Source organism: Hylemonella gracilis ATCC 19624, from assembly GCF_000211835.1.
In the GTDB taxonomy this organism is placed as follows: domain Bacteria; phylum Pseudomonadota; class Gammaproteobacteria; order Burkholderiales; family Burkholderiaceae_C; genus Hylemonella; species Hylemonella gracilis.
Genome location: NZ_AEGR01000055.1, coordinates 1 through 55,162 on the forward strand (window position 1 = coordinate 1; position 55,162 = coordinate 55,162).

The following is a 55,162-nucleotide window of genomic DNA, read 5'->3' on the forward strand; positions in this document are numbered from 1 at the left end:
GTGACCAATCGTGCCCACGTTCACGTGCGGCTTGGTCCGCTCAAATTTTTCCTTTGCCATTTCAATTCTCCAAAAGAGCAATGCCCGTGTGTTGCTTTAACGTCTGCACGGTGTTGCTGACTCCCTCGCCACGGGCAAACGAGGGGCACACCGTCGCAGACAAAACCACAAAACTCAGCGATCCCGGCCCTGAACCGGGGCAGCCGTGGAACTGGCTTTGCCAGGCCACTGGCTGCGTCCCCCTTGCCACCGAAGGTTGGCGTTCAAGGGGGAAGGCGCGCAGCGCCTCAGGGGGTTCTTCTTACTTCGCGCGCGCTGCGATGATGGCTTCGGCCACGTTCTTCGGAGCTTCGCTGTAGTGCTTGAACTCCATGGTGTACGTGGCACGACCTTGCGACATCGAACGCAGCGTGGTCGAGTAGCCGAACATCTCGGACAGCGGCACTTCGGCCTTGATGGCCTTGCCACCGCCAGGCATGTCATCCATGCCCTGAACCATGCCTCGGCGGGACGACAAGTCGCCCATCACGTTACCGGCATAGTCCTCGGGCGTCTCGACTTCCACGGCCATCATGGGCTCGAGGATGACGGGACTGGCCTTCTTGCAGCCTTCCTTGAAACCGAAGATGGCGGCCATCTTGAACGCGTTTTCGTTCGAGTCCACGTCGTGGTAGGAGCCGAAGGTCAAGGTGACCTTGACGTCCACCACCGGGAAGCCCGCCAACACGCCCGAATTGATCGCTTCCAGCGTACCTTTCTCAACCGCGGGGATGAATTCACGCGGCACCACACCACCCTTGATGGCGTCGACGAATTCAAAGCCCTTGCCGGCTTCGTTCGGCTCCACGGTGAACACGACGTGACCGTACTGGCCCTTACCGCCGGACTGACGCACGAACTTGCCTTCGACGTCGGTGACCTTCTTGCGGATGGTTTCGCGGTAGGCCACTTGCGGCTTGCCCACGTTGGCCTCGACGCCGAACTCGCGCTTCATGCGGTCCACGATGATTTCGAGGTGCAACTCGCCCATGCCCGAGATGATGGTCTGACCGGATTCTTCGTCCGTGCGCACGCGGAAGGACGGATCTTCAGCGGCCAGACGACCCAGGGCGAGGCCCATCTTCTCTTGATCGGCCTTGGTCTTGGGCTCAACGGCCTGCGAGATCACGGGCTCGGGGAACACCATGCGTTCCAGCGTCACGACAGCATCCGGATCGCACAGGGTTTCACCCGTGGTCACTTCCTTCAGGCCCACGCAAGCAGCGATGTCGCCGGCGCGGATTTCTTCGATTTCCTGGCGGTTGTTGGCGTGCATCTGCACGATACGACCAATACGCTCCTTCTTGCCCTTGACGGGGTTGAAGACCGTGTCGCCCTTGGTCAGCACGCCGGAATAGACGCGCACGAAGGTCAGCTGGCCCACGAAGGGGTCGGTCATCAACTTGAACGCCAGCGCGGAGAACTTCTCGCCGTCGTCGGCTTGACGGGTCGTTTCCTTCTCGTCTTCGTCCGTGCCAGCCACCGGGGGAATGTCCACGGGCGAAGGCAGGAAGTCGATCACGGCGTCCAGCATGCGTTGCACGCCCTTGTTCTTGAACGCGGTGCCGCACATCATGGGCTGGATTTCAGTCGAGATGGTGCGCGTGCGCAGACCCAGCTTGATGTCTTCCTCGGAGAGGTCACCCTCTTCCAGGTACTTGTTCATCAGCTCTTCGCTGGCTTCGGCGGCGGCCTCCACCATGCCTTCACGCCACTTCTTGGCATCTTCCACCAGGTTGGCGGGGATGTCCTTGTATTCGAACTTCATGCCCTGGGAGGCTTCATCCCAAATGATGGCCTTCATCTTGATGAGGTCCACCACGCCAGTGAAGTTGTCCTCGGCACCGATCGGGATCACGATCGGCACGGGGTTGGCCTTCAGGCGCACCTTCATCTGGTCCACAACCTTGAAGAAGTTGGCGCCGGTGCGGTCCATCTTATTCACAAAGGCCAGACGCGGCACCTTGTACTTGTTGGCCTGACGCCAAACGGTTTCAGACTGGGGCTGCACGCCGCCCACGGCGCAATACACCATGCAGGCGCCATCCAGCACGCGCATGGAACGCTCCACCTCGATGGTGAAGTCCACGTGGCCAGGGGTGTCAATGATGTTGAAGCGGTGCTCGGGATAGGACATGTCCATGCCCTTCCAGAAACAGGTCGTGGCGGCGGACGTGATCGTGATGCCGCGCTCCTGCTCCTGCTCCATCCAGTCCATGGTGGCGGCGCCGTCGTGCACTTCGCCAATCTTGTGGTTCACACCGGTGTAGAAAAGAATACGCTCGGTCGTCGTGGTCTTGCCGGCGTCGATGTGCGCCGAGATACCGATGTTGCGATAGCGTTCGATGGGCGTTTTGCGTGCCATGATGATCTTTCGTTGAACGAGTCAGGCCCGCTCGTGGCGGGCCCGATCCGTCAGATTGGGAACGATGCTTAGAAACGGAAGTGGCTGAACGCCTTGTTGGCTTCGGCCATGCGGTGCACTTCGTCACGGCGCTTCATGGCGCCGCCACGACCTTCGGTGGCCTCGATCAGCTCATTGGCCAGGCGCAGGGCCATGGACTTCTCGCCGCGCTTGCGTGCGGCTTCCTTGATCCAGCGCATGGACAAAGCCAGGCGACGCACAGGGCGCACTTCCACGGGCACTTGGTAGTTCGCACCACCGACACGGCGGGACTTCACTTCCACCATGGGCTTCACGTTGTTGATGGCGATCGTGAACAGCTCCAGCGGGTCCTTGCCCGTCTTCTGCTCGATGGTGTCGAGGGCACCATAAATGATGCGCTCAGCGACCGCCTTTTTGCCGCCTTCCATGATCACGTTCATGAATTTGGACAGCTCGACATTGCCGAACTTCGGATCCGGCAGGATTTCACGTTTAGGGACTTCGCGACGACGCGGCATATTTCACCTCATGTTTGCTTCAGTTGGCACCCTTTCGGGCACCGCGAGAGCCATCTGACTCCCACTTACTCGACCCACCCGGATTCAGTTCGATCACAAGCTTGGGGTCACTACGCTTGGTTCGCCCGCGTGGAACGACTCAAGCACCGGAAAAAATCAGAAAACCGATCAGGCCTTCTTCGGGCGCTTCGCGCCGTACTTGGAACGGGCCTGCTTGCGATCCTTCACGCCCTGCAGATCCAGGGAACCGCGAACGATGTGGTAGCGCACGCCCGGCAAATCCTTGACACGACCGCCGCGCACGAGCACGACCGAGTGCTCCTGCAGGTTGTGGCCTTCGCCGCCGATGTAGGAAATGACCTCGAAGCCGTTCGTCAGGCGCACCTTGGCGACCTTACGCAGAGCGGAGTTCGGCTTCTTGGGCGTCGTGGTGTACACGCGGGTGCACACGCCGCGACGCTGCGGAGAGTTTTGCATCGCGGGGCTCTTGGACTTGGTCGTTTCGACCTCACGCCCCTGACGCACGAGCTGGTTGATGGTTGGCATTGAAAAAACGTCCCTAAACGTTTGACGCACCCGAAAGTGCGACCTGAAAAACGAAAACGTGAATCCCTTCGGAAATTCCGAAAAGCCCGCGAGTGTAGCAGGGAAGCCGCCGCGCCCGCAAGCCGCGCCCGCGCCAACCCGCCCCTGCGAGGGCTACTGGAGCCAGAGCCGTAAGGCGTCCCAGGCTTGGCCGATCAGGCCAGCCTCGCCCACATCATCCAAAGCAAGCAATGGAATTTCAAAGAGCGTGCGCTCACCTTCACGAATTCGCAGCAAGCCAGCAGCCTGCCCCTGCCGCAAAGGCGCGATCAGCGGATCGGCACGCACGACATCCATGCGCAACTGCGCCCCCCAGCCAGCGGGCACCGTCACCACGATGGCCTGCGGGCGCCCAAGCCGAACCTCGGCCGCGCGCCCTTTCCAAATCGAGGCGGTCAGCACCGCCTGGTTGGCCTCGAACAGTTTGACCGCCTCGAAGGCGGTGTAGCCCCAGTTCAGCAGCCGCTGGGCCTCGGCCGCGCGGGTCTGCTCACTGTCCGCGCCCAGGACCACGGCCAGCAACCTGCGCGGCCCCGGCCCGCCCGCAGCGCCCAGATGTGGGAACTCGCGCTGGGCCGTGGCCACCATCGAATACCCCACGGCCTCGACGTGACCGGTCTTCATGCCATCCACGGAGGGATCGCGAAACAGCAGCAGATTGCGGTTGCTGTCGTTCGCCGGCGGAGTGCCAGCGTAGCGGTACTTGCGGATGCCGTAGTAATGCGCATGCTCGGGAAAATCACTCAGCAGCCGCTGCGCCAACACACCGAGATCACGCGCGGTGCTCTGCTGCCCGTCGACGGGCAGCCCCGTGGGATTGGCGAAATGCGTGGCGCCCAAACCGAGGGCACGCGCCTTCTCGTTCATGGCTTGCACAAAGTTCTCCATGCTGCCAGCCACGCCCTCGGCAAGCGCCACGGCACCGTCATTGCCCGACTGCACCAGCAGGCCCTTGATCAGGTCTTCCACGGGCACGCGCATGCCGGCCTCCAGGAACATCCGGGAACCAGGCTGTCGGCGGGCCCGCTCGCTGATGGTCAGCGGCTTCTCGAGGCTCAGACGGCCATCGCGCAAAGCCTCGAACACCAGATACGCGGTCATGAGCTTGGTGAGGGATGCCGGCGGCAGGGTCTGGTCCGCGTTGCTGGCGGCCAGAGCTTGCCCGCTGCTGAGGTCCAGCAGCAACCAGGCACGCGCCGCCAACTCTGGCGGCTTCGGGGCCAGACTCTGCCAAGCCGGCTGAACGCCCACGGCAGAACTCCCTGCCAAGGCAGCCGTCAACTGGGGCGACAAGGGCTCAACGACGGGAGCTTGGCTTTCCGTCGCATGGACTCGAGGTGCGGAAGCCGGGCTGGCGATGGTGGAGGACTCGACCGCCGCAGTCCGCAAGGTTGCGGTCGGGAGGGTCTGAGCGGCGCCTACCGAGGGCGCGACGGCGCACACCGCCAGCAGCGCGGCCGCAGCACCTGGCACGCCCCCCGGCAAACGCCAACCCCTCATGCCAGACCGCCCGAATGGGTGGCACTCAGGTGCCGTACCACCAGACTCTTGAGGAGCGGCAACTGTCCATGAAAAAAATGACCGCCACCGGGCACCACGGTCACGGGCAGCACTTGGGGACGCGCCCAATCCATCACGGCGGCCAAGGGCACGGTGTCATCGTGCTCACCGTGCAGGACCAGGGCGCGCTCGTGCAACTCAGGGGGCACGGCGGCCACATCAAAGCGGCTGGCCGCCGTGCCGACGAACACCAATTTCTCCAGGGACCGGGTTGGGGCCAGGTTCGTCATGGCATGGCTCATCACGTAAGCCCCGAAAGAAAAACCGGCCAGCGCCAGCGGCCGCTGCTCGGAGGCCGGCGCGAACTGCTCGACGACGGCCAGAAAGTCTTCGGCTTCGCCCCGCCCTTCGTCATGCACGCCTTCGCTGGCACCCACGCCCCGGAAGTTGAAGCGCACCGTCTGCCAGCCGCACTGCAGAAACGCCCGAGCCAGGGTCTGCACCACCTTGTTGTCCATGGTGCCGCCAAACAAGGGGTGGGGATGCGCGATGACGGCCATGCCACGCAGCGCAAGCTCTGGTGCTGGCGCATCGCGCAACACCTCGATGCGGCCCGCGGCGCCCTGCATGTGCAGGCGTTCGGTCTGAGCGTTCATGGCACGATCCTCGCCGTGCGCGCGCTCATCGCCCGACCTCGGGGGAGAGCAGCAGACGCTCGACCACCTTGCCCTGCTTCAGGTGGGACTCGACGATTTCATCGATGTCCTTGAGGTCCACGTAGGTGTACCAAGTCTCCTCGGGATAGACCACCGCCACCGGCCCGCCCGCGCAGCGGTCCAGACAGCCCGCCTTGTTGACGCGCACTTGGCCCTTGCCGGAAAGGCCCGCCTCGTGCACCTGCTTCTTGCAATGCGCGAAGGCGGCCTCGGCTTGGTGATCGCCACAACTGGCCTCGCCATTGGCGCGCTGGTTGAGGCAGAAAAAGATGTGTTGTCGAAAGTAGGACGGTGGCTTGCTGCTCATGGCGGAATTCTAAGAGTGACCTGTAAACCACGACGCTGCGCCTGCGTGAGGCCGTTCTGGCAACTCAGGCCGCGCCTGACTGCGGCTCCTGCCGTTCCCGCCGTTCTCGCCACACTCGGGCGAGCACATAGGCCAGCACGGCGTAGGGCCAAAGCCGCCCCAGCCACAGCGTGACGCCATGAAAACGGATGAAACGCCCTTGCTCCCAAACCTGCAAGTTGTGGGCGTAGTAGGGCCCGGTGGGCGCCTGATTGATCAGGCTGAGAAACACGCCCAAGAGCACCAGCAGCAAAGCGGCAGCCAGGCGCACCGGCACGCGCAACAAGAGCAAGGCAAGGACCAAGGCAACCACAAGGCCCGCCTGCACGGGCGTGTTCAGCCAGGTCCAGGCATGCGCGGGGCTGTAGCTCATGGCGGCGGACAGCAGGTTGGCCCCCACGGCAGCGGACAGCAAGACCAGGACGAACACCGCTCGCCGCGCATAGGCGCGGATCACGCAGTAGCCCAACAGACAGGGAATCAATACCCCCAGCACCACGCAGGCCCAGACCATCAGCGGGGCCAGCGGCGCCACACCCAGGCCCGGGGACAACACGGACGGTCCCACCATGGGCAAGGGCGGCAGCCAGCCCAGCCAGGGGGTGCCCTCCAGCAGGCTGCGCAGTCCGGATTCGGTTTGCTCGTAGACCTGTCCCAGCCCCAGGGGCACGGCGGTGGGCGCCAGCAACGCACAGGGCCACAAGGCCAGCAGCACCAGCGCGCCCCGCGCCTCGGAGACGAACCACCTCGAGCGAAAGCGCCCCCAACGGTCGAGCGCGCCCAGGCGCTCCAGCAGGGCGGCGGCGAGCGCGCCCAGCCAGGCACCGCCCGTGTTCAGGACCCAGTCCACGTTGGACGCCACGCGCAGCGGCAGGTAGGCTTGCATCGCTTCCAAGGTCAGGGACAGGAGACAGCCCGCGAGCGTGGCGCCACCCACCGCCCAACCCGACCAGCCGACCACGCCTTCGCCGGGTCGTGTCCGCAGCGCACCCAGGGCCAGGAGGAAACCCAGAGGGGCATAGCCCAGCACGTTGGCCCACAAGTCAAACGCGGTCCAATACTGAGGCCAGGGCGCAAGCAAGAAGCCCAAGGGCAGCGGCCCCTGATCGCGCCAGCCGTCAAAGGGATACAGGCTGGCGTAAACCACCAGCACGACATACATCCCGCCCAGGGGCCAGGCGGAGGTCTTGTGCGAGGCGCGGGACATGCTGCTCACGAGGATTGCCGAAGACCTTAGAAGGGCTTGACCACCACCAGCACCACGGCCGTCAGCAACAGCAGCACGGGGAGTTCGTTGAACCAGCGGTACCAGACATGGCTGCGCTGGTTTTCACCCCGGTGGAACTTGCGCAGAAGCACGCCGCAGGCGTGGTGATACCCGAGCACCAGCAGCACGACCGTGAGCTTGGCATGCATCCAGGCATTGCCCGGCCCCTTGCCGATGCCGTAGCCCAGCCACAGCCACAGGCCGAAGACCAGGGCCGGCACGGCCAGCATCGTGGTGAAACGCAGCAGCTTGTCCGCCATCATCAGCAGACGATCCCGCTCGGCCTGCGAATTCGCGGGCACTTGCGCGAGATTGACGAAGATGCGGGGCAGGTAGAACAGCCCGGCGAACCAGGCGGCGATGAAGACGATGTGGAGCGCTTTGATCCAGAGCATGATTCCAGTCCATTTGGGGCACCAGCCGCATCGCGGCTCGCAGCACGAGGCTAACTGTGCCATCGGCAACGTGATGCCGGAGCTAAAAAAAAACCCCGGCACAAGCCGGGGTTGCAAGCCTTTTTTGCTGTCACACATCAAGGCCCCGCTCAGGGAGGAAAAGCGGGGAGGACGCAAGGTCCTCGGGCGCTAATCTAGCAAAAACGACTACTCAATGCAACAACTGGCTACAGCTTTGTTGCAATTCCATGGCCCCGCTGGCTGACAAGCCGACAGGCCGCTGATGGGCCTTCTTTGAAAGCACGCATACCCCCCGGTGGGGAATAGGGCACAATTTTTCCCTCTCTCCCGCATGCCCCATGACACCCTACGCACCTTACCCCTCAGGCCGCCCGCGTCGCCTTCGGCGTGACAGCTTTACACGCAACCTGGTGCGCGAGCACGCACTCAGCCCCCACGACTTGATCTACCCGGTGTTCGTGCTCGATGGCCAGAACCGCCGTGAGGCCGTGGGCTCGATGCCCGGCGTGGAACGGTTGAGCCTGGACTTGCTGCTGCCCGTGGCCGAGGACTGCGTGCGGCTGGGCATTCCGGTGATGGCGCTGTTCCCCGTCATCGACACCACGCTCAAGGCGCCCGACGGTCGCGAAGCCTACAACCCAGACGGCTTGGTGCCCCGCGTCGTGCGCGGCCTCAAGCAACGCTTCCCCGAACTCGGCGTGATGACGGATGTCGCGCTCGACCCCTACACCAGCCACGGCCAGGACGGCCTGCTGGATGAGACGGGCTACATCTTGAATGACGAGACCATCGAAGTGCTCGTCAAGCAGGCCCAGACCCAAGCCGCCGCGGGCGTGGACATCGTCGCCCCCAGCGACATGATGGATGGTCGCATCGGCGCCATCCGCACAGCGCTCGAGGCCAGCGGCGCGATCCACACGCGCATCATGGCCTACAGCGCCAAGTACGCCAGCGCCTTCTATGGCCCATTCCGCGACGCCGTCGGTTCGGCGGGCAACCTCGGCAAGGCCGACAAGAAGGTCTACCAGATGGACCCGGGCAACAGCGACGAGGCGCTGCGGGAAGTCGCCATGGACATCGCCGAAGGCGCTGACATGGTGATGGTCAAGCCCGGCATGCCTTACCTGGACGTGGTGCGCCGCGTGAAGGACGAATTCCGCGTGCCAACCTTCGCCTACCAAGTCAGCGGCGAGTACGCCATGCTCAAGGCCGCCGCCCAGAACGGCTGGCTGGCGCACGACGCGGTGATGATGGAAAGTCTGCTGGCCTTCAAGCGCGCGGGCGCGGACGGCGTGCTGACCTACTTCGCGCGGGACGCCGCGCGTCTGTTGCGCGCCTGAACCAGGAACCCCACGATGCGCGTCTTTCACATCGGCCCCGGCGGCGTCACTGAAAACGATCAACTCCCCACGTCGCTGCCGGACGCCACCCAGGGAGGCTTCGTCTGGGTGGCCTGCGCGCGGCGTGAGTTCGAGGTCATGCAGACGCAGGTTCAGGCCATGCTGCAGTCCTTGTGCGGCGCGCAATTGGTGGACCTGCACCTGAGTGACCTGCTGAACAAGCAGCTGCCCTCGCACTACGACTACACCTCGCAATACGACCTGCTGGTGTTCCGCCGCCTGGCCGCCGGCACGCGCGAAACGGACATGGAGCACCCGGGCGAGCCCTTGCACGCGCCGGTGCGGCACAGCGGCCCGCCCGTGCTGCGGCGCATCGATACCAGTCCGGTGGGCTTTGCCGTGTTTGATCGATTGCTGCTGACCGTGCATCCGGCGGATTGCGCCGTGCGTGACAGTTACGCGGCGCGGCTCTACATGGCCGCCTCCGACACACGTGGCGGCAGCGCGCGCCTGCCGACCAGCCCGCCCGACCTGATGCTGCGCATCGTCAACCTGATGGTGGACGGCTACCTGGACCTGCGGCGCGAACTCACGCGCCAGCTCGACCACTGGCAGGCCGAACTGCTCAATCCCCGCACCCGCTTCAACAACTGGAGCGCGCTGCTCGACGCACGGCTATCGCTGCACCACCTGGATGAAATCTGCGAAGACCAGCGCGCGGCCATGCAGGACTGGATCGACGCCATCACCACCTGGGCCATGCCAACGGACGCGCTAGGGCGGCAGGAGCGCGAGCTGCTGCTGGTGCGCAGCCGCGACGTGCTGGAACACATCGAGCGTGTGGTGCATCACGTGCGCCGGCTGGAGCAAAGCGCGGAGACCGCGGTGCAGATGCATTTCAACGTGCAAGGCAACCGCACCAACGACATCATGCGCACCTTGACGGCGCTCACCGCGATCTTCCTGCCGCTGAACCTGATCACCGGCTTCTTCGGCATGAACTTTGATTTCCTGCCGCTGATCCACAACACCCGCGGCATCTGGTGGGCTGCCGCCATCATGGGCGTGGCCGGCGTTGGACTGGCCCTGTTCTTTTGGCGCAATCGCTACCTGGATCGACAGGCACGCTGAGCTGCCCGGTTACTTGGCGACCGCTCAGCCCTCATTGAGGCCCGGCACCCGTCTTGAGCCGTTTGAGCAGGTCGTCCACCAACTCCAGACGCAGCAGCGGGTTCTCCACGGCGAGGAACTTCTGCTTGAGCTGGGGGCTCACCGGCAGCACATCGCACCAGCGGTAGGCCAACCAGCCACTGTCGTCCCACTGCAGCGGCGGCTGGATGGGCAACAAGGCGTCGTCCTGACCGGACACGTCGGCTTGCAAACTGCGGTAGAGGCGCTGCAGGTCATCGCGCAGGGGCAAGAGTTCGTCGGGCACCGGCATCGGCGCCGCTTCGTCGAGCAGCAGACCTTCACCCACCCACAGACCGTGCTTGAGCTGCTCACTGCGCTGCAACTGAAACCGCCGCCCGCCCCGGCAGCGGATCAGCATCAGGCCGGGTTGGGGTCGTTCAAAGACTTCGATGTGGGCCAGGGTGCCGATGTCGTGCAGCACCTCCACGGGAGGCTCCGTCTCGCCGAGCGCGGGCGCGCGCCTCACCTCGCTGCCTTGGCGCAGACAGACCACGCCGAAGGGCACTTTTTCCTTGTGGCAGCGTTGGACCAGATCCAAGTAACGCACCTCGAACACGCGCAGCGACAGCACGCCGCCCGGGTACAGCACGGACTGCAGTGGAAAGAGGGGGATCTGGACGGAAGCCATGGTGGTGGGCCGTGGGAGCGCGTTCAGGGCAAGCCCAGCTGGAACAACGCCGCACCGTTGCCCCAGGCAATGCGGCGCGCGACGTCCGGGGGAAGGTCGGCCAGCCAGCTGCGGTAGTCCCGCATCAGCTCACCATAACTGGCCCAGCGCTCATTGACCCAGGTGTCGGAGCCGATCAAAAAGCGATCCGGAAACTTCAGCATGAGCTCCCGCCATTCGGGGCAAAGCTGACTGGCACCCGAAAGCGCAGGCGCAGACGCCTCCGTGAGCGACCCCGCACCCCCTCCCTGACGCGGGGCCTCGTTGCAAACCAAACCAGGCCGGTAGGACAGCTCGCCCATCAAGCCCGGGTACTTCTCCAGCAAAGCGCGGACCCGTGCTGGCGAGGGTCCGCCGATGCCGGTGTGCGCCCAGATCAGTCGGGCGCGCGGCGCATGGGCCATCAGCAAATCCACCGCCGTGTCGTCCATATGGGCCAACACCGCCAGGCCATGCAGCTGCGCGTACTGCATGAGCTTCTTGGCAACTGGGCCATTGGCGTTGGCGCTGTTGTACAGATGGAACTCACCAATGCCCCGGTAAGGCCCCGCAGCGGTGCCGCGGGCATGCTCCTCCTGCACCATGGCGTAGATGCTTTCATCTTCGTGCCAGGTGCCGTAGTCCATGCGATTGCGATAGAGGCGGATGAAGGGCACGACGGCGACGCGCTCGCGCGCATCCGACTCCGCATGGGCACGCGCCAACATCTGGGTGCCTTCGTTCGGGCGGCTGTTGGCGATGACCGCGCGCACGCCGCTACCGCGCATGCGTGCCAACACGTCATTCAAGGGGTACGGTCCCTCATAGGCTTCGACGTTGTAATGCAGGTGGGCGTCGAACAGGGGCCCGTCATAGCCCGCGGCCGGGGAAGCCCCGGAAGCGCGCGCGGTCGAGGCAAAACCCAGCATGGCGCACAAGGCCAGCGGCGACAGACACTTCATCAGCACGTGCGGCATGGCCTGTCTCCCGATCGGTGTCAGCCGAGGTGCTGACCGAGAAAATCGAGCGTGCGCTCGCGCGCCTGGCGAGCGGCCTCGGCATGGTAAGCCGCGCGGTGATCGCAGTTGAAGCCGTGACGCGCCGGATAGATGTGCACGATCACCTCGGGATTCGCCTTCTGCAAGGCCGCCACGCCCTCCAGGGGCACATGGGCATCGTTGTCGCTCAGGTGCGCCATCACGGGCACCTGGGGTTTGGAAGCCAGTTCCTGCGGCTGAGTCATGCCGCCGCCGTAATACGGCACGGCGGCGCTCAGGCCCTTGAGTTTGCTCGCGGCGCGCCACGCCAGCAGGCCGCCCCAGCAGTAACCAACGATGCCCACCTTGGCGCCGCTGTCGCGGGCGACGTAGTCCACCGCGGCCTGCAAGTCCTGCAACACACCGGGCGCGGGCAAAGCTTCCACCGCGGCTTTGAGGCCCATGCCCTGCTTCATGTCCGCCTCCGTGTAACCCAGTTCAACGCCGGGCTGCACGCGGTGGAAGGTCGCGGGCGCGATGGCGAGGTAGCCCGCTGCCGCATAGCCATCGGTCACCTCGCGGATGTGGCGGTTGACGCCAAAGATTTCCTGCACGACCACGACCGCGCCACGGACCTTGGCCGACGGACGGGCCAGGTAGGCGGGAATGGATTGGCCATCGGCGGCCTGAAGATCGATGATCTGTCCCACGGGACGACTCCTTGTATTTCCGGTAGAAGGTCTGACCACGGCAATGGTATCTTGTCGCCCTCGCAGATGCAGGGGGCTCCACGTGACACAAATATTGCTGGTGACGGGCGGCGGGCGCGGCATTGGCGCCGCGACGGCCTTGCTGGCCGGACAGCGCGGCTATGCCGTGGCCGTGAACTACACGTCCGACGCGACGTCGGCGACCGCCGTCGTTGAGCGCATCCGCGCCGGTGGCGGACAAGCTTTGGCCGTGCAGGCCGATGTGTCCGACGAAGCCCAGGTGTTGGCCATGTACGCCCGCGTCGACCGCGAACTGGGCCCGCTCACGGCCCTGGTGAACAACGCGGGCGTGGTGGACAGCACTCAGCGGCTTGCCGAACAAAGCCTGGCGCGTTGGCAACGCATGTTCGCCATCAATGTGTTTGGTACCTTGCTTTGCTCGCGCGAGGCTGTCAAACGCATGAGCACGAAACATGGCGGCCAATACGGCGGAGGCCAAGGCGGCGCCATCGTCAACCTCAGCAGCGTGGCGGCGCAACTCGGCGGAGCCGGCCAGTACGTGGACTACGCGGCGGCCAAGGGCGCGGTGGACTCGTTCACCCGTGGCCTGGCGCGCGAGGTGGCGACCGAGGGCATCCGCGTCAACGCGGTGCGCCCCGGCGTCATCGAGACCGACATCCACGCCAGCGGCGGCCAGCCGGACCGTGCCCAGCGCATGGCGGGCATGATTCCCATGCAACGGCCCGGCACGGCCCAGGAGATCGCCCAGGCCATCCTCTGGCTGCTTTCAAACGGAGCCAGCTACGCCACCAGCGCCGTGCTCGACGTTTCGGGAGGTCGCTGACACCAGCGCGCAACACCATGGATTTCAAAGCCCTCATCACCCTGCTGGCCGTGGTCAACCCGCTGTCGGCCCTGCCCTTTTTCATCCACTACACCGAGGGCTACACCAAGGAGCAGCGCCGCCGCACCATCATGATCGCGGCGCGCACGGTCTTCATCGTGATCGCGGCCAGCGCCCTGCTGGGCTTGCACTTGCTGGCCTTCTTCGGAATTTCACTGGCCAGCTTCCAGGTCGGCGGCGGCATGCTGCTGCTGACCTCGGCGCTGTCCATGCTCAACGCCCAGCCGGCGGAGGCGCGCTCGAACGCCAGTGAGATCGAGGACTCGGCCGCGCGCGCCAGCATCGCCGTGGTGCCGCTGACGATCCCGCTGCTCACGGGCCCGGCCACCATGTCGACCGTGGTGATCTACGCCGACAAGGCCCACACGGTGCTGCAGCACGCCACGCTGATCTTCTACGGCGCCGTGGTCGCCCTGGCCGTGCTGCTGTGTTTCACGCTGGCCGAGCGCATCGCCCGCCGCCTGGGCAAAACCGGCATCAACGTGATGACCCGCTTGATGGGTCTGGTGCTGGCCGCCATCGCCGTGGAGATCATGTCCGACGGCCTGGTGCAGTTGTTTCCGGCGCTGGCCGGACGCTCATGAGAACGTCCGGTCGCGTACGGTAGGCGCTCACCAACCGATCGCCTTGGGCAACCAGAGCGCGATCTGCGGATAGAAGAAGACCAAGGCCAGCGTGATCGCCTGCATCGCGATGAAGGGCACCACGCCCTTGTAGATGTCCTTGATCGTCACCTCGGGCGGCGCCACGCCCTTGAGGTAGAAGAGCGCCCAGCCGAAAGGCGGCGTCAGGAAGGACGACTGCAGGTTGACCGTGATCAACATGGCCAGCCAGACTGGGTCCACGCCCTGGGACAGCAGCACCGGCATGAAGAGCGGCACGGCGATGTAGCTGATCTCGATCCATTCGATGAAGAAGCCGAGCACGAAGATCAGCGCCATCATGAACCAGATGTCGCTGTTCACGCCACCGGGCAGCAACTCGAACAGGTCGGAGATCAGGTCCTCGCCGTGCAGGCCGCGGAAGGCCAGCGCGAAGACCTGCGCCGTCATCAGGATGAGCATCATCATCGCCGTGATCTTGCTGGTCTCCAGCGCCACCGCCTTGAGCATCTTCAGCGTGAGGCGCCGCGCCCCGGCCGCGATCAGCACGGCGCCCACCGCGCCCATGGACGCCGCTTCCGTCGGCGCGGCGATGCCCCCGACGATGGAGCCCAGCACCGCCACCACCAGCAAGATGGGCGGCACCACGACCTTCCAGAAGCGTTTCCACAGCTCACCCCGCGAGACGGCGTCGCGCTCTTCCTGTGGAATGGGCGGCATCAGCGCGGGGTTCATCCAGCCACGCACCAGCAGGTAGATGATGTACACCGCCGCCAGCAGCATGCCCGGCCCCACGGCCGCCGCGAACAGGGTGCCGACCGAGAGCTGCATGATGTCCGACAGCAGGATCAGGATCAGGCTGGGCGGGATGATTTGCCCCAGCGTGCCCGAGGCGCAGATCGCGCCGGCGGCGATGCTCTTGTCGTAGCCGCGCTTGATCAGGGTGGGCAGCGTCAGCAAGCCCAGCGTGATGACGGTGGCGCCCACGATGCCCGTGGTCGCGCCCATGAGCACGCCGAAGAGGATGATGCCCACGCCCATGCCGCCGCGCACGCCACCGGCGATGTGGCCCATCACGTCGAGCAGGTCGTCGGCGAGGCGCGATTTTTCCAGCATCACGCCCATGAAGACGAAGAGCGGGATCGACATCCACTGGTACCCCGCCACCACGCCGTAAAAACGCGCGGGCAGCAGGGCGAACAGGCCATCGCCGAAACCCAGGTAGCCGAAGACGAAGCCCGTCACGGCCAAGGTCGTGGCCACGGGTACGCCAATCATCAGCAGGATGAAGAAGCCAGCCAGCATCAGCAAGGCATAGGTCTGCGGTTCAAACATGGCCGCCCTCCCCCATCCCGTTCGTGCCACCGCTCACGGCCTCTTGACGCTGATGGAACAGCCGCAGCAGGGCCCCCACCGATTGCAAGGCAACCAGCGCATAGCCCAGTGGTATCAGCGACTTGATGGCCCAGCGCCAGGGGATGCCCCCCGGATCGGGCGAGGTTTCGTTGATGCTCCAGGACTGCGCGACATACGCGATCGACAGCTTGATGAAAAGCAGGGACACGACCAGCATCAACAGCACCGAGACCACATCGACCACGAATTTCGCCCGCGGCGAATAACCGGCATAGAACAGGTCAACCCGCACGTTGTCGCCGCGCTGCAAGGCATAGCTCATGCCCAGCAGTATCAGCGCCGCCAGCAAGTGCCACTCCAGTTCCTGCGCCCAGACGGAGCCGAAGCTGAACAGGTAGCGCAGCGCGACGTTGGTCGCGACCAGTCCGATCATGAGCAGCGTCACCCAGAGCGTGACACGCCCGATGAAATCGGTCCACGCCTCGATGGCGCCCATCAAGGCGACCTTTGCTTTTTTCACGCACACCGCTCCTGGTCAGCCACGGATCTTGGTGTGGTACTGCTCTTCGCTGACCTCCACCCAGCGGTCGTACTTGGCCTTGAAGGCGAAGTAGGAGTCGTGCACCTTCTTGACCAGCGGGTCCTTGGCCACGGCCTCGGCCAGCACCTTCTCGGTCTCGACGCGCAGGGCCTTGATCACCGGGTCGGGCAGAGGCTTGGCGATGACCTTCTGGTTCTTGACCAGGTCTTCCATGGCCTCGGAGTTGGCCTTCTGGCACCAGCCTTCGCTGATGACGTTGCAGGCCGCCGAGGCGTTCTGCACGATGGCCTGCAGGTCCTTGGGCAGCTTGTCCCAGGCGGCCTTGTTGATCAGCAACTCGGACACCGTCGACGATTCGTGCCAGCCCGTGGTGTAGTAGTACTTGGCGGCTTTTTGCAAGCCCAGACGCCGGTCCTGGTAAGGGCCGACGAACTCGGCCGCGTCGATCACGCCGCGCTCCAGCGCGGGGAAGATCTCACCCCCCGGCAGCACCTTCACGTCCACGCCCAGGTTGGCGTAGACCTTGCCGGCCAGGCCGGGGATGCGCATTTTCAAGCCCTTGAAGTCGGCGACGGTGTTGATCTCCTTCTTGAACCATCCCGTCATCTGCACGCCGGTGTTGCCGCAAGGCATGGCCACCATGCCGAAGGGCGCGTAGACCTCGTTCCACAGGTCGATGCCGCCGCCGTCATAGAGCCAGCCGTTCATGCCCTGAAAGTTCATGCCGAAGGGCACGGCCGTGAAGTACTGGGCCGCGAAGGTCTTGCCCGTCCAGAAGTAGCTGTTGGCGTGGTTCATTTCCACCGTGCCCGCGCGCACGGCGTCGAAACCCTCGAAGGCCGGAATGAGTTCTCCCGCACCGAAAACCTGGATGTTCAGGCGCCCGCCCGACATCTCGCGGATGCGCTTGGCCAAGTCGGTCGCGCTCCCCGGGCCGTCCATGTAGAAGGGCGCGCCCTTGGCATAGGCGCTGGTCATCTTCCAGTTGAAGGACTGCTGGGCCTTGGCGACCATGGGGAAAGCCAGCGTGCCGGCCGCGGCGGCGCCCGTGACACTCTTGGAGACGAAGGAACGACGGTCCAGTTTCATGGGGATACTCCAGTGCAATGGGTTGAAAGAGACGAAGGAATGCAATTCAGGAAATGCTTACTTGCATGCAAGGCGCATGCCCGATTCAGCATGCCCATCGCCCCGCATCCCGCCCGTTCCCGCAAAGCTGTCACAAATCGTTAGCCTCGCCCGTCTAGAGCCTCATGGACGACACCACCCGCTTTTTCAATCGCCTGCGCCCCCGCTTGCAAGCCATCGCCTACCGCATGCTCGGCACCGTGGCCGAAGCCGAGGAGCTGGTGCAAGACGTGTGGCTGCGCTGGCATGAGGCCGAGACCGACTCGCTCGACAGCGCGGAAGCCTGGCTGGTCACGGTGACCACGCGCCTGGCCATCGACCGCCTGCGCACAGCCAAGGTGCAGCGCGCGCACTACACCGGCTTCTGGCTGCCCGAACCGCAACTGACCGCGTCCATCACCCCCGAAGACGGACCCGCCAGCCCCGAGGAATTGCTGGAACGCGCCGACGACATTTCCATGGCCTTCCTCGCGCTGCTGGAGCGCCTGGCGCCCGAAGCCCGCGCCGCTTTTCTGCTGCGCGAGGTCTTCGACGCCGACTACGCCGACGTCGCACAGGCTCTGGGCAAGAGCGAAGCCGCCTGTCGGCAAATCGTGTCGCGCGCCAAAGCGCAACTCAAAGACGGCCGGGTGCGCCAGGCCGTCTCGCCCGACACGCACTACAAGTTGCTCAGCGGTTTTGCCGAGGCCGCGCGATGCGGTGACTTCGCCACCCTGCAGGCGCTGCTGGCCGACGACGTCGAGCTGATCGGTGATGGCGGCGGCAAAGTGCCGAGCTTTGGCAAGGTGTTGACTGGCGGCGTGCGCATCGCTCAGCTCTACTGGGCCATCTGGCTGCGCGGGCAGAAGGGCGAACTGTCAATACACATGGAACTGGCCCATATCAACGGTCAGTGGGGCCTGCTGCGCTTCATCGACGGGCAACTCGAATCCGCGCAGAGCATCGAAAGCGATGGCGAGCGCATCACACGCATCCATGCGCAGCGCAACCCGGACAAGCTGCAACGCCTGGCCGAAGCCTGGGCTGTCACAAAAGCGGGAGGCAACGCGTCTTGAGGGGTGAATGCATCACTTTCATTCAACCCTCAATACGGAGTACCTCACCATGAGCCAACGCCTCGACTGCGCCCAACAAGCGCCCGAACTGTTCAAGAAGTACCTGGACTTCAGCCTCGCGCTGAAAAAAGGCAGCCTGGAACCCGGCCTGCAGCACCTCGTCACCCTGCGCGCCTCTCAGCTCAACGGCTGCGCCTTTTGCGTGGACATGCACGTCAAGGAAGCGCGTCTCCACGGCGAGCGCGAATTGCGCCTGCACCACGTCGCCATCTGGCATGAATCGCCGCTGTTCTCCGCGCGCGAGCGCGCCGCCCTGGCCTGGACCGAAGTGCTCACGCGCCTGCCGGCCCAAGGCGTGAGCGAGGCCGACTACCAGGCCGTGCGCGCCGAGTTCAACGAACAGGAAACGGCCGACCTGAGTTTCGCCATCGTCGGCATCAACGGCTGGAACCGCCTGTGCATTGGTTTCGCCGCCGTGCCGGGTTCGCAGGACAAAGCCTACGGCCTGGACAAGGCGGGTCTGGCCTGAGGGAAAGCCCTCTGAGCCGGCGCCCGTCGCCACGGCACCTGCGTTGATCCAGGTCAAAGCGCCCGCCCGCGCAGGCCCTAGCATGGTTGTTCATCCACGATGGAGGAGACGCCATGGTCACGAGCCCACCCGCCGGTTCCGCCCCGGCCCGCGAACCGGTCCACGTCATCGGGCTGCTGACCGCGCTGATCGGCCTGGCCCTGGTTCTGCTGCTGCCCCGCCCCGCGGGCTTGCCGGTGGCGGGACAGATCATGCTGGGCTTGCTGCTGTTCTCGGTCATCCTCTGGATGACCGAGGCCGTGGACTACGCCATCAGCGCGGTGCTGATCACGGCGCTGATGGCCTTTTTACTCGGCCTGGCGCCGAACGCGGCCAAGCCGGAGGCCGTGCTCGGCACCACCGCCGCGCTGACCCTGGCCCTCAGTGGTTTCGCCAACACGGCGCTGGCGCTGGTGGGCGCGGCCTGCTTCATCTCGGCGGCCATGACGCTGACCGGCCTGGACAAGCGCATCGCGCTCTTCATCCTCTCCCTGGTCGGCGCGCGCACCAAACGCGTGGTGGTTGGCGCCATCCTGGTCGGCATCGTGTTGTCCTTCCTCGTGCCCTCGACCACCGCCCGCGTGGCCTGCCTGGTGCCCATCGTCATGGGCATCATCCTGGCCTTCGGCGTGGACAAACGCTCCCGCTTCGCGGGCCTGCTGATGATCGCCACGGCGCAAGCCGCCTCGATCTGGAACGTGGGCGTCAAGACCGCCGCCGCGCAGAACATGGTGGCCATCGGCTTCATCGAGAAGGCCTTTGGCCAGACCATCACCTGGCTGGACTGGCTGATCGCCGCCGCGCCCTGGTCCATTGGGATGTCCATCGCACTGTACTTCGTGATGACGCGCATGATGCCGCCCGAGACCGAGGAGATCGCAGGCGGCAAGGACACCATCCGACAGGCCCTGCGCGCGCTGGGGCCGATGACGGGCGCCGAATGGCGCTTGCTCCTCATCATGCTGACCCTGCTGGGCTTGTGGTCGACGGAGAAAGTGCTGCACCCCTTCGACACGTCCAGCACCACCATCGCGGCCATTGCATTGATGTTCACGCCAGGCATCGGTGTGATGGGCTGGAAGCAGGCGCAATCGAAGATTCCCTGGGGCACCATCGTGCTCTTCGGCACGGGCATTAGCCTGGGCACGGCGCTGCTGCAGACCCAGGCCGCCGCCTGGCTGGCCCACCTCATCGTGGCGCATCTGGGCCTGGCTGGTGCCTCGGCCTTCATGATCCTGGCCCTGCTCTCGCTCTTCCTGATCGTAGTGCACCTGGGTTTCGCCAGCGCCACCGCCCTGGCCTCGGCCATGGTCCCCATCATGATCAGCGTGCTGCAACAGATCGCGGGTGACCAGAGTTCAGTGTCAGGGGCCGCACCGCTGAACCTGATCGGCATGACCCTGCTGCTGCAGTTCGTGGTGAGCTTCGGCTTCATCCTGCCCGTCAACGCACCGCAGAACATGGTGGCCTACGGCACCGACACCTTCAGCGCCAAGGACTTCGTGCGCACGGGCCTGGTACTGACGGTGATCGGCTACGGGCTGGTGTTGCTGCTGGGCGCGACGTATTGGTCTTGGATGGGGTATCTGTCGCACTGAGGCCGCGGGACATCGACCGATCAAACGTTAGGCGACAGGCAGCGCAAACCCTGTCCCAAGCGCCTGCCGAAGATGATCCACCAGGCACTGCACCGCGCGCGGCGGCTGCGGTGACCAGGGACGGATGGCGTAGATGCGTTCGCCGAAAAAATCTCGCGGTAGCCAGGCAGGCAGTACGCGCCGCAGTTGCCCCGCAGCCAAGGCCTCGGCCGCACTGAAGTCCGGCAGCAGGGCGATGCCCAGGCCGCCCAGCGCGGCTTCGCGCAGCACCTCACTGTTATTCGCCTTGAGCGGGCCACCCACGGCAACCGCCACGCGCTCGACATCCGAATCGGCGACGCGCCGGCCCGTGCTTTTCTCGAAGGCCCAGCTCTGACCCGCCGCGCCGCGCAGGTACAGCAGACACTGGTGGCGCGCCAGCTCGGCGGGATGCTTGGGCTCGCCCGCGCGCGCCAGGTAGTCGGGGCTGGCCACCAGCACCGAGCGCGTGTCGCACAGCACCGTGGCCACTTGGGTGTCAGGCGCCGCCTGGGCGTGGCGGATGGCGAGGTCGAAGCCTTCCTGCGCCAGATTGACGAAACGGTCGCTCAGGTCCAGCTCGATGCGAATCTCAGGCCAAGCCCGGGCAAAGGCCGGCAAGGTGGGCGCGATGTGCTGCCGCCCCAGGGCCACGGGCGCGCTCACGCGCACCAGACCGCGCGGCGCGCCTGCCAGGTCCTTGGCGCTGGCCACGCCCTGTTCGATGCGCGCGAAGGCCGCGCCGATGTCGTCCACCAGCTGCTGCCCCGCCGCCGTCAGGCCCACGGCGCGCGTGGTGCGGCGCACCAAGGGCAGGCCCAGGCTGCGTTCCAGCTCGGCGATGCGCATGCTGGCCGAGGCCTTGGACACGCCCAGGCGCCGCGCCGCCTGGGTGTAGCTGCGGGTCTGGGCCAGCACGGTCAGCAGGTGCAGGTCCGCGTAGGCCAGGGTGGGGGTGTCGGTGCTCATGGCGCCATTGTTCATCGAAATGAACAATGTGGTCAGCTGACTGGCCTTCTCAAGCGCCCCCGCGCGGCCTAGACTGCGCCGCATTCATCATCCACCAACCTCGGTTTGCCACGGAGGCCCCGCCATGAACGCTCGCACCCTCGCCCCCATCGGGCACCACATCGCCGGCCAGATCCGGCCCGGCGCCTCCGGCCGCCAACAGGACGTGACCAACCCGGCCACGGGCGCGGTCACCGGCCAGGTGGCGCTGGCCTCGAGCGCCGAGGTCGATGCCGCCGTGGCCGCCGCGCAGGCCGCCTTTCCGGCCTGGGCCGACACCTCGCCGCTGCGCCGCGCGCGCATCTTGTTCAAGTTCCTCGAACTGCTGAACCAACACCGCGACGAACTCGCGCGCCTGATCACCGCCGAGCACGGCAAGGTGTTCACCGACGCGCAGGGCGAGGTGACGCGCGGCATCGAGATCGTGGAGTTCGCCACCGGCATCCCGCAGCTGCTCAAGGGCGACTACACCGAGCAGGTCTCGACCGGCATGGACAACTGGACGATGCGCCAGCCCCTGGGCGTCGTGGCCGGCATCACGCCTTTCAACTTCCCCGTGATGGTGCCGATGTGGATGTTCCCCGTCGCCATCGCCTGCGGCAACACCTTCGTGCTCAAGCCCAGCCCGCTGGACCCCAGCCCCAGCCTGCGCATGGCCGAGCTGCTGAAGCAGGCCGGCCTGCCCGACGGCGTGTTCAACGTGGTGCAGGGCGACAAGGGCGCGGTGGACGCACTGCTGGCCCACCCCGACTTGAAGGCCGTGAGCTTCGTCGGCTCCACGCCGGTGGCCAACAGCATCTATGAAACCGGTGCGCGCCACGGCAAGCGTGTGCAGGCGCTCGGCGGCGCGAAGAACCACATGGTCGTGATGCCCGATGCCGACTTGGACCAAGCGGTCGATGGCCTGATCGGCGCGGCTTATGGCTCCGCCGGTGAACGCTGCATGGCGATCTCGGTCGCCGTGCTGGTGGGCGACGTGGCCGAGAAGATCATGCCCAAGCTGGTCGAACGCACGAAGGCACTGAAAGTGTTGGATGGCATGAACCTCGCCGCCGAAATGGGGCCCATCGTCACCGAGGCAGCAAGACTACGCATCACCGGCTACATCGAGCACGGTGCGAAGGAAGGCGCGAAGCTGCTGGTGGACGGGCGCGGTTTCGCGGGTGCGAAGGCGGGGGCGGGCTGCGAGCAAGGCTTCTGGCTCGGCGGCACGCTGTTCGACCATGTGACGCCCGAGATGAAGATCTACAAGGAAGAAATCTTCGGCCCCGTGCTCTCCTGCGTGCGCGTGCCCGATTTCGCCAGCGCGGTGCAGCTCATCAATGACCACGAGTTCGGCAACGGCGTCTCCTGCTACACGCGTGACGGCAACGCCGCCCGCGAGTTCGCGCGCCGCATCCAGGTCGGCATGGTGGGCATCAACGTGCCCATTCCCGTGCCGATGGCCTGGCACGGCTTTGGCGGCTGGAAGAAGAGTCTGTTCGGTGACATGCACGCCTACGGCGAGGAAGGCGTGCGCTTCTACACCAAGCAAAAGAGCGTGATGCAGCGCTGGCCCGAGAGCATCGGCAAGGGCGCGGAGTTCGCCATGCCGACGAGCAAGTAAGACGTCGGCGCAACGGCCCTCGGCAGCAGCCGCGCGAGGCACGCTGTCGCCTGGACGTGGAACTCGGTGTGGGTCCGAGGAAAAACTCGGCGCGCAACGTCAGAGTCGGCTCACCGCCTCAAGCGAATTCCTCACCAAACAGCAAGCGCCAGGCGTTGCGCCACGCGACCTGATGCCGCGCATCCTCGGGCAACTGCCCCAGGAAACGCCGGTGTTTGGCATCGTATTCGTTGATGCGATGCATGCGGTCCTGACCCAAGTCGAGCGCGGAAAGGAAGCGCCGAGGATGCGCGACGATCAAATCGCGCCATTCTTTCTTGAGCGTGTCGCCATTCCAGATGCGCGAGTGCTTTTGCCCGCTCGGCGGATACGTCGAGGCACCGTCGCCGAACGCCGTGTCGAAGCACAACTGGGGAAAGCGCTGGATCAGCCCTTCCACGTAGCTGGGTGAATAACGCGTGGCACGCTCAAGGTAGCGAACCTGCGCGAGATGGCACCACACCACCCGGGCGTGGGGATACTGTTCCAGCATCTTTTCGAGCACGGGGAGCAAGGCGTCCTCGATCTCGTAGTGGATCTGGAAGGGCAGCCCGGTGGCCTCGCTCAGACGGAACAAACGATGGCCCGCCGGTCCGTCCAAGGGGATGTCGACGTCACGCTCTTCGGCGTCACGCTTGGCTTGCCGGGGTGAGGGGTAGTGGCGAAATTCGTATTCGCCCAGCAGCAGGATCTGCCCCTCGCGTGCCGCTTGCTCCTGCGCATCCAGGAATTCGTCGGGCGCGTCCGTCAGCGCGGGCGGCTGACCGCCATTGCCGATGGGAATGAAGCGGTCCGGAAAACTCGCCAGCAGTCGCTTTGAGAGGTCATCGTAGCGAACGCCTTCCGCAAACCGGTTCTTGCCGATGTCCGCGGACAGCGCCATCAAGCCGATGTTCAACTCATCCATCGCCTTGGCGATGGCCTGCACATCGATCTTCGTGGAATTGCAAGAGCTTTCGATGTCGATGTAAGGCAACGCCCCGCTTGCGAGCATCCTCTTCATGCGCAGCGCGTAGCCCGCTTTCAAGGACTGCCCATCCGGTTGCGCGGTCTGCCCCATCGCGAGCTGTGGCAAACCCACCGCCACCGGGAGCGCACCGAAGTTCTTGATGAAGCGACGCCGGTTCATGGGAACGCGGGGCGTTGGGCACATGTTTGGCAAACAGCTGCTGGCCTCTCCTGGCTCATGACGGTCAAGTGCAGTGCGTATGATCCCGTTCATTCTAGGCATGCACGGCCTGAGCAAGCCCCGCCCATGAGCGAACCCCATCGTGTTGCCGACCCGCGAATGATCGCGACGATGTAAGCCAAGGCGACCAGATCGGGATTGAGCGCGCAGTTGGGGCGATCTTTTCCGCTGGCTGCCTTTCTGAGCATTGATTCAAACGACAACATCCATGAGCGAGACCACCTTCGACTTCATCATCATCGGCGCGGGCACGGCGGGTAGCCTGCTCGCCAATCGCCTGAGCGCCGATGCATCCAAGCGAGTGCTGCTGATCGAGGCCGGTCGCAAGGACGACTACCACTGGATTCACATCCCCGTCGGTTACCTGCATTGCATCGGCAACCCGCGCACCGACTGGCTCTACCAGACCGAACCGGACGCCGGACTCAATGGCCGTGCGCTGCGCTACCCGCGCGGCAAGGTGCTGGGCGGCAGCTCCAGCATCAACGGCATGATCTACATGCGCGGCCAGGCACGGGACTACGACCAGTGGGCCCGGCTCACGGGCGACATGCGCTGGAGCTGGGACCAGGTGTTGCCCTACTTCAAGCGGCATGAAGACCATTACCGGGGCGACCCGGTGGGCCAGCGTGCGAAGGACGCACCGTTTGCCGCCGACCCGGCTTTCGCGGCTTTCCATGGCACCGGCGGCGAGTGGCGCGTGGACCAACAGCGCCTGCGCTGGGAGGTGCTGGACGCCTTCGCGCGCGCTGCCCAGCAGGCCGGCATTCCCGCCACTGAGGACTTCAACCGAGGCAACAACGAGGGCGTGGGCTATTTCGAGGTCAACCAGAAGAACGGCCTGCGCTGGAATACCGCCAAGGCGTTTCTGCGCCCCGCCTGTTACGCCCGCCCGAATTTCGAGCTGTGGACCTCGGCCCAGGTTTCGCGCCTGCTGTTCGAGGACGGCGCCGATGGCCGGCCGCGCTGCGTGGGTGCGCAGGTCTGGACGGGGCACGAACAGGTGACCGCGCGCTTGCCGCGGGACGGCACGGGCGAGCTCATCCTGTGCGCGGGCAGCATCGGGACGCCGCAGATCCTGCAGCTCTCGGGCCTCGGCCCCGGCGCGCTCTTGCAGCAACACGGCGTGCCCATGGTGCAGGACCTGCCTGGCGTGGGCGCCAACCTGCAGGATCACCTGCAGATCCGCGCGGTCTACAAGGTGCGGGGCCCGAAGGACCGGCGCGGCCTCACGCTCAACACCCTGGCGGACAGCGCCTGGGGCAAGTTGAAGATCGGGCTGGAATATGCCCTGCGCCGCAGCGGGCCCATGAGCATGGCCCCGAGCCAGCTGGGCGCCTTCACGCGCAGCAGCCCTGGCCTGGATCGGCCCAACCTGGAGTACCACGTGCAGCCGCTGTCGCTGGACGCCTTCGGCGAACCCCTGCACGGCTTCAACGCCTTCACGGCCAGCGTCTGCAATCTGCAACCGACCAGCCGGGGCACGGTGCGCATCCGCAGCGCGCGTTTCGAAGACGCCCCGGCCATCGCGCCCAACTACCTGTCCACGCCGGAGGACCGACAGGTCGCGGCCGAATCATTGCGGGTGACGCGGCGCATCGTGGCGCAGCCCGCACTCGCGCCCTACCAGCCCGAGGAATGGAAACCCGGCCTGCCGCCCAGCGGACCCGATCAGAGCGACGCGGATTTGGCGCGCCTCGCGGGCGACATCGCCACCACCATCTTCCACCCCGTGGGCACGACCAAGATGGGGCGTGTGGAGGGCCCGGATGCGGACCCGATGGCCGTGGTGGACGCGGAACTGCGCGTGCGCGGCGTCACGGGCCTGCGCATCGCCGACGCCGGCGTGATGCCCCTCATCACCAGCGGCAACACCAATGCGCCCACGCTGATGATCGCCGAGCGCCTGGCCGAACTGCTGCGCCGGGGACAGCGCTAGAGCCCGAAATTGGGCGGGGCTAGGGCAAACGCGCGCACGGGAAAATCCCGATGCCCTCAATTGGTGCCCGGGCCTACAGTCACGTCACTCAAGGTGCGGCAGACGAGCTGCCGCAGACGCGAGGAACCGAGGACGACACTGGCTTGTTGAACTAGAAAACAAAATAAAGTTACCATCCACAGCAGATGGCTCTGCAAAAGCACCGCGCGCAAGCCCGGTGCTTTTTTATTGCTGGCTGTCGTGCCACGCCTTCCGAGGCCCTCGCTCCACACACCCTCCCCTCACAGCCCGCTGGCCTCGGCCGCAAGGGCGTCGCTTGTTACATTTTTCCCATGGAATTGTTGTTTGTCTCGCTGGCCTCGCTGCTGGCTGGCTTCGTGGACGCCATCGTCGGCGGCGGTGGCCTGATTCTGGTGCCCGCCTTGTTCGCCACCTACCCCGGCGCCAGCGCCGCCACCCTGCTGGGCACCAACAAATCGGCCTCGGTCTGGGGCACCGCGTTCTCGGCGACGCAGTACGCGCGGCGGGTGGAGCTGCGCTGGCGCGCGCTGCTCCCGGCCATGGCGCTGACGCTGATCGGCTCCTTCCTTGGCGCCTGGCTGGTCACGCTGATTTCCACGGCCTTCCTGCGCAAGCTGCTGCCCCTGGTGCTGCTGGCCGTGTTGCTCTACACCCTGGCCCGCAAGGACCTGGGCCGGGCGCACGCGCCGCGCTACGCGGGCCGCGCCGAGGCGGTGGTGGCGGGCAGCATCGGTCTGTTGATCGGTTTCTACGACGGCCTTTTCGGCCCCGGCACGGGCAGCTTCTTCATCTTCCTGATGGTGCGCCTGCTGGGGTACGACTTCCTGCACGCCTCGGCCCACGCCAAGTTGCTCAATGTCTGCAGCAACGTGGCGGCGATCGTGCTGTTTGGCCTACGAGGCCATGTCTGGTGGCATGTCGCGCTGGTGCTGGCCCTGGCCAACGTGGCGGGCAGCCTGCTGGGCACCCGGCTCGCGCTCAAACATGGCGCGGGCTTCGTGCGCGGGGTGTTCATCGTGGTCGTGGTCGCGCTGATCCTCAAGACGGGGCGCGACGCCTTCTGGCCCTGACACGCCTGTCGCGGGCCTCGCGCTGTCCATGCTGAGGTGCTTCGCCCCACAAGTGTGAGGGCCCGAGCTGGCCCCGACCAAGCCCAGTGCCCGTGCCCGGTACGCACCAGGCCGGCAGCTGGGCCGCTTATTGCCCAGCAGGGCCGTCCATGAAGACTTCCTGTGCGGGAACCACGGGCACGGACTCGGGCTGAGGCAACTGGGTCTGAACAGGCTGGGCGGCCTGACCCGGACCGGTCACCTCGGTCAGCACCGACTCGCGGCGCTCTTGCGGCGAGGGCGCGGGCGGCTTCTGGAACCAGGCGCGCTTCAAGCCCCCCAGGGCCTTGACTTCGTCGTCGATGCTGCGCGGTGGCCACGCCACCTCGGCGGCCAGGCGCGGACGGCCAATCGGGTAAGCGGCCAGCCCCTGGCTCACGGCGTACAGGTCTTCCACGCTGGGGTACTGGCCCAATAGCCAGTAATCGAACACGCGCCGGGCGATGGGCGCGGCTTGTTCGGCGCCCCAACCCGCGTTCTCGACCACCAGCGCCACGGCTATGCGCGGCTCATCGGCGGGGGCGAAGGCCATGTACAGGGCGTGGTCACGCTGGTGTTCTTCCAGCTTGCGGGCGTCGTACTTGTCCTTCTGGCTGATGGTCACGGCCTGGGCCGTGCCGGTCTTGCCCGCGCTGAGGTACTTGGCGCCAGCGAAAGAACGGGCCGAGGTGCCTTCTTGGGTCACGCCCACCAGAGCGCGACGCACCGCCTCCAGGTTCTGCGGGTTGTAGCCCAGGCTCTGAGGCGGCGTCTTGGCGGTTTCGTGCATGCGCAGGGTTTGCGGGTCCTGCGTGCCGATGACCAAGTGCGGGCGCTGACGCAGTCCATCGTTGGCCAGCGTGGCCGTCGCCGTGGCCAGCTGCAGCATGGTGAAGGTGTTGTAGCCCTGGCCAATGCCGAGTGAAATCGTCTCGCCAGCGAACCAGCGCTGCAGACTGGGTTGCTTGAAGGCACGGCGCTTCCACTCTTGGTTGGGCAGCACGCCTCGCACCTCGCCCTGGATGTCGATGCCCGTGATCTGGCCGAAGCCCAGCGGCTTCATGAAGTCATGGATGGCTTCCACGCCCAGGTCGTTGGCCAGGGCGTAGTAATACACATTGCTGGACTTGACGATGCTGCGGTACAAATCCACCACGCCCAAGCCGAAGTCGCCGTGGCTGCGGTAGGTGTGGCCGCCCAGAGTCCAGGAACCCGAGTCCACGATGGTGGCGCTCGGGTCGCGCTTGCCCAGTTCGAGGGCGGCCAGGGCCATGAAGGGCTTGTAGGTCGAACCGGGCGGGTAAATGCCCCGCAAGGCGCGGTTGAGCAAGGGCTTCTCGATGGACTCGTTCAGTTCCTGCCAGGATTCCTGGTCCACGCCTTCAACGAAGATGTTGGGATCGAAGGTCGGCTTGGAGACGAAGGCGAGGATCTCACCGTTGTTCGGGTCCATCGCCACCAACGCGCCACGACGGTCGCCAAACATTTGCTCGACCAGGTGCTGGAGCTTGATGTCGATGGACAGCAGCACGTTGTCACCCGGCTTGTCTGGCTTGGTCGCCAGCGTCCGCATGATCACGCCGCCCGCCGAGGTTTCGATGCGCTCGAAACCAGTCTGGCCGTGCAACTGCTTTTCGAAGCTTTGCTCCACACCCAGCTTGCCGATGTAGTCGGTGCCGCGGTAGTTGGCCTGCTCCTCGGCGGGCCAGGCTTCGATGCGGCGCTTCTCGCTGGTGTTGATGCGCCCGATGTACCCCACGACGTGGCTGCCCAATTCTCCCCAGGGGTAATTGCGCAGCAGGCGAGCGCGCAGTTCCACGCCCTTGAAGCGGTACCGCTGAACGGTGAAACGCGCCACCTCTTCATCGGTCAGGCGGATGCGGATGGGCAGCGATTCAACCCCCCGGCTTTCCTGCATCAGTCGGCGGAAGCGCTGACGGTCGCGCGGGGAAATGTCCACCAGCTGAGCGAGCTCGTCGATGGTCTTGGGCAGGTCATCCACCTGGGCGGGCGTGATTTCCAGGGTGTAGGCCGAATAATTGGTGGCCAGCGGAATGCCGTTGCGGTCAAGGATCAGGCCGCGCGCAGGTGTCAGCGGGACGATGGTGGTGCGGTTCACCTCCGCCTGGGCCTGCAACTCAGCATGGCGAAACACCTGCAAGTACACCAGCCGCACCATCAGCAGCAGGAAGCAGATCGCGATCACCCCCGCCAGCACCAGGGCGCGGTTGCGGAAGCGGTGCAGGTCCGCCTCGACGTTGCGCAGCTCGGTCAGGGCCATGACTCACCCATTCAGGCACGCTGACGCTGGTTCACCGACGGGCCGCACCCGGCGCGAGCAATGCACCGGGCCAAGCCGGTACGGTAGACAGCGGTCTGTGCAAGGTTGACGCGCGGACATCTCATAGTGGCCGGTTGGCATCTGGATCAGGCGCGCGGCGTTGCGGCAGCAGCAACAGCAAGGTCGCGACGGGCCAAAGCAAGGCCTCGATCAGGGGCGCCAGGAACATGGACCACCCAGGAAACTCGCCCCCCAGCATCATGCGCACCGCCAGGGTGACGAGATGCGCCGCCGCCATGATAGGCAGCACCTGCAGGGCCTGCCCGGACACGGGAAACCAAAGGATGCGCCGATGCACGGCCGTGGCGAAGAAGCTCAGCACCGAGTAGGCCAGCGCATGCTGACCCAGCACGCTGCCTTGGTGCACGTCCATCAGCAAGCCAAACAGAAAGGCACCCGTCATGCCCACGCGGCGCGGCTGGTGCACGCCCCAGAAAACCAAGGTCAGGGCCAGCAGGTCCGGCGCCCAGGGCGCTCGGCCCCAGAGCACGAAATTGCCCATCATGCCCAGGGCCAGGGCGCCCACGAGACTGCCCCAGATGAAGGTCGGCTTGGCGGGCAGCAGCAGTTGTTGGCCTACGTTGAGCATCATCCGCCTCCTTTGCGCGGTGTGCCCGGCGCGGGCGCCGTCGTTGCGGGCCGCGGCGGCACTCGGCCGGCCAGGGACTCGAGCACCAGCACCTGGCTGGCCCCGTCGACCCGCGCCTGCGGTTCACAGAAGATCTGGGCGAAGGCTGCCGCGGGGCGGCGCTCCACCCGGCTGACCCGCGCCACCGGCAGGCCGGCGGGGTAGACGCCGTCGATGCCGCTGGTCACCAGCAGGTCGCCCGGCTGCACATCGGCGTCGACGGCCATGTAGCGCAGCTCAAGCCGCCCACCTTGACGATCAGGCTCGCCAAACACCACGGCGCGCACACCGGTGCGCGTGTTGACGATGGGAGTGGCCTGCGCGGCATCGATGACCAGGGTGACCTCGGCCAGGGCGGCATGCACCCGGGTCACCTGGCCCAGCAAACCGGAATCATCGATGACCGGAGCGCCAGCGCTCACCCCGTGCAGCAAGCCGCGGTCAATGACGACGCGGTGCACATAAGGATCGGCGGCATCGTAGAGCACCTGCGCGGCCTGGCTGGCCGTGGACAAGCGCGGTCGCAGATCGAGCAGGCGGCGCAATTGCTCGTTTTCGAGCGCCAGCTGTTCATGGTTCAGCACGCGGGGCGTCTGCTGGCGCAGCAGTTCCTGGCTGTGCGCGGCGAGGTCGCGGGCATAACGCAGGTCTTGCGCCGCTTCGTACAGGTCACGGCTCCACTGCACGGGCTGTTGCAGCGCCCATTGCAGGGGATAGACCACCGCGGAGATCACCGTGCGCAGGGGACCGGTGATTTGGAAGCGGGTGTCCGCGACCATCAGGAAGAGCGACAGCGCGCCAGCCAGCAAGAGCCGAGACAGGGCGGAAGCGCCTTGGCGGAAGAAGGGCGGTGGCGATCTGTCCAGCGTACCGAGCGCCATAGGGGTGTGAGACCTTTTTCCCGCGAATCAGACGGGTTCGATGAGTCCGGTTTACTCGTTGGTGAAGATGGCGCCCAGATGGTCCATGCGTTCCAGGGCGATGCCGCAGCCGCGCACCACGCAGGTCAGCGGGTCTTCGGCCACCAGCACGGGCAGGCCGGTTTCCTCGGACAGCAGGCGGTCCAGGTCACGCAGCAGCGCACCGCCGCCGGTCAGCATCATGCCGCGGTCGGCGATGTCGGCGCCGAGTTCGGGCGGGGTCTGTTCCAGCGCGTTCTTGACGGCGGACACGACGTTGTTCAGCGGATCGGTCAGCGCTTCCAGGATTTCGTTGCTGGAGATGGTGAAAGCGCGCGGAACGCCTTCGGACAGGTTGCGGCCGCGCACTTCCATCTCGCGGACCTCGCTGCCTGGGAAGGCCGAGCCGATGTCCTTCTTGATCAGTTCCGCGGTCGGCTCGCCGATCAGCATGCCGTAGTTGCGGCGGATGTAATTGATGATGGCTTCGTCGAACTTGTCGCCCCCCACGCGGACCGAGCCCTTGTAGACCATGCCGCCCAGGGAGATTACGCCGACTTCGGTGGTACCGCCGCCGATGTCCACGACCATGGAGCCGGAAGCCTCGGACACCGGCAGGCCCGCGCCGATGGCGGCGGCCATGGGTTCCTCGATCAGGTAGACCTCGGACGCGCCAGCGCCCAGGGCCGATTCGCGGATAGCCCGGCGCTCCACCTGGGTCGAGCCGCAGGGCACGCAGATGATGATGCGCGGGCTGGGCTTGAACATGCTGCGCGGATGCACCATGCGGATGAACTGCTTGAGCATCTGCTCGGTGACGGTGAAGTCGGCGATCACGCCGTCCTTCATGGGGCGGATCGCCTCGATGTTGCCCGGCACCTTGCCCAGCATCGACTTGGCTTCGTGGCCGACCGCCTGAATGGATTTCTTGCCCTGGGGGCCGCCTTCGTGGCGAATCGCCACCACCGAGGGTTCGTTGAGCACCAGCCCTTTGTCACGGGCGTAAATCAGCGTGTTGGCCGTGCCCAGATCAATCGCCAGGTCGGTCGAGAAATACTGGCGAAACGCTTCAAACATTGCTCTATCCTTTGGGTGCCGCGGGTGTCCTTGAAGGCGGGATAATACCCCATCCCCTGTGCGCGCCCAGGCTGCGCCAGGCCCGCCGGAACGGGGATGAGCCCAGGAATTACACCGCTTACACGCGGTTTCAAGCCTGCCATCCACCCCTTGGACGCTCAAGCAAGCCGCTTGCGTGCCCGAGCGCTCCGGCAACCGCCCTGCCCAACCTCTGCCTCAACACGGTTTTCGCCATGTCCCTGACTTCCGCCGACATCACGCGCATCGCCAGCCTGGCCCGGCTGGAACTGAGCCCCGCCGAGGGCGAACGCATGCGCGAACGCATCAACGGCTTCTTCGCCATCGTCGAGCAGATGCGCGCGGTGGACACCACCGGCATCGAGCCCCTGTCGCACCCGACCATGGCCGCCGCCTACCAGGCCGCCGGTCGTCAGGCCGAGACCGCGCAAGCAGCCCTGCGTCTGCGCGAGGACCGCGCCAGCGAGGCCAACCAACGCGAGGCCAATCAGCGCAGCGCCCCGGCCGTGGAACGGGGGCTGTTCCTCGTGCCCAAGGTCATCGAGTGATGCCGCATCAATTAACGCTGATTTGTCCCGTTTCTGAACACCTCCAAGAACAAGACCGAGCATGAGCGATTTGCATGAACTCAGCGTGGCCCAGCTAGCCGCGCAACTGCGTCAGAAAAAGGTGTCCGCCGTCGAGGCGGCGCAGCACTTTTTGGCGCGCATCAAGACCCACCAGAACCTGGCCGCCTTCCTCGCCGTCGATGAGGAAGCGACGCTGACCCAGGCCCGCGCCGCCGACGCGCGCCTCGCCGCGGGCGACAGCGCGCCCCTGCTGGGCGTGCCGATCGCGCACAAGGACATCTTCGTGACGCGGGACTTCCCCAGCACCGCGGGCAGCAAGATGCTGACCGGCTACCGCTCGCCCTTCGACGCGACCGTGGTCGCGCGACTCGGCCAGGGCGCGCCCGACCAAGGCCCCGGCGCGGGCGCCGTCACCCTGGGCAAACTCAGCTGCGACGAATTCGCCATGGGCTCGTCCAACGAAGCCGTGGCCGTGCCGGCCGTCGGTTTCTCCTCGGCAACCCCGGTGAAGAACCCCTGGGACCCGGCTCGCGTGCCCGGCGGATCCTCGGGCGGCAGTGCCGCCGCCGTGGCCGCGCGCCTGGCACCCGCCGCGACCGGCACCGACACGGGCGGATCCATCCGCCAGCCCGCCAGCTTCTGCGGCATCACCGGCATCAAGCCCACCTACGGCCGCGCCAGCCGCTACGGCATGATCGCCTACGCCTCCAGCTTGGACCAAGCCGGGCCGATGGCGCGCTCCGCCGAGGACTGCGCCCTGCTGCTGTCGGCCCTGTGCGGGCCGGACCTGGACCGTGACTCCACCTCGCTCGACTTGCCCGCCGAGGACTTCAGCCGCGGGCTGAACGACAAGGTCGACGGTCTGCGCATCGGCATCCCCAAGGAATTCTTCGGCGCAGGTCTGGCCGCCGACGTGCGCGCGGCCATCGACGCCGCCCTGAAGGAATACGAAAAGCTCGGCGCCAAGCTGGTCGAGATCTCGCTGCCGCGCACCGAGCTGGCCATTCCGGTCTACTACATCATCGCCCCGGCCGAAGCCAGCTCCAACCTGAGCCGCTTCGATGGCGTGAAGTTCGGCCACCGCGCCAAGGACTACACCGACCTGCTGGACATGTACAAGAAGAGCCGCAGCGAAGGCTTCGGCGAGGAGGTGCAGCGCCGCATCATGATCGGCGCCTATGTGCTGAGCCATGGCTACTACGACGCCTACTACCTGCAGGCGCAGAAGATCCGCCGCATGCTCGCCGACGATTTCCAGAACGCCTTCCAGCACTGCGACGTGATCGCCGGCCCCGCCGCCCCCAGCGTGGCCTGGCAGATCGGCGGCCATGGTGACGACCCCGTGGCCGACTACCTGGCCGACATCTACACCCTGCCCGCCTCGCTCGCGGGCCTGCCGGGCCTGAGCCTGCCGGTCGGCTTCGGAGACGGCGGCCTGCCCGTGGGCCTGCAGCTGATCGGCAACTACCTGCAGGAAGCGAAGCTGCTCAACGCGGCGCACCGCTACCAGCAGGCCACCGATTTCCACCTTCGCACCCCCGCGGGTTTCTGACCATGAGCAGCAAGTTGATCCAAGGCTACGAAGTTGTCATCGGCTTCGAGACGCACGCCCAGCTTTCGACCGAGAGCAAGATTTTCAGCCGCGCGCCCACGGCCTTTGGCGCCGAGCCCAACACCCAGGCCAGCGCGGTGGACCTGGCCCTGCCCGGCACCCTGCCGGTGATGAACCGGGGCGCGGTGGAACGCGCCATCCAGCTCGGCCTGGCCCTGGGCTCGCACGTCGCGCCGCGCAGCATCTTCGCGCGCAAGAACTACTTCTACCCCGACCTGCCCAAGGGCTACCAGATCAGCCAGTTCGAAATCCCGGTCGTGCAAGGCGGCGAAGTGTCGTTCTACCTGGGCGACGAGAAGAAGACGGTGCGCCTCGTGCGCGCGCACCTGGAAGAAGACGCCGGCAAGTCCCTCCATGAAGACTTCATCGGGCAAAGCGGCATCGACCTCAACCGCGCGGGCACACCGCTGCTGGAGATCGTGACCGAACCCGACATCCGCAGCAGCGAGGAAGCCGTGGCCTACGCCAAGGAACTGCACAAGATCGTGACCTGGATCGGCATCTGCGACGGCAACATGCAGGAAGGGAGCTTCCGCTGCGACGCCAACGTCTCGGTGCGCAAGCCCGGCGCACCGCTGGGCACGCGCCGCGAGATCAAGAACCTGAACTCCTTCAAGTTCATGCAGCAAGCCATCGACTACGAGATCCGCTGGCAGATCGAGCAGATCGAGGACGGCCACGCCATCCAGCAAGCCACGGTGCTCTTCGACCCCGACACGGGCGAGACCCGCGCCATGCGCACCAAGGAAGACGCGGCAGACTACCGCTACTTCCCCGACCCGGACCTGCCGCCGCTGGTGATCGCGCCCGAGTGGATCGAGCGCGTGAGAGCGCAGATGCCCGAGCTTCCGAACGACTTGGCCAAGCGCCTCCAAGAAGAAGACGGTCTACCAGCTTACGACGCCGTGCAGATGACGCAAAGTCGCGCCATTGCTCGCTTCTACAAGATGACCCGTGAGCGTTGCCAGCAACCCAAGCTAGCAGCAAACTGGATCATGGGCGAGGTTTCAAAGCGCTTGAACGCCGAAGGCATAGATATCGAACAGCTCGAAGTTCGCGGCTTCACTCCGGCAATCCTGGGCGACATGATCCGATCTATTCATGACGGAATCATCTCCAACAACGCAGGGAAACAAGTACTGGATGAGCTCTGGCTAGGTGGGGATTCCTCAAATCCGCAAGCCCGTGTAGCTGCCGTCATCGAAGCCAAAGGCCTCAAGCAGATGAACGACTCCGGCGCGCTGGAAAAAATCATCGACGAGGTGATCGCCGCCAACCCGGACAACGTGGCCCAGTTCAAAGCCGGCAAGGACAAAGCTTTCAACGCCCTGGTGGGTCAGGCCATGAAGGCCAGCAAGGGCAAGGCCAACCCGCAGCAGGTCAACGACCTGCTGAAGAAAAAGCTGGCCGGGTAAACCGAGCACGCCGTTCCGACCCGTCTCGCGCCGAGGTACAGCCCATGCACACCCACGATCTTTCCAAATGGCGGCACGCGCATGTGTTCAGCACGAACAGCGCCTCGGCGGAGCGCGGCACCCAGGCCGTGATGTGGATCACCCTGGCCATGATGGCCGTCGAGATCGGCGCGGGCTGGTGGTCCAACTCCATGGCCCTGCTGGCGGACGGCTGGCACATGAGCTCGCACGCCCTGGCGCTGGGCCTGAGCGCCCTGGCCTATGCCGCGGCGCGGCGCTACGCCAGCGACCGCCGCTTCGCCTTCGGCACCTGGAAGATCGAGGTGCTGGCCGGGTACACCAGCGCATTGCTGCTGGTCTGCGTGGCGGCCCTCATGGTGGTGGGCTCCATCGACCGCCTCTGGTCACCCAAGCCCATCCTGTACCAGGAAGCCATCCCGATCGCCGTCATCGGCCTGCTGGTGAACCTGCTGTGCGCCTGGATACTCCACCGCGCCGGGCACACGCACCATGACCATGACGGGCACGCCCACGGGCACAGCCATCACGCCCATGAGGGACAGCATCCGCATCACCACGACCTCAACCTGAAGTCGGCCTACCTGCACGTGGTGGCCGATGCCGCGACCTCCGTGCTGGCGATCGTGGCGCTGATGGGCGGCCAAATGCACGGCTGGGCCTGGCTGGACCCGGTCATGGGCCTGGTGGGCGCGGTCTTGATCGTGATGTGGGCGCGCAAGCTGATCGCCGACACCGGCAAGGTGCTGCTGGACTGCGAGATGGACCACGACGTGGTCGCCGAAATCAGCGAGGCCATCACGGCCGATTTCAAGGAAGGCGAAACGCAGCTGACCGACCTGCATGTCTGGCGCGTCGGCAAGGACGCCTACGCCGTGGCGCTGGCCCTGGTCACGCACGACCGAACGCTGACGCCGGAGCGCGTGAAGACGGCCCTCGCGATCCACGAGGAAATCGCCCACGTCACCGTGGAAATCAACCTCTGCAGCTGAACCACCGTGCCGGCGCGCAAGCTGGCACTCTGTGCCACTCTACCGACCGCGCCTGAAGGATTGGCCGGCGGGGCTTACAAACCCAGATCACTCAGACTGGGGTGGTCGTCCGGCCGCCGCCCCAGGGGCCAGTGGAACTTGCGGTCCTCGGGCTTGATGGGCAGGTCGTTGATGCTGGCGTAGCGACGCTGCATGTAGCCCAGTTCGTTGAACTCCCAGTTCTCATTGCCGTAGGAGCGGTACCACTGGCCGGAGTCGTCATGCCATTCGTAGGCGAAGCGGACCGCGATGCGGTGCCCGCTGACGGCCCAGAGTTCCTTGATCAGGCGGTAGTCCAGCTCACGCGCCCACTTGCGCTGCAGGAAGGCTCGCACCTGCTCACGTCCGACCGGAAACTCGGCGCGGTTGCGCCAGCGCGTGTCCTCGGTGTAGACCAAGGCCACGCGGTCCGGGTCGCGTGAATTCCAGGCGTCCTCGGCCATGCGCACTTTTTGCGCCGCGGTCTCGGGCGTGAACGGGGGCACGGGGGGTTTCGGGTCCATGGCAAAGCTCCTCAGGTGTTGCAACTCAAACCGCGCGCTGGCTCCGGTCCGCGAGCGTGACCGCCTGGCGCGTCAGGCGGTCGATTTCTCCGGTGATGTCCGACAGCACGTTGGCGACCACCGCGAATTCACGGCCATGTTGCCCCGCGCGCGCCGCCATGATCTGGGCATTGAAGCTCACCACCTTGGCTTCCTTGGCGACGCTCTGGATATCGCCCACGATGCCCACGAGCTCCGTCATCATGGTATCGGACTTGGCCTTGGTCACTTCGTCGAAGGCCGTGGTCGCGGTGTTGAGCACGTCCAGGATGCGGTCGATCAAGCCCACGAGTTCCAGCAGCGATTCGGCCACGCCAGAAGCCTTGCGCTCGATCTGCTCCAGCGTGCGCTGCATGAGCTGCATGAAGGCAGCAATCACCGGGCCGACGCCGTTCGGGCCGTGGTAGGTGTCCGCGATCTTTTGGGCGGCAGCCTTGTCCAAAGACAAGACGGTGTCTTGCAGATGCTGCTGACTTTCGGTGAAGACGTGCAAACTGCGTTGCGCGGCTTCCAGTTTCTGCGCGTCGCCGCGTGAAGCCAGCAGGGTTTGCAAAATCATGCGCTGCGACAACATGCGCTGCCGCGCGGCCAGATTGACCAGGGACAGTCCCTGGACGTGCGCTGGCCGTTCCGACATTGGCGAGGGGGTGATGACGCGCGGCGTGAAAGCTGGCGTCGTGGTCGCGGCAGGAAAAGGGGTCGAGTTCATGGAAGACGCTGGAGCATGGCCTCACGGAAAGGACCCGATTGCGTCAGCACGCGTCCTTGGCCTCGACCTTGCACACCCTGGCCGCGGCGATCTCGACAGTGGAGAACGCCATGGCGGCTGAGCGCCCACGGTCGTTTGAAACGATCAATAGGTCTTGTAGGGCAGGAACTTGCCCGACAGCAGCACGTTGACGCGGTCGCCCTTGGGGTCGGCCTCGCGCGTGATGTCCATCTTGAAGTCGATGGCGCTCATGATGCCGTCGCCAAACTCCTCGTGGATCAGCTCCTTGATCGTGGTGCCATAGACGTTGACGATCTCGTACCAGCGGTAGATCAGCGGGTCGGTGGGCACGGCCGTGGTGAGCGAGCCCTTGTAGGGCACGACCTGCAGCCACTTTTGCTCCTCCTCGTTCAGGCCAAAGATCGCGCCGAGGGTCTTGGCCTGCGCGGCGTCGAAGGTCATCTGGCCCAAGCAGCCGGCGGTGACCCATTCCTTGCTGAGGCCCACCTTGGCGGCCACGTCCTCCCATTTGAGGCCCTTGGACACCTTGACGGTGATGATTTTTTCGGTGACGTCGTTGCGGTTCATGGAATGCTCCTGGGTTGGGGAAAACGGCGCGCGCCCTCAATGGGCCTGCGCGCGCGAAACGAGAAAATCAACGATGTGGTTGCGCAGCGCGTAGTAGCCGTCCAGGTGGTGCAGCCCGGCACGTTGGCGATCACGCGGCAGCGGGTTGACCACCACCTCGGCGATGCCGCCGGGCTGGTAGCGGCCTTCACGCTCGCCGCCATTGCGCATGAGCAGGATGCGGTCGGCCAGCAGAATGGCCTCGTCCACGTCGTGCGTGATCATGAACACGGTCTGCTGCGTCTGGCGCACGATGGCCATCAATTCGTCCTGGATGGCGCCTCGCGTCAGGGCGTCCAGCGCGCCGAAGGGCTCGTCCAGCAGCAGCATCTTGGGCGCGATGGAGAAGGCACGCGCGATGCCCACGCGCTGCTTCATGCCACCCGACAACTCGCTGGGTTTGCGGTCGATGGCGTGGCTCAGGCCCACCATCTCGACGTAGCGCTCCACATGGGCGCGCAGTTCGGCGGCCTTCATCTCCGGCCAGCGCGAGCGCACGGCGAAGGCGATGTTCTGCCGCACGCTGAGCCAAGGCATCAAGGCGTGCCCTTGGAAGACCACGCCGCGCTCCAGACTGGGCCCCGAGACCTCGCGTCCGTCCATGAAGACATGGCCGGCGCTGGCCTGGTCCAACCCCGCCAGCACATTCAGGATGGTGGTCTTGCCGCAGCCCGAATGGCCGATGATGCAAACGAACTCGCCCTTGTCGAGCGTGAAGGAGACATCGGCGAAGACCGGCCGCTCGGGCACATAGGCCTTGGCCAGCCCTTCGATTTTGAGGAAGGTCTTCACGCCGACTGGCTCCGTACCCGGGTTGCGCGATTCATGGCGAGCAGCATTGCGAGCTTCACTCCACATAGGTCACGGCCTTCTGCAGGCGGCCGAACAACAGGTCGAGCAGCATGCCCACGACGCCGATGACGGTGATCGCGAAGATCACGTTGGACAGCGAGAGGTTGTTCCATTCGTTCCAGACGAAATAGCCGATGCCCGTGCCGCCGACCAGCATTTCGGCCGCCACGATGACCAGCCAGGCGATGCCCATGCTGATGCGCATGCCCGTGACGATGGTGGGCGCGGCCGCGGGCAGGATGACCAGGAAAGCTTTTCGCAGCGGGCTGACTTCCAGCGTGGCCGCGACGTTGAGCCAATCGCGCCGCACCGCCGCCACGCCAAACGCCGTGTTGATGAGCATGGGCCAGACCGAGCAGATGAAGATCACGAAGATGCCGCTGGCCGAGGAATCCTTGATGGTGTAGAGCGCCAGCGGCATCCAGGCCAGGGGGCTGATGGGCTTGAGCACCTGGATGTACGGGTCGAGGGCGCGCCGCAGCAAGGGCGACATGCCGATCACGAAACCCAAGGGCACGGCCACCAAACAGGCCAGCAAGAAGCCCAGCCCCACGCGCGCCAACGAATGGCCGAGCTGGATCGCGATGCCCTTGTCGTTCGGACCGTTGTCGTAGAAGGGGTTGCTCAGGTGTTTCCACGCGGTGCGCGCGAATTCGGCCGGTGCGGGGAAACCGCCTTGCTTGCCCGACGCGGAGGCACCCGCCGCCGCGCCCGGGTCCTTGCCCATCATCTTGAGGTACTCGATTTCCTCGGGCGTCAGGTTGGCGGCCCCGCCCGCCGCGGAGGCCACAGGCACGGTCGCGACGTGCCAAACGAACGCCAGCATCAGGAACAGGAGCAGGGACAACAGGGCCGCGCGTGGCCCCTGTGCTTGCAGTACGCGTTTCATGCGAATGCCATCGGGGGAGTTCACGCCGCCTTGCGGATCTTGAAGCTCTTGGCGTAATCGGCGGCCTTGGCCGGGTCGAACTCACGCCCCATGATCTTGAACTTGGGGTAGCTGCCCTCGGGCACGGGTTGACCCAGGGCGGCCATCTGCTTCTTGGCGTCGGTGAGCAGGAAGACCTTCTCGGCGATCTGCTTGTAATTCACATCGCCCTGCAGATAGCCCCAACGCTGCATCTGCGTGAGCATCCACACCGCCATGCTCTGCCAGGGCATGGGGTCGAAGTCGGCGCGGTTGGGCACGTTCTGCACCTTGCCCAGGCCGTCGGCGAACTTGCCGGTCAGCACCTGCTGCAACACGATCTCGGGTTGGTTCAGGTACTGCGCGGGCGCGATGGTCTTGGCGATCAGTTCGCGGTTCTCGGCCTTGCGCGCCATGGCCGCCGAAGTCAGCACGGCACGGTACAGGGCGGCGAAGGTGTTGGGGTTCTGCTGAATGAAGTCGGCGCTGGTGCCGAAGGCACAGCACGGGTGACCATCCCACAGGTCCTTGGTCAGCAGATGGATGAAACCGATTTCCTCGTACACCGCGCGCTGGTTGAAGGGATCAGGGCCGAGGTAGCCGTCGATGTTGCCGGCACGCAGGTTGGCCACCATCTCGGGCGGCGGCACGACGCGGATTTGGATGTCGGTGTCCGGGTTCAAGCCATGCTCGGCCACGTAATAACGCAGCAGGAAGTTGTGCATGGAATAGTCGAAGGGCACGGCGAACTTGAAGCCCTTCCAGTCCTTGGGATCGCGTTTGTCCTTGTGCTTGAGCGCCAGGGTGATGGCCTGGCCATTGGTGTTCTGGATCGCCGCCACCTGCATGGGCGCGGGGTTGGACCCCAGGCCCAGACTCATGGCCAGTGGCATGGGGCTCAGGAAGTGCGTGGCGTCGTACTCCTTGTTGAGCATCTTGTCGCGGATCAGCGCCCAGCCCGCCGTCTTGACCACTTCCACGTTCAAGCCCTGCTGGCTGTAGAAGCCCATGGGGTGGGCCATGATGAGGGGCGTGGCGCAAGTGATCGGGATGAAGCCGATCTTGATGTCTTTCTTCTCGAGCGCACCCTTGTCCTGCGCCATGGCCTGCAAGGCCGACACGGGCAGCAGCGAGGCGATGGCCGCGCGCGCGGTGTTCGCGCCCACGGCCTTGAGGAAACGACGGCGCACGCTGTCGACCGGGAAGATCGCCTTGATCAGGCTGGCCTCGACGAAGTCACGCGACAGGGCTTCGGCCTCGGTCGCGAGCGAGGCGCTGCGCGTGGCGGCCATCGACGCAGCGTGATCGGCCGGCGCGTGATCCTGACCGCAGGAACAGCGCAGCATCAGCGGACGGTCCGCGTCGTACGGTGCATAGGTCTGGGCATCCGTGTCGGACGAGACAGACGAGACGGGCTGGGCAGGCAGTCGGGACATGGCGCACCTCTTTCAAGAAAAGATGCTGTCCTTACGCAAGTCGTGCGCCAGTCGCGTGGTCTGCACGCGGCTGGCGGTACTTCGGCGCAAAGTCGCCGATGATTTTTCGCGGCCTTGTAGGGCTGGCCCTACAAATTTCGGGACGTGGCATCGCGCTCGGCATAGAGCGCCAGCTCCACATCGTTCTTGGTTCCGGTCTTTTCGAGGATGCGCGCCCGGTAGGTGCTGACCGTGTTGGGTGCGAGGCCCAGCTGCGCACCAATCTCGCTCACGCTGCGCCCCTGGATGAGCAGACGGAAGACCTGGTGCTCGCGGTGTGACAGCGCCTCCGCACCGCCGCGCCCGGCCACCGCGCCGGCCAAGGCCTCGGCCGCGGCGGGTGTGACGAACACGCCGCCGGCCGCCGCCTTGCGCACGGCGGCCAGCATCACATCCGGGTCAGCGCTCTTATTCAAGTACCCCGCTGCGCCCAGCTTGATGCAACGCGCGGCGTACTGGCGCTCAGGATAGGTGCTGAGCATCAGCACGGGCAGGCGCGGGTGCGCGGTGCGCAACTGCTGCAGCACGTCCAGCCCATCGCGACCAGGCAGGGCGATGTCCAGCAGCACCAGGTCCAGCCGATCAGCCATCACCTGCACCTGTTCCAACACATCCGGGCCGGTGGCGGCCTCGGCCACCACCTGCACACCCGGATCATCGGACAGGATCTGCTTGAGGCCCTCGCGCACGATGCGGTGGTCGTCGCCGATCAGGATGCGCAGGAGTTCGCTCATGGCGTCACCGGCATCAGCAAGGCGAACGTCGTACCGCGACCCGGCTGGCTGTCGATGGTCACCTGGCCACCGAAGTGGCGCGCGCGTTCGCGCATGCCCATCACGCCATAGGCCGTGGCGGCCTCGAAGGCCTCGGGCGCCGCGCCCCGCCCGTCATCGCGCACGCTCAGGCGCAACTGGCACGCATCGGCCTCGATGCGGATGGCGACAGCGCGGGCCTGGGCATGACGGCCCACATTGCTCAACATTTCCTGGAAGATGCGGAACACCGCCATGGCCGCGGGCTCGGGCAGCTCGACGCCCGCCTGCACGTCCATCTGCCAGGTCAGGTCCAGCTCGGCGGATTGCACGAATTCCTGGGCCTGCCATTCGAGCGCGGCCCACAGGCCCTGATGGTCCAGGATGCTGGGGCGCAGGTCGGTGATGATGCGTCCCACGTTCTCCACCGCGTTCTCGATCATGCGGCTCATGCCGTGGCACTTGCAGCGCAGGCGTTCACGCAGCGCGTCGGCCTCGTCGGGCGCGGGCGTTTCGCCCAGGCGCTTGGCCAGCCAGTTCACGTCCATCTTGAGCGCGACCAACAGGCTGCCCAGTTCGTCATGGACCTCGCGCGCGATGCGCGTGCGCTCGTCCTCGCGCGCCGAGTCCAGCCAGGCCGAGAGTTTGCGCATCTGCGACAGCGCGTCGGACAGCTCGCGCGTGCGCTCGTCGACGCGCAACTCCAGCTCCTCCTTGGCGCGGCGCAAGGCGTCGGCCGCCTGCTTGCGCGGCGTGATGTCCACGATGGTGGCCATCGCGCCCAGCACCATGCCGTTGTCGACCACCGGGTGCGAGGTGTACTCGGCCGGAAAACTGGTGCCGTCGCGCCGCCAGAGCACCTCGTTGTCGATCCGGCAGGACTGGCCCTGGCGGAAGGCGTTGAAGATCGGGCAGTCGCGCTCGTGGTAAGGCTGGCCGTCCTGGCGCGTGTGGTGGATCAGCTCGTGCATGTTGCGGCCGATCACCTCGACCGGCTCGTAGCCCAGCATGCGCGCACCCGCCGCGTTGATGAAGATGCAGCGCCCCGCGAGGTTGACGCCGAACATGCCCTCGCCGGTCGATTCGAGCAAGAGGGCCAGGCGGTCGCGCCACAGCGGATGGGCCAGGGACTGGCCTTCGTGTTGCGCGGGGGTTTCAAGCGAGGAAGACATGGCGGTGTTGGCAGGGTCTCATGGCAAGGAAGCAAGCGTCATGCCGCTGGCCATCGCTGGCTCACCCTAACCTTGGCCCTGACCTGGACCGCCCGCGGCCGCTACTGGGCGACGCCGTAACGCTGTCGGTAAGCGAGCACGCGCGCGTGGTCGGCGCCGGAGGCCCCGGCACCCTGGCACTCCAAGTAGCGCAGCAGGTCTTCCAGACGGGCGATGGTGGCCACCTGCATGCCCAGGCGATCGCGCACGTACTGCACGGCGCTGTAGGGCACGTCGGCGCCGTTCTCGGTCGCCATCTCCTGGCGGTCCAGCGCGATCACCACCGCGTGGGCCTGGGCGCCCGCGGCCTCGATGAGGGCGATCGATTCGCGCACCGCCGTGCCGGCCGACATCACGTCGTCCACGATCAGCACCCGGCCCTTGAGCGGCGCACCGACCAGCGAGCCGCCCTCGCCGTGGTCCTTGGCCTCCTTGCGGTTGTAGGCGAAGGGCCGGTTGTGGCCGCGCCGCGCCAGCTCCACCGCCACCGCCGCGCCCAGCGGAATGCCCTTGTAGGCGGGGCCAAAAATCATGTCGAATTCCAGCCCGCCCTCGCGCATCGCGTCCAGCAGCGCAGCCGCATAGAATTCCGCGAGCCGGCCCAGTTTGGCCCCGTCGTCGAACAGGCCCGCGTTGAAGAAGTAGGGCGAGAGCCGCCCCGCCTTGGTCTTGAACTCGCCAAAGCGCAGCACGCCGCATTCCACCGCGAAGGCCACGAACTCCTGGGCCAACGCTTCCTTCTTTTCTTCACCCGCCATGGCTACAACATCCTTGTTCAATCTGGTCAGTCTCAACCTCAACGGCATCCGTTCCGCCACCAGCAAGGGGCTGGAAGCCTGGCTTGAAAAGACGCGCCCGGATTGTATTTGCGTGCAGGAAGTCAAGGCCCAGGCGCCGGACGTGGCCGGCAAGTTCGAGCAGCTCGCCGGCTTGCAAGGCCACTTCCATTACGCCGAGAAGAAGGGCTACTCGGGCGTGGCCGTCTACACGAAACACGCGCCCAGCGATGTGCTGATCGGCTACGGTTCGCCCGAGTTCGACGCCGAAGGCCGCTGGGTGGAACTGCGCTACGACACGCCCAAGCGCAAGCTCTCACTGATCAGTTGCTACTTCCCCAGCGGCTCCTCGGGGGAAGACCGCCAGCAGGCCAAGTTCCGCTTCCTCGACGAAATGTGGGCGCACCTGCAGTCGCTGCGCGGTCAGCGCGAATTCATCCTCTGCGGTGACGTGAACATCGCGCACAAGGAGATGGACCTGAAGAACTGGAAGGGCAACCTCAAGAACAGCGGTTTCCTGCCCGAGGAGCGTGCCTGGATGACCAAGCTGCTGGACCCGCAGCAGGGCGGCCTGGTCGACGTCTACCGCACGCTGGAACCCGAGGCCATCGACACCGCCTACACCTGGTGGAGCAACCGCGGTCAGGCCTACGCCAAGAACGTCGGCTGGCGCATCGACTACCACCTGGCCACGCCCGCCCTGGCGGCGCTGGCGCGCCAGACCGGCGTCTACAAGGACGAGAAGTTCAGCGATCACGCGCCGCTGTCGGTCAGGTACGACCTGACGATCTGACAAGAAAAAGGCGCACCTCTTGTCCACTGCGGGACGGACGGCCGCGGGACCGGGGACTAACATCCCCGCGGACCATCCTGCGGAGCACGCCCATGATCGAGACCTGGCTACAAGCCCTGCCCCATGGCATTCACCTGAGCTGCCGCGCCTCGGGCACCCCCGGCCGACCTGTGCTGCTCTTCCTGCACGGCTTTCCGGAAGCGGCTTTCGTCTGGGACGAACTGCTCGAACATTTCACCCGGCCTGAGAACGGCGGTTACCGCTGCGTGGCGCCCAATCTGCGCGGCTACGAGCGCTCGAGCGCGCCGCCAGAACCCGCCGCCTACCGCGCCAAGCATCTGGTGCAAGACATCGCGGCCCTGATCGCCGTCGAATCCCCCGGCCAGCCCCTGGCCTGCCTGGTCGCGCACGACTGGGGCGGCGCCGTGGCCTGGAACTTGGCCAACCAACAACCCGCGCTGATCCAGCGCCTGGCCATACTCAACTCGCCGCACCCGGGCACCTTTCTGCGCGAGCTGAAAAACAATCCGAAGCAGCAAGCGGCCAGCGCTTACATGAACTTTCTGATCCGGCCCGATGCCGAAGCCTTGCTGGCCGAGGACGACTACCGCCGCCTCTGGGACTTTTTCCTGAACCTGGGTGCGGGTGAAGATGGCTACGGCTGGCTAACCGATGAACTGAAAGAACGCTACCGAGCCGTCTGGGACCAGGGCCTGACGGGCGGCCTCAACTACTACCGCGCCTCGCCGCTGCGCCCGCCCAGGCCAGAGGACGCGGCGGCCAGCCAGATCGAACTGCCGCGCGAGATGTTGACCATCGCCGTGCCCACCCTGGTGCTCTGGGGCCTGGGCGACACCGCTTTGCCACCGGAACTCATCGAGGGCTTGGAAGACTACATCCCGCAACTCACGCTGGAACGGGTGCCCGAAGCCACGCATTGGATCGTGCACGAACAAGCCGGGCGGGTCATTCAAGCGCTGCAGCGTTTTCTCGCGGCTTAGGCCACGGCTGCACCGATCGGCCGCGTGCCATTCACCGCGCGCGGCGCCCAGTGGACTACGTGTCGCCCGCCTTCAACTTCTGGTGGATGCGCCGCGTGACGCGCCACACGCCCCAGATCACCAAGGGGATCAGCGCACCGGTGGCGATTTCCACATCCACGTGCAGGCCCGTCGCCTTCAGGGCCTTGACGCCATAGACCAGCAGGCTGACCACGTAATAAGAGATCGCCGCGATCGACAGACCTTCCACCGTGGTCTGCAGGCGCAGCTGCAGTTCCTGCCCGCGGGTGAGCTTCTCCAGCAGTTGCTGGTTTTGCGCCTCGGTGGCGATGTCCACCCGCGTGCGCAGCAGGGCGCTGGCGCGTGCCACCCGCGCGGACAAGGACGACAGCCGCTGCGCGGTGGCCGTCACGGTCGCCATGGCGGGCGAAAGGCGACGCTGCAGGAACTCGCCCACGGTCTGGGTGCCAGACACAGGCTGCTCGCGCAGCTCTTCGAGCCGCTGGTCCACGATGGCGGCATAGGCGCGGGTGGCCGCGAAGCGGTAGTCATGCTCGGCCATGGCGCGTTCGATGCGCGCGGCCAGGCCGATCAGGGTGTCCAGCAGTTCCTGCTCCGAGGCAGATTTGTTCTCCAGCCGTGCCGTGATGCCCGCCAGCGCGGCTTCGGCCTCGCCCAGCATGGTGCCCAGGTCCTTGGCCACGGGCAGGCCGCGCAAGGCCATCAGGCGGTAGGTTTCGAGTTCCAGCAGGCGTTGGGAAATGCGACCGGCACGGGTCTCGGTCGTGGCGGGCGGAGCGATCACGAGGAAACGCTCGAAACCACTCTCGCGCAGATGGAAGTCGGTCACGGCCCAGGAATGGCCCTGGTTGCCCATGATGGAAGCCACCACCACCCGCTCACCGAACCAGCGGCGCGCCTGGGCCATGGTGGCTTCGGGGGTGCTCAGATCACCGTGCACCATGGCCAGCTCGATGGCGGCGAAGACGCGCCCGGGAATGTCACGCAACCAGTTCGGCGGCAGCACGAGGCCCGAGGACACATCGGGTTCGGCTGCGCCCAGGACAGCATGCGCGGGCAAGGGCTGCACGAGGGAATACCGCGTGTATTCGGTGTGCCGTTCCCACTTGACGGTGTAACCCTCGAAACGCAGGCGCAGGAAATTGGCCTGCAAGGCATCGAGCGTCAGCCCCTGCTGACCCGGCAGCCGCCGCAGGTGCGCGCATTCCTGCTCACGGCTGACGCCCGCGTTGAGAACGGCGACGTAGATGACCAGGGCAGGCAGGCGGATGCGCGCGGACGGACGGGCGTGCACCTCGTTGTGCAACACGGCACGCAGGTCGTCGTCCAGTGGCAGGAGCCGGGAGTAAGCGGCGCTCATGCTTGCCATTGTGCCGCTTCCGCCGGGTCATCGGCTACGTTGACTGCACGGGTCTCGGCGGGCGCCCATCGGGCCAGTCCCGAGTCCGGCGCGGCAGAGTTTTGGATAGCATCGCTGTCCAACACCGTTTCGGCCCGGCCGCTTTGAACCCAGTGCCTCACCATGCTCCAGTACCTGACCGTCCCCGTGACTGCCTTCCAGCAGAACTGCACCATCGTCTGGTGCGACGAGACCATGGACGCCGCCGTCATCGACCCCGGCGGTGACCTGCCCCGCATCACCGCCGCCGCCAGCGGGGCGGGCGTCACGCTCAAGGCCATCTGGATCACCCACGCCCACCTGGACCACGCGGGCGCGGCGGCGGAACTGGCCCGCGCGCTGAGCCTGCCCATCATCGGTCCGCACCCGGACGACCAGTTCTGGATCGATGGCCTGGCCGAGCAGGGTCGCCGCTTCGGCATGCCCGCAGGGGAGCCTTTCGTGCCCACGCGCTGGCTGCACGATGGCGACACGGTGCAGATCGGGCACTGCACGCTCAATGTGCGGCATTGCCCCGGCCACACGCCGGGCCACGTGGTGTTCCACTCACCCGAGGCGCACCGCGCCTTCGTCGGCGACGTGCTGTTCGCAGGCTCCATCGGGCGCACGGACTTTCCGCGCGGCAACCACGGCGACCTGATCCGCAGCATCACCGAGCGGCTCTGGCCTCTGGGTGACGACACCGTGTTCATCCCCGGCCACGGACCCGAAAGCACCTTCGGACAAGAACGCGAGACCAACCCGTTCGTGGGTGGGACGTAAAAAGTTCCCCCCACGCTGCGCTCACGGCGTTCGCTGCGCCACCCCCTCAAGAGGCGACGCCAGTGGCCCAGCAAAGCTGGTTCCACGGCGTCCTCGCTCCCTGTGCTGGTCTGGCGCAAGCTGCTTCCTGCACAGTCCTGTCGGAATCTATCCCCGCTTCGCCTGCTCGTAGAGCGGCTCAACCCGGGGCAGGTTTTTTTCGATTTCCTTGATGCGCGTCTTGCCCGAGGGGTGGGTGGACAGCCACTGCGGCGGCGCGCCCTTGCTGGCGCTGCCCATCTTGCGCCAGAGCGTCACGCCAGCACGGGGGTCGTAGCCCGCGCGCGCGGCCAGTTCCATGCCGACCAGATCGGCTTCGCTCTCGTCGTCCCGGCTGAAGCTCAGGGTCAGCAGGTTCGCGCCACTGCGCGCGACGGACTCGGTCAGGTTGGGGTCGATGCCCCACAAGGCGGAAGCCACCGCGCCCCCCACCCGGGCGATGCCGTTGGTGACTTGGCTCTTGCCCATGCGCTCGCGGGCGTGCTCGCGCAAGGCATGCGCGATCTCATGCCCCATGACCATGGCGACCTCGTCGTCGGTGAGTTTGAGTTGCTCCAGGATGCCGGTGTAGAAGGCGATCTTGCCGCCCGGCATGCAGTAGGCGTTGACCTGCTTGCTGACGATCAGGTTGATTTCCCACTTCCAGTTCTTGGCGCGCGGGTTCCAGCTCAGGGCATGGGGAATGATCTGGTCCGCGATGGCGCGCAAGCGGCGCACTTGGGGGTCATCGTCGGGCGCGAGGGCGTTCTTCTTGCGCGCCTCGTCGAGCTGCTGCTGGTACTGGGTGAGCGCCATTTTCTCGACGTCCTCGGCGGGCGCGAGCTTGGTGAACGCCGACGTCTTGCCCACGTCCACACCCAGCTTCTGCTCTTCGGCATGGGCCGAAACCGAGGCACAAGCCGCTGCCCACAGCAGCGTGCGGATCAGGAGGGAATTCAGGATGGAATTGCCTTTTTTCATGGTCCGCCAATCATGCCGCAAGGACAGGCGCCATGAAAAAACCACAGCGCGGCCTGTGCGTCCATGCTCGTCCACGCTCGTCCGCACCGGCCAAGCCCCCACGTATGATGCCCTGATGTCCAAGCCCCTTTCCGAGCATCCGGCCCCCGCGCAAACTGACGCCTCCGACAAACTGGGCTGGCTGGCCGCCTGGCGGATCTACCTGGAACCCGCCACGCTGCGCATGCTGGCCCTGGGCTTCGCCGCCGGACTGCCGCTGCTGCTGGTGCTGGGCACGCTGAGTTTTCGCCTGCGCGAGGCGGGCATCGACCGCGCCACCATCGGCTACTTGAGCTGGATCGGCCTGGCCTACGGCTTCAAATGGATCTGGTCGCCGCTGGTGGACCGCCTGCCTCTGCCCGGCCTGACCCGCTGGCTGGGCCAGCGGCGCGGCTGGCTCCTGCTGGCCCAGCTGGGTGTGGCGGGCGGACTGATCGGCATGGCGCTGGCCGATCCGCGGCAGGGCCTGCACGCCGTCGCGGGCTTCGCGGTGCTGGTGGCCTTCGCCTCGGCCACCCAGGACATCGCGCTGGACGCCTACCGCATCGAATCCGCCAGCACCGAACGCCAGGCCGCGCTGGCCGCCGCCTACCAGGCGGGCTACCGGCTGGCCATGATCTGGGCCGGGGCCGGCGTGCTCTGGCTGGCGGCGCGGGCGGAAATGGCGACCCTGCCCGGTGCGACACCGGTCTATCAGAACGCGGCCTGGACCACGGCCTATCTCGTCATGGCGGCGAGCATGCTGCCGGGCATGCTGACCGTGCTGCTGGCACCGGCCGTCTCCCTGGCCGCGGCGAAGGCCCCTGCCGCGCCCGGCCCGCTGGCGTGGCTGCGCGACGCCATCGTCGAGCCCTTCCTCGATTTCGTGCGCCGCTACCGCTGGCAGGCCCTGCTCATCCTCGCGCTCATCGCCATCTACCGCGTCAGCGACTTGATCATGGGCATCATGGCCAATCCCTTTTACGTGGACATGGGCTACAGCAAGGACGAAGTGGCCGCCGTCACCAAGATCTACGGCCTCTTGATGACGCTGGCCGGCTCCTTCCTGGGCGGCGCGCTGGCCTTGCGCCTGGGCGTGATGCGCGTGCTGATGCTGGGCGCGGTGCTCAGCGCGGCGACCAATCTGCTCTTCGCCTGGCTGAGCACGCGGGGGCATGACGTGACGTCGCTGATCTACGTGATCTCGGCGGACAACCTGGCCTCCGGCCTGGCCTCGGCGGCCTTCATCGCCTACCTCTCCGGTCTGACCAACGTCACGTATTCAGCCACCCAATACGCCTTGTTCAGTTCCATGTACGCGCTCGCGCCCAAGTTCGTCGCGGGCTTCTCGGGCGAATTCGTGGACGCCTGGGGGTACAGCACCTTCTTCACCAGCACGGCGCTGCTGGGAGTGCCCGTGCTGGTGCTCGTGGCCTTGGCGTCCAGGGTAGAGCGCAAGGGCTGACCCGCTTTACCTTTCTTTACGGCCACGACAAGCCGGGCTCATCCCCGGATTGCACCATGGCGGGGATGGATACACTCGCCGCCATGAGCCCCACGCCCCTGCTGATGATCGAGGACGACGCCCGGCTGGCGGCGATGGTGCGTGACTACCTGGCCCCCTCGGGTTTCGCCGTGCAACATGCCGGCACGGGCGCGGCGGGGCTGGCCAAGCTGGGGGCCTCGCCCCAGGGCGCCGAGCAAGCGCCGCAACTCATCGTGTTGGATTTGATGCTGCCGGACATGGACGGGCTGGACATTTGCCGCCGCATCCGCAGCCTGCCCGGCGCCACGGCGCACACCCCCATCCTCATGCTCACGGCCAAGGGCGACCCCATGGACCGCGTGATCGGTCTGGAAATCGGGGCCGACGACTACCTGGCCAAGCCCTTCGAACCGCGTGAACTGCTGGCGCGCGTGCGCGCCCTGCTGCGCCGGCATGCCCAATCCAGCACCTCCTTGAGCACGGACGAGGGCACAGGCAGCGGCCATCCGCCCCTGCATTTTGGTTCGCTCACGATCGACCGCGACGCACGCACGGTGACCGTGCAAGGGCGCTCCTGTGAACTCACCTCCTACCAGTTCGACTTGCTGGTGACGCTGGCGGAGCGCGCGGGCCGCGTGCTGACGCGCGAGCAGATCATGGAAGCGGTGCGCGGCCGCGAGCTGGAGGCCTTCGACCGCTCGATCGACGTGCACATGGGCCGCATCCGCGCGGCCATCGAGGCCGACCCCAAGGCACCCAAGCGCATCCTCACCGTGCGCGGCGTGGGCTACGTCTTCGCTCGCCAGCAGGATTGAGGGCGCTTTCGCGCGCCTGGTCATGCCTTCCCCGTCGGCCATGAAGATCGCGCCAGTCCACCGCCTCTACCTGCGCCTGTGGCTAGCCGTGGTAGGCGCCATTGGCGTGCTCACCCTGATCTTCGCGTGGATCACGCACATCGAACGGGTGCAAGCCGAGCGTGCGCGCGAGAGCGATCGCGCTCAACGCCCGGGCCGGGAAATCGTGCTGCGCAACGCCGAAGGCGAGGTGCTGGGCCGGGCCCTGACCCTGCGTCCCTCACCCACACCGCCGCGCCCGGTGCACGGCGCGAACTTTGGCCCTGGCCTGAATTTCGAAGTGCCGATGCGCGACGGTCAGATCCTGCACATCTGGCTGCCCGCGCCACCGCGCGGAGACATGCGCAGCCCGCCTCCGCCCGCGTGGTGGGAGCCACCTTACAGCCTGCCCGGCCTCTTGGTGCTGCTGGTGCTGATCGCCGCGGCCGTGGCGCTGGGCGCCTGGCCAGTCGTGCGCCAACTCACGCAGCGCATTGAAACCCTGCAACTGGGCGTGGAGCGTTGGGGCGAGGGCGATTTGGCGCGGCGCCTGCCGGAAGACGGACAGGACGAAGTGGCTTTCCTGGCCCAACGATTCAACGTGGCCGCGTCGCGCGTGCAGGCGCTGCTTGTGGCCCACAAAACCTTGCTGGCCAATGCCTCTCACGAGCTGCGGTCGCCGCTGGCCCGCATCCGCATGAGCCTGGAGTTGCTGCAGAAACCGGCCAGCGCCACCTCGCAGGCTCAACCCAATCCGGCCGCGTACGAAGAGATCACCCGCAACATCCGCGAACTGGACCAGTTGATCGACGAAATCCTGCTGGCCAGCCGCCTGGACGGCAGCCCCGACGCCTTGGGGCCGCTGGAGCCCATCGACCTGCTGGGCCTGGCCGCGGAGGAATGCGCGCGCACGGACGCCGAGCTCGACCCGCCCGCCGACACACGCAGCCTGCGCTTGCTCGACGATGTCGTGGGCCAGCCCCGCTTGCTGCGCCGTGCCGTGCGCAATCTCCTGGAGAACGCACGCCGTCATGGCGCGGGTTGGGTCACCCTGACGCTGAAGATCGTGGAAGTCGAGGCTGACCCTGTCCCCGCCAGCACCGCTGCGCAGGGGTCGCCGGGCGGCACGCCGATGGTCGAGCTGCGCGTCTGCGATCAGGGGCCTGGGGTTCCTCAGGCCTTGCGTGAAAGAATCTTCGAGCCCTTCTTCCGGCTGCCTGGCGCGTCCGAGCGCGAAGGCGGCGTGGGCCTGGGGCTGGCACTGGTGCGCACCATCGCCCAACGCCACGGCGGCACCGTGCACTGCGAGGATGCCCCTGTGCCGACGGGGAACCTGGGTGGCGAGGACAAGGTCGAGAGCTCAGACGCTGCGACCAGCGCTCGCGGCACCGGGCCAGGCGCATGCTTCGTGTTGCGCCTGCCTCTGAAACCAGTAGCGACACCAGCGTCGCACACGCCGACGGCCTGACCGCGCCTGAGCCCATGGCACGGCGAGCGGCCGAGGAACGGCGGTGTCGCGAACCGCAATCGCAATGGCAATCGCAAACCAGGTGGACCTGATCAGCATGCGGATTCGTTGCGTTCCAGATGCCGACGCATCGTGCCATCCGGGGCCTGGATCGGCGCCATTTCCCCCATCGGGGGGATAGTTCATCCTTTCCAAGCCCTGGACAATGGGCGCTCCCAACGACGTCCTTCCGAGGACTTTACAAGCCGCTCGCAAGAGCGGCTTTTTTTCGTCCCCGCGCAAGACGGCGGGCCTTAACAGCAGCGGCGCCGCCGCCGACCTCAGTGATGGGCGGCGACGTGCTCGCCCGCTTTCAGGCGGTAGACGGTGCCGCAGTAAGGGCACTTGGCTTCGCCGGTATGGGCCACGTCCAGGTAGATCTTGGGGTGGCTGTTCCACAATTTCATGTCCGCCTTGGGGCTGGGGCAGTAGACGCCGCCGTGGGCGTTCAGGTCCTTGGCCAGCAATTCAACGATGGGCTTGCTCATGGTGTCTCACCTTGTGTCTAGTCCGTGGTCTCTGGTTGGCGCGGCGCGCGGAGGGTCGGTGGCGCGCCGCTCCCGTGATCAGACCTTGCTCAGCCAGTGCGCGTACTTGGCGTTGCGGCCGTTCACGATGTCGAAGAAAGCGCTCTGGATCTTTTCCGTCACCGGGCCCCGCGCGCCAGCGCCGATCTGCACGCGGTCCAGCTCGCGAATGGGCGTGACTTCCGCGGCCGTGCCCGTGAAGAAAGCTTCATCGGCGATGTAGACCTCGTCGCGCGTGATGCGCTTTTGCACCACATCCAGGCCCAGGTCCTTGGCGATGTGCAGCACGGTGTTGCGCGTGATGCCGTTGAGGGCACCCGCCGACAAGTCGGGCGTGTAAATCACGCCGCCCTTGATGACGAAGATGTTCTCGCCCGCGCCTTCGGCCACGAAACCCGCGGTGTCGAGCAGCAAGGCCTCGTCATACCCGTCTTCCGTGGCTTCCATGTTGGCGAGGATGGAGTTGCTGTAGTTGCTGACGGCCTTGGCCTGCGTCATGGTGATGTTGACGTGGTGGCGCGCATAGCTGCTGGTCTTGACGCGGATGCCGCGCTTGAGGCCTTCCTCGCCCAGGTAGGCGCCCCATTCCCAGGCCGCCACCATCAGGTGGATGGTGTTGCCCTTGGGGCTGACGCCCAGCTTCTTGTCACCGATCCAGGTCAGCGGGCGTATGTAGCAGCTCTGCAGCTTGTTGACGCGCACCACTTCCTTCTGGGCCTCGTTGATCTGCTCGGCCGTGAAGGGCACGTTCATGCGCAGGATCTTGGCGCTGTTGAGCAGACGCTCGGTGTGTTCCTGCAGACGGAAGATCGCCGTGCCGTTGACCGTGTTGTAGGCGCGCACGCCCTCGAAGGCGCCGCAGCCGTAGTGCAGGGTGTGGGTCAGGACGTGAACCTTGGCGTCGCGCCACTCCACCAGCTTGCCGTCGAACCAGATTTTTCCGTCGCGGTCGGCCATCGAGGTCGGTAGGGAACTCATGAAACTTTTCCTCTGCTATTGCACTGCATCAAGACGCCCTGCCCCGATACATTCAAGGCAAGCAAAAAAGGCGCGAGCCGGC

53 protein-coding genes are annotated in these 55,162 nt (G+C 65.9%); 20 read left to right on the forward strand and 33 right to left on the reverse strand.

What is annotated here, in order from left to right; all coding sequences use genetic code 11:
• Positions 1-301: 301 nt before the first annotated feature.
• From fusA to HGR_RS08080, 8 genes are all read right to left on the reverse strand, one after another.
• Entirely contained in the window at positions 302-2,404 is a 2,103-nt protein-coding gene (gene fusA, locus HGR_RS08045; RefSeq protein WP_006297699.1) for an elongation factor G, read from the reverse strand.
• Positions 2,405-2,472: 68 nt separating this feature from the next.
• The gene (gene rpsG, locus HGR_RS08050; protein WP_006297700.1) at positions 2,473-2,943 is read right to left on the reverse strand and encodes a 30S ribosomal protein S7; all 471 of its coding nucleotides are present in this window, start codon (positions 2,941-2,943) and stop codon (positions 2,473-2,475) included.
• Between the two features lie 168 nt (positions 2,944-3,111).
• On the reverse strand, positions 3,112-3,489 hold the full coding sequence (gene rpsL, locus HGR_RS08055) for a 30S ribosomal protein S12 (protein ID WP_006297701.1): 378 nt from the start codon (positions 3,487-3,489) through the stop codon (positions 3,112-3,114).
• A gap of 153 nt (positions 3,490-3,642) precedes the next feature.
• Positions 3,643-4,779, reverse strand: a complete 1,137-nt coding sequence (locus HGR_RS08060) for a D-alanyl-D-alanine carboxypeptidase family protein (RefSeq protein WP_006297702.1) — start codon at positions 4,777-4,779, stop codon at positions 3,643-3,645.
• Between the two features lie 245 nt (positions 4,780-5,024).
• Complete coding sequence (locus HGR_RS08065; RefSeq protein WP_006297703.1) at positions 5,025-5,684, reverse strand: alpha/beta hydrolase; 660 nt, start codon at positions 5,682-5,684, stop codon at positions 5,025-5,027.
• A 25-nt stretch (positions 5,685-5,709) separates the two neighbouring features.
• Positions 5,710-6,051: a (2Fe-2S) ferredoxin domain-containing protein gene (locus HGR_RS08070; protein WP_006297704.1), complete on the reverse strand. Its 342-nt coding sequence runs from the start codon at positions 6,049-6,051 to the stop codon at positions 5,710-5,712.
• A gap of 64 nt (positions 6,052-6,115) precedes the next feature.
• Positions 6,116-7,297 carry a VanZ family protein gene (locus tag HGR_RS08075; RefSeq protein ID WP_006297705.1) on the reverse strand — a complete coding sequence of 394 codons (1,182 nt, stop codon included), beginning with the start codon at positions 7,295-7,297 and terminating at the stop codon, positions 6,116-6,118.
• Positions 7,298-7,323: 26 nt separating this feature from the next.
• Positions 7,324-7,752 carry a CopD family protein gene (locus tag HGR_RS08080; protein ID WP_006297706.1) on the reverse strand — a complete coding sequence of 143 codons (429 nt, stop codon included), beginning with the start codon at positions 7,750-7,752 and terminating at the stop codon, positions 7,324-7,326.
• A 359-nt stretch (positions 7,753-8,111) separates the two neighbouring features.
• Between HGR_RS08080 and hemB the strand changes: the two genes are divergently transcribed.
• Together hemB and HGR_RS08090 are read left to right on the forward strand one after the other, a co-directional pair.
• Positions 8,112-9,113, forward strand: coding sequence for a porphobilinogen synthase (hemB, locus tag HGR_RS08085; protein WP_039852952.1), 1,002 nt, complete (start codon positions 8,112-8,114; stop codon positions 9,111-9,113).
• Between the two features lie 15 nt (positions 9,114-9,128).
• Entirely contained in the window at positions 9,129-10,244 is a 1,116-nt protein-coding gene (locus HGR_RS08090) for a magnesium transporter CorA family protein (protein WP_006297708.1), read from the forward strand.
• A 31-nt stretch (positions 10,245-10,275) separates the two neighbouring features.
• Here the strand turns inward: HGR_RS08090 and HGR_RS08095 are convergent, their stop codons facing one another.
• The 3 genes from HGR_RS08095 to HGR_RS08105 are packed head-to-tail and all read right to left on the reverse strand — an operon-like array spanning position 10,276 to position 12,637.
• Positions 10,276-10,932, reverse strand: coding sequence for an LON peptidase substrate-binding domain-containing protein (locus HGR_RS08095; RefSeq protein ID WP_006297709.1), 657 nt, complete (start codon positions 10,930-10,932; stop codon positions 10,276-10,278).
• A 23-nt stretch (positions 10,933-10,955) separates the two neighbouring features.
• Positions 10,956-11,927 (reverse strand): amidohydrolase family protein, encoded by a 972-nt coding sequence (locus HGR_RS08100; RefSeq protein WP_006297710.1) that lies wholly within the window; start codon positions 11,925-11,927, stop codon positions 10,956-10,958.
• A 20-nt stretch (positions 11,928-11,947) separates the two neighbouring features.
• Positions 11,948-12,637, reverse strand: coding sequence for a dienelactone hydrolase family protein (locus tag HGR_RS08105; RefSeq protein ID WP_006297711.1), 690 nt, complete (start codon positions 12,635-12,637; stop codon positions 11,948-11,950).
• Positions 12,638-12,719: 82 nt separating this feature from the next.
• Between HGR_RS08105 and HGR_RS08110 the strand changes: the two genes are divergently transcribed.
• Together HGR_RS08110 and HGR_RS08115 are read left to right on the forward strand one after the other, a co-directional pair.
• Positions 12,720-13,481 (forward strand): SDR family oxidoreductase, encoded by a 762-nt coding sequence (locus HGR_RS08110; protein WP_039852953.1) that lies wholly within the window; start codon positions 12,720-12,722, stop codon positions 13,479-13,481.
• Between the two features lie 17 nt (positions 13,482-13,498).
• Complete coding sequence (locus HGR_RS08115) at positions 13,499-14,125, forward strand: MarC family protein (RefSeq protein ID WP_006297714.1); 627 nt, start codon at positions 13,499-13,501, stop codon at positions 14,123-14,125.
• A gap of 27 nt (positions 14,126-14,152) precedes the next feature.
• Here HGR_RS08115 and HGR_RS08120 read toward each other — a convergent pair whose 3' ends face one another.
• From HGR_RS08120 to HGR_RS08130, 3 genes are read right to left on the reverse strand one after another with little or no spacing between them, the layout of a single operon-like run.
• On the reverse strand, positions 14,153-15,478 hold the full coding sequence (locus tag HGR_RS08120; protein ID WP_006297715.1) for a TRAP transporter large permease: 1,326 nt from the start codon (positions 15,476-15,478) through the stop codon (positions 14,153-14,155).
• The gene (locus HGR_RS08125) at positions 15,471-16,019 is read right to left on the reverse strand and encodes a TRAP transporter small permease subunit (protein WP_006297716.1); all 549 of its coding nucleotides are present in this window, start codon (positions 16,017-16,019) and stop codon (positions 15,471-15,473) included. Before HGR_RS08125 ends, HGR_RS08120 begins: the two co-directional genes overlap by 8 nt.
• Before the next feature lie 15 nt (positions 16,020-16,034).
• A complete protein-coding gene (locus HGR_RS08130; RefSeq protein WP_006297717.1) occupies positions 16,035-17,129 on the reverse strand; it encodes a TRAP transporter substrate-binding protein in 1,095 nt (364 codons plus the stop codon).
• 164 nt (positions 17,130-17,293) lie between these two features.
• On the opposite strand from HGR_RS08130, the gene HGR_RS08135 reads away from it, so the two are divergent.
• The 3 genes from HGR_RS08135 to HGR_RS08145 all read left to right on the forward strand — a co-directional run bounded on the left by HGR_RS08135 (position 17,294) and on the right by HGR_RS08145 (position 20,389).
• Complete coding sequence (locus tag HGR_RS08135; RefSeq protein ID WP_006297718.1) at positions 17,294-18,223, forward strand: RNA polymerase sigma-70 factor; 930 nt, start codon at positions 17,294-17,296, stop codon at positions 18,221-18,223.
• Positions 18,224-18,272: 49 nt separating this feature from the next.
• Positions 18,273-18,752, forward strand: a complete 480-nt coding sequence (locus HGR_RS08140; RefSeq protein WP_006297719.1) for a carboxymuconolactone decarboxylase family protein — start codon at positions 18,273-18,275, stop codon at positions 18,750-18,752.
• A gap of 113 nt (positions 18,753-18,865) precedes the next feature.
• On the forward strand, positions 18,866-20,389 hold the full coding sequence (locus HGR_RS08145; RefSeq protein ID WP_006297720.1) for a DASS family sodium-coupled anion symporter: 1,524 nt from the start codon (positions 18,866-18,868) through the stop codon (positions 20,387-20,389).
• Between the two features lie 27 nt (positions 20,390-20,416).
• Here the strand turns inward: HGR_RS08145 and HGR_RS08150 are convergent, their stop codons facing one another.
• A complete protein-coding gene (locus HGR_RS08150) occupies positions 20,417-21,376 on the reverse strand; it encodes a LysR family transcriptional regulator (RefSeq protein ID WP_039852975.1) in 960 nt (319 codons plus the stop codon).
• Positions 21,377-21,500: 124 nt separating this feature from the next.
• Between HGR_RS08150 and HGR_RS08155 the strand changes: the two genes are divergently transcribed.
• Complete coding sequence (locus tag HGR_RS08155) at positions 21,501-23,021, forward strand: CoA-acylating methylmalonate-semialdehyde dehydrogenase (RefSeq protein WP_006297722.1); 1,521 nt, start codon at positions 21,501-21,503, stop codon at positions 23,019-23,021.
• A gap of 118 nt (positions 23,022-23,139) precedes the next feature.
• Here HGR_RS08155 and HGR_RS08160 read toward each other — a convergent pair whose 3' ends face one another.
• Positions 23,140-24,189, reverse strand: coding sequence for an amidohydrolase family protein (locus HGR_RS08160; protein WP_006297723.1), 1,050 nt, complete (start codon positions 24,187-24,189; stop codon positions 23,140-23,142).
• Positions 24,190-24,457: 268 nt separating this feature from the next.
• Between HGR_RS08160 and HGR_RS08165 the strand changes: the two genes are divergently transcribed.
• Positions 24,458-26,188: a GMC family oxidoreductase gene (locus tag HGR_RS08165; RefSeq protein WP_006297724.1), complete on the forward strand. Its 1,731-nt coding sequence runs from the start codon at positions 24,458-24,460 to the stop codon at positions 26,186-26,188.
• 332 nt (positions 26,189-26,520) lie between these two features.
• Positions 26,521-27,279, forward strand: coding sequence for a TSUP family transporter (locus tag HGR_RS08170; RefSeq protein WP_006297725.1), 759 nt, complete (start codon positions 26,521-26,523; stop codon positions 27,277-27,279).
• A 127-nt stretch (positions 27,280-27,406) separates the two neighbouring features.
• Here the strand turns inward: HGR_RS08170 and mrdA are convergent, their stop codons facing one another.
• The 4 genes from mrdA to HGR_RS08190 all read right to left on the reverse strand — a co-directional run bounded on the left by mrdA (position 27,407) and on the right by HGR_RS08190 (position 32,242).
• Positions 27,407-29,578, reverse strand: coding sequence for a penicillin-binding protein 2 (gene mrdA / locus HGR_RS08175; protein ID WP_006297727.1), 2,172 nt, complete (start codon positions 29,576-29,578; stop codon positions 27,407-27,409).
• A gap of 121 nt (positions 29,579-29,699) precedes the next feature.
• Positions 29,700-30,230, reverse strand: coding sequence for a rod shape-determining protein MreD (gene mreD, locus HGR_RS08180; RefSeq protein ID WP_039852955.1), 531 nt, complete (start codon positions 30,228-30,230; stop codon positions 29,700-29,702).
• Complete coding sequence (gene mreC / locus HGR_RS08185) at positions 30,227-31,147, reverse strand: rod shape-determining protein MreC (protein WP_006297729.1); 921 nt, start codon at positions 31,145-31,147, stop codon at positions 30,227-30,229. Before mreC ends, mreD begins: the two co-directional genes overlap by 4 nt.
• A 51-nt stretch (positions 31,148-31,198) precedes the next feature.
• Positions 31,199-32,242, reverse strand: coding sequence for a rod shape-determining protein (locus tag HGR_RS08190; protein WP_006297731.1), 1,044 nt, complete (start codon positions 32,240-32,242; stop codon positions 31,199-31,201).
• 233 nt (positions 32,243-32,475) lie between these two features.
• Between HGR_RS08190 and gatC the strand changes: the two genes are divergently transcribed.
• From gatC to dmeF, 4 genes are all read left to right on the forward strand, one after another.
• Positions 32,476-32,808, forward strand: coding sequence for an Asp-tRNA(Asn)/Glu-tRNA(Gln) amidotransferase subunit GatC (gene gatC / locus HGR_RS08195; protein ID WP_006297732.1), 333 nt, complete (start codon positions 32,476-32,478; stop codon positions 32,806-32,808).
• A gap of 61 nt (positions 32,809-32,869) precedes the next feature.
• Entirely contained in the window at positions 32,870-34,381 is a 1,512-nt protein-coding gene (gene gatA / locus HGR_RS08200; protein ID WP_006297733.1) for an Asp-tRNA(Asn)/Glu-tRNA(Gln) amidotransferase subunit GatA, read from the forward strand.
• A 2-nt stretch (positions 34,382-34,383) separates the two neighbouring features.
• Positions 34,384-35,856 (forward strand): Asp-tRNA(Asn)/Glu-tRNA(Gln) amidotransferase subunit GatB, encoded by a 1,473-nt coding sequence (gatB, locus tag HGR_RS08205; protein WP_006297734.1) that lies wholly within the window; start codon positions 34,384-34,386, stop codon positions 35,854-35,856.
• Positions 35,857-35,900: 44 nt separating this feature from the next.
• Positions 35,901-36,866, forward strand: a complete 966-nt coding sequence (gene dmeF / locus HGR_RS08210; RefSeq protein ID WP_006297735.1) for a CDF family Co(II)/Ni(II) efflux transporter DmeF — start codon at positions 35,901-35,903, stop codon at positions 36,864-36,866.
• A 74-nt stretch (positions 36,867-36,940) separates the two neighbouring features.
• Here the strand turns inward: dmeF and HGR_RS08215 are convergent, their stop codons facing one another.
• The 9 genes from HGR_RS08215 to pyrE form a co-directional block, all read right to left on the reverse strand.
• Positions 36,941-37,408 carry a nuclear transport factor 2 family protein gene (locus HGR_RS08215; protein ID WP_006297736.1) on the reverse strand — a complete coding sequence of 156 codons (468 nt, stop codon included), beginning with the start codon at positions 37,406-37,408 and terminating at the stop codon, positions 36,941-36,943.
• A 25-nt stretch (positions 37,409-37,433) separates the two neighbouring features.
• Positions 37,434-38,084 carry a methyl-accepting chemotaxis protein gene (locus HGR_RS08220; protein ID WP_006297737.1) on the reverse strand — a complete coding sequence of 217 codons (651 nt, stop codon included), beginning with the start codon at positions 38,082-38,084 and terminating at the stop codon, positions 37,434-37,436.
• A gap of 216 nt (positions 38,085-38,300) precedes the next feature.
• Complete coding sequence (cynS, locus tag HGR_RS08225; protein ID WP_006297738.1) at positions 38,301-38,744, reverse strand: cyanase; 444 nt, start codon at positions 38,742-38,744, stop codon at positions 38,301-38,303.
• Between the two features lie 36 nt (positions 38,745-38,780).
• Positions 38,781-39,575 carry an ABC transporter ATP-binding protein gene (locus HGR_RS08230; protein ID WP_006297739.1) on the reverse strand — a complete coding sequence of 265 codons (795 nt, stop codon included), beginning with the start codon at positions 39,573-39,575 and terminating at the stop codon, positions 38,781-38,783.
• A gap of 55 nt (positions 39,576-39,630) precedes the next feature.
• Positions 39,631-40,524: a nitrate ABC transporter permease gene (gene ntrB / locus HGR_RS08235; RefSeq protein WP_039852963.1), complete on the reverse strand. Its 894-nt coding sequence runs from the start codon at positions 40,522-40,524 to the stop codon at positions 39,631-39,633.
• 20 nt (positions 40,525-40,544) lie between these two features.
• The gene (locus HGR_RS08240; RefSeq protein WP_406564768.1) at positions 40,545-41,888 is read right to left on the reverse strand and encodes a CmpA/NrtA family ABC transporter substrate-binding protein; all 1,344 of its coding nucleotides are present in this window, start codon (positions 41,886-41,888) and stop codon (positions 40,545-40,547) included.
• 218 nt (positions 41,889-42,106) lie between these two features.
• Complete coding sequence (locus HGR_RS08245) at positions 42,107-42,751, reverse strand: response regulator transcription factor (RefSeq protein WP_006297742.1); 645 nt, start codon at positions 42,749-42,751, stop codon at positions 42,107-42,109.
• Entirely contained in the window at positions 42,748-43,941 is a 1,194-nt protein-coding gene (locus HGR_RS08250) for a PAS domain-containing sensor histidine kinase (RefSeq protein ID WP_006297743.1), read from the reverse strand. The genes HGR_RS08245 and HGR_RS08250 overlap by 4 nt, the downstream gene beginning before the upstream one ends.
• Positions 43,942-44,042: 101 nt before the next feature.
• Positions 44,043-44,738: an orotate phosphoribosyltransferase gene (gene pyrE / locus HGR_RS08255; protein WP_006297744.1), complete on the reverse strand. Its 696-nt coding sequence runs from the start codon at positions 44,736-44,738 to the stop codon at positions 44,043-44,045.
• Between the two features lie 13 nt (positions 44,739-44,751).
• Here pyrE and HGR_RS08260 point away from each other — a divergent pair, with 13 nt between their 5' ends.
• A complete protein-coding gene (locus HGR_RS08260) occupies positions 44,752-45,549 on the forward strand; it encodes an exodeoxyribonuclease III (RefSeq protein WP_006297745.1) in 798 nt (265 codons plus the stop codon).
• Positions 45,550-45,641: 92 nt separating this feature from the next.
• On the forward strand, positions 45,642-46,550 hold the full coding sequence (locus HGR_RS08265; RefSeq protein ID WP_006297746.1) for an alpha/beta fold hydrolase: 909 nt from the start codon (positions 45,642-45,644) through the stop codon (positions 46,548-46,550).
• A 55-nt stretch (positions 46,551-46,605) separates the two neighbouring features.
• Here HGR_RS08265 and HGR_RS08270 read toward each other — a convergent pair whose 3' ends face one another.
• Positions 46,606-47,931 carry a DUF3422 family protein gene (locus HGR_RS08270; RefSeq protein ID WP_138922448.1) on the reverse strand — a complete coding sequence of 442 codons (1,326 nt, stop codon included), beginning with the start codon at positions 47,929-47,931 and terminating at the stop codon, positions 46,606-46,608.
• Positions 47,932-48,093: 162 nt separating this feature from the next.
• On the opposite strand from HGR_RS08270, the gene HGR_RS08275 reads away from it, so the two are divergent.
• Complete coding sequence (locus HGR_RS08275; RefSeq protein WP_006297748.1) at positions 48,094-48,732, forward strand: MBL fold metallo-hydrolase; 639 nt, start codon at positions 48,094-48,096, stop codon at positions 48,730-48,732.
• Between the two features lie 147 nt (positions 48,733-48,879).
• On the opposite strand, the gene HGR_RS08280 is transcribed toward HGR_RS08275, so the two are convergent.
• A complete protein-coding gene (locus HGR_RS08280) occupies positions 48,880-49,731 on the reverse strand; it encodes a M48 family metallopeptidase (RefSeq protein ID WP_006297749.1) in 852 nt (283 codons plus the stop codon).
• Positions 49,732-49,846: 115 nt separating this feature from the next.
• On the opposite strand from HGR_RS08280, the gene HGR_RS08285 reads away from it, so the two are divergent.
• The 3 genes from HGR_RS08285 (at position 49,847) to HGR_RS08295 (ending at position 53,536) form a co-directional block, all read left to right on the forward strand.
• Complete coding sequence (locus tag HGR_RS08285; protein WP_006297750.1) at positions 49,847-51,214, forward strand: AmpG family muropeptide MFS transporter; 1,368 nt, start codon at positions 49,847-49,849, stop codon at positions 51,212-51,214.
• An 83-nt stretch (positions 51,215-51,297) separates the two neighbouring features.
• Complete coding sequence (locus tag HGR_RS08290) at positions 51,298-52,050, forward strand: response regulator transcription factor (RefSeq protein WP_006297751.1); 753 nt, start codon at positions 51,298-51,300, stop codon at positions 52,048-52,050.
• Positions 52,051-52,072: 22 nt separating this feature from the next.
• Entirely contained in the window at positions 52,073-53,536 is a 1,464-nt protein-coding gene (locus tag HGR_RS08295; RefSeq protein WP_006297752.1) for a sensor histidine kinase, read from the forward strand.
• A 320-nt stretch (positions 53,537-53,856) separates the two neighbouring features.
• Here HGR_RS08295 and HGR_RS08300 read toward each other — a convergent pair whose 3' ends face one another.
• Entirely contained in the window at positions 53,857-54,063 is a 207-nt protein-coding gene (locus HGR_RS08300; protein WP_006297753.1) for a zinc-finger domain-containing protein, read from the reverse strand.
• A gap of 78 nt (positions 54,064-54,141) precedes the next feature.
• On the reverse strand, positions 54,142-55,080 hold the full coding sequence (locus tag HGR_RS08305; protein WP_006297754.1) for a branched-chain amino acid transaminase: 939 nt from the start codon (positions 55,078-55,080) through the stop codon (positions 54,142-54,144).
• Between the last annotated feature and the right edge of the window lie 82 nt (positions 55,081-55,162).

What these genes read in the sequence shown, in the direction of transcription:
- hemB (WP_039852952.1), top strand. Translation starts at nt 8,112, where the DNA reads ATGACACCCTACGCACCTTACCCCTCAGGCCGCCCGCGTCGCCTTCGG.
- HGR_RS08165 (WP_006297724.1), top strand. Translation starts at nt 24,458, where the DNA reads ATGAGCGAGACCACCTTCGACTTCATCATCATCGGCGCGGGCACGGCG.
- fusA (WP_006297699.1), bottom strand. Translation starts at nt 2,404, where the DNA reads ATGGCACGCAAAACGCCCATCGAACGCTATCGCAACATCGGTATCTCG.
- mreC (WP_006297729.1), bottom strand. Translation starts at nt 31,147, where the DNA reads ATGGCGCTCGGTACGCTGGACAGATCGCCACCGCCCTTCTTCCGCCAA.
- pyrE (WP_006297744.1), bottom strand. Translation starts at nt 44,738, where the DNA reads ATGGCGGGTGAAGAAAAGAAGGAAGCGTTGGCCCAGGAGTTCGTGGCC.
- HGR_RS08130 (WP_006297717.1), bottom strand. Translation starts at nt 17,129, where the DNA reads ATGAAACTGGACCGTCGTTCCTTCGTCTCCAAGAGTGTCACGGGCGCC.
- gatB (WP_006297734.1), top strand. Translation starts at nt 34,384, where the DNA reads ATGAGCAGCAAGTTGATCCAAGGCTACGAAGTTGTCATCGGCTTCGAG.
- HGR_RS08300 (WP_006297753.1), bottom strand. Translation starts at nt 54,063, where the DNA reads ATGAGCAAGCCCATCGTTGAATTGCTGGCCAAGGACCTGAACGCCCAC.
- gatC (WP_006297732.1), top strand. Translation starts at nt 32,476, where the DNA reads ATGTCCCTGACTTCCGCCGACATCACGCGCATCGCCAGCCTGGCCCGG.
- HGR_RS08160 (WP_006297723.1), bottom strand. Translation starts at nt 24,189, where the DNA reads ATGAACCGGCGTCGCTTCATCAAGAACTTCGGTGCGCTCCCGGTGGCG.
- HGR_RS08070 (WP_006297704.1), bottom strand. Translation starts at nt 6,051, where the DNA reads ATGAGCAGCAAGCCACCGTCCTACTTTCGACAACACATCTTTTTCTGC.
- HGR_RS08135 (WP_006297718.1), top strand. Translation starts at nt 17,294, where the DNA reads ATGGACGACACCACCCGCTTTTTCAATCGCCTGCGCCCCCGCTTGCAA.
- HGR_RS08220 (WP_006297737.1), bottom strand. Translation starts at nt 38,084, where the DNA reads ATGTCGGAACGGCCAGCGCACGTCCAGGGACTGTCCCTGGTCAATCTG.
- gatA (WP_006297733.1), top strand. Translation starts at nt 32,870, where the DNA reads ATGAGCGATTTGCATGAACTCAGCGTGGCCCAGCTAGCCGCGCAACTG.
- HGR_RS08270 (WP_138922448.1), bottom strand. Translation starts at nt 47,931, where the DNA reads ATGAGCGCCGCTTACTCCCGGCTCCTGCCACTGGACGACGACCTGCGT.
- HGR_RS08150 (WP_039852975.1), bottom strand. Translation starts at nt 21,376, where the DNA reads ATGAGCACCGACACCCCCACCCTGGCCTACGCGGACCTGCACCTGCTG.
- ntrB (WP_039852963.1), bottom strand. Translation starts at nt 40,524, where the DNA reads ATGAAACGCGTACTGCAAGCACAGGGGCCACGCGCGGCCCTGTTGTCC.
- HGR_RS08305 (WP_006297754.1), bottom strand. Translation starts at nt 55,080, where the DNA reads ATGAGTTCCCTACCGACCTCGATGGCCGACCGCGACGGAAAAATCTGG.
- HGR_RS08280 (WP_006297749.1), bottom strand. Translation starts at nt 49,731, where the DNA reads ATGAAAAAAGGCAATTCCATCCTGAATTCCCTCCTGATCCGCACGCTG.
- HGR_RS08250 (WP_006297743.1), bottom strand. Translation starts at nt 43,941, where the DNA reads ATGTCTTCCTCGCTTGAAACCCCCGCGCAACACGAAGGCCAGTCCCTG.
- HGR_RS08190 (WP_006297731.1), bottom strand. Translation starts at nt 32,242, where the DNA reads ATGTTTGAAGCGTTTCGCCAGTATTTCTCGACCGACCTGGCGATTGAT.
- HGR_RS08155 (WP_006297722.1), top strand. Translation starts at nt 21,501, where the DNA reads ATGAACGCTCGCACCCTCGCCCCCATCGGGCACCACATCGCCGGCCAG.
- HGR_RS08065 (WP_006297703.1), bottom strand. Translation starts at nt 5,684, where the DNA reads ATGAACGCTCAGACCGAACGCCTGCACATGCAGGGCGCCGCGGGCCGC.
- HGR_RS08140 (WP_006297719.1), top strand. Translation starts at nt 18,273, where the DNA reads ATGAGCCAACGCCTCGACTGCGCCCAACAAGCGCCCGAACTGTTCAAG.
- dmeF (WP_006297735.1), top strand. Translation starts at nt 35,901, where the DNA reads ATGCACACCCACGATCTTTCCAAATGGCGGCACGCGCATGTGTTCAGC.
- HGR_RS08170 (WP_006297725.1), top strand. Translation starts at nt 26,521, where the DNA reads ATGGAATTGTTGTTTGTCTCGCTGGCCTCGCTGCTGGCTGGCTTCGTG.
- HGR_RS08080 (WP_006297706.1), bottom strand. Translation starts at nt 7,752, where the DNA reads ATGCTCTGGATCAAAGCGCTCCACATCGTCTTCATCGCCGCCTGGTTC.
- mreD (WP_039852955.1), bottom strand. Translation starts at nt 30,230, where the DNA reads ATGATGCTCAACGTAGGCCAACAACTGCTGCTGCCCGCCAAGCCGACC.
- HGR_RS08295 (WP_006297752.1), top strand. Translation starts at nt 52,073, where the DNA reads ATGCCTTCCCCGTCGGCCATGAAGATCGCGCCAGTCCACCGCCTCTAC.
- HGR_RS08285 (WP_006297750.1), top strand. Translation starts at nt 49,847, where the DNA reads ATGTCCAAGCCCCTTTCCGAGCATCCGGCCCCCGCGCAAACTGACGCC.
- rpsL (WP_006297701.1), bottom strand. Translation starts at nt 3,489, where the DNA reads ATGCCAACCATCAACCAGCTCGTGCGTCAGGGGCGTGAGGTCGAAACG.
- rpsG (WP_006297700.1), bottom strand. Translation starts at nt 2,943, where the DNA reads ATGCCGCGTCGTCGCGAAGTCCCTAAACGTGAAATCCTGCCGGATCCG.
- HGR_RS08075 (WP_006297705.1), bottom strand. Translation starts at nt 7,297, where the DNA reads ATGTCCCGCGCCTCGCACAAGACCTCCGCCTGGCCCCTGGGCGGGATG.
- HGR_RS08240 (WP_406564768.1), bottom strand. Translation starts at nt 41,888, where the DNA reads ATGCTGCGCTGTTCCTGCGGTCAGGATCACGCGCCGGCCGATCACGCT.
- HGR_RS08100 (WP_006297710.1), bottom strand. Translation starts at nt 11,927, where the DNA reads ATGCCGCACGTGCTGATGAAGTGTCTGTCGCCGCTGGCCTTGTGCGCC.
- HGR_RS08090 (WP_006297708.1), top strand. Translation starts at nt 9,129, where the DNA reads ATGCGCGTCTTTCACATCGGCCCCGGCGGCGTCACTGAAAACGATCAA.
- HGR_RS08265 (WP_006297746.1), top strand. Translation starts at nt 45,642, where the DNA reads ATGATCGAGACCTGGCTACAAGCCCTGCCCCATGGCATTCACCTGAGC.
- cynS (WP_006297738.1), bottom strand. Translation starts at nt 38,744, where the DNA reads ATGAACCGCAACGACGTCACCGAAAAAATCATCACCGTCAAGGTGTCC.
- HGR_RS08215 (WP_006297736.1), bottom strand. Translation starts at nt 37,408, where the DNA reads ATGGACCCGAAACCCCCCGTGCCCCCGTTCACGCCCGAGACCGCGGCG.
- HGR_RS08290 (WP_006297751.1), top strand. Translation starts at nt 51,298, where the DNA reads ATGAGCCCCACGCCCCTGCTGATGATCGAGGACGACGCCCGGCTGGCG.
- HGR_RS08145 (WP_006297720.1), top strand. Translation starts at nt 18,866, where the DNA reads ATGGTCACGAGCCCACCCGCCGGTTCCGCCCCGGCCCGCGAACCGGTC.
- HGR_RS08120 (WP_006297715.1), bottom strand. Translation starts at nt 15,478, where the DNA reads ATGTTTGAACCGCAGACCTATGCCTTGCTGATGCTGGCTGGCTTCTTC.
- HGR_RS08095 (WP_006297709.1), bottom strand. Translation starts at nt 10,932, where the DNA reads ATGGCTTCCGTCCAGATCCCCCTCTTTCCACTGCAGTCCGTGCTGTAC.
- HGR_RS08245 (WP_006297742.1), bottom strand. Translation starts at nt 42,751, where the DNA reads ATGAGCGAACTCCTGCGCATCCTGATCGGCGACGACCACCGCATCGTG.
- HGR_RS08275 (WP_006297748.1), top strand. Translation starts at nt 48,094, where the DNA reads ATGCTCCAGTACCTGACCGTCCCCGTGACTGCCTTCCAGCAGAACTGC.
- HGR_RS08115 (WP_006297714.1), top strand. Translation starts at nt 13,499, where the DNA reads ATGGATTTCAAAGCCCTCATCACCCTGCTGGCCGTGGTCAACCCGCTG.
- mrdA (WP_006297727.1), bottom strand. Translation starts at nt 29,578, where the DNA reads ATGGCCCTGACCGAGCTGCGCAACGTCGAGGCGGACCTGCACCGCTTC.